The 57,671-nt window shown below is 56.9% G+C and carries 52 protein-coding genes (2 of these 52 cut by a window edge); 18 read left to right on the plus strand and 34 right to left on the minus strand.

Annotation, left to right across the window (positions count from 1 at the left end; translation table 11 throughout):
• The 8 genes from OUO13_RS13990 to OUO13_RS14025 all read right to left on the minus strand — a co-directional run.
• Nucleotides 1-142: the 5' portion of a hypothetical protein gene (locus OUO13_RS13990; protein WP_283174518.1), read on the minus strand. 50 nt of this gene lie to the left of the window's left edge; 142 of the gene's 192 nt are visible here — the first part of the coding sequence; its start codon is at nt 140-142; the stop codon falls past the left edge of the window.
• Between the two features lie 55 nt (nt 143-197).
• Nucleotides 198-1,697, minus strand: a complete 1,500-nt coding sequence (locus OUO13_RS13995; protein ID WP_283174519.1) for a tripartite tricarboxylate transporter permease — start codon at nt 1,695-1,697, stop codon at nt 198-200.
• A 57-nt stretch (nt 1,698-1,754) separates the two neighbouring features.
• On the minus strand, nt 1,755-2,306 hold the full coding sequence (locus tag OUO13_RS14000) for a hypothetical protein (protein ID WP_283174520.1): 552 nt from the start codon (nt 2,304-2,306) through the stop codon (nt 1,755-1,757).
• Nucleotides 2,307-2,370: 64 nt separating this feature from the next.
• Nucleotides 2,371-3,318, minus strand: coding sequence for a tripartite tricarboxylate transporter substrate binding protein (locus OUO13_RS14005; protein WP_283174521.1), 948 nt, complete (start codon nt 3,316-3,318; stop codon nt 2,371-2,373).
• Between the two features lie 59 nt (nt 3,319-3,377).
• Complete coding sequence (locus OUO13_RS14010; protein WP_283174522.1) at nt 3,378-3,872, minus strand: universal stress protein; 495 nt, start codon at nt 3,870-3,872, stop codon at nt 3,378-3,380.
• Nucleotides 3,873-3,970: 98 nt separating this feature from the next.
• Nucleotides 3,971-5,278, minus strand: coding sequence for an NAD(P)/FAD-dependent oxidoreductase (locus OUO13_RS14015; protein ID WP_283174523.1), 1,308 nt, complete (start codon nt 5,276-5,278; stop codon nt 3,971-3,973).
• A gap of 99 nt (nt 5,279-5,377) precedes the next feature.
• Nucleotides 5,378-6,703 (minus strand): alginate export family protein, encoded by a 1,326-nt coding sequence (locus OUO13_RS14020; protein ID WP_283174524.1) that lies wholly within the window; start codon nt 6,701-6,703, stop codon nt 5,378-5,380.
• Between the two features lie 119 nt (nt 6,704-6,822).
• Entirely contained in the window at nt 6,823-7,179 is a 357-nt protein-coding gene (locus tag OUO13_RS14025; RefSeq protein WP_283174525.1) for a cupin domain-containing protein, read from the minus strand.
• Nucleotides 7,180-7,452: 273 nt separating this feature from the next.
• Between OUO13_RS14025 and feaR the strand changes: the two genes are divergently transcribed.
• Nucleotides 7,453-8,406, plus strand: coding sequence for a transcriptional regulator FeaR (gene feaR, locus OUO13_RS14030; RefSeq protein WP_283174526.1), 954 nt, complete (start codon nt 7,453-7,455; stop codon nt 8,404-8,406).
• Nucleotides 8,407-9,246: 840 nt separating this feature from the next.
• Here the strand turns inward: feaR and OUO13_RS14035 are convergent.
• Together OUO13_RS14035 and OUO13_RS14040 are read right to left on the minus strand one after the other, a co-directional pair.
• Nucleotides 9,247-9,903 (minus strand): CoA transferase subunit B, encoded by a 657-nt coding sequence (locus OUO13_RS14035; RefSeq protein ID WP_283174527.1) that lies wholly within the window; start codon nt 9,901-9,903, stop codon nt 9,247-9,249.
• Nucleotides 9,904-9,932: 29 nt separating this feature from the next.
• A complete protein-coding gene (locus tag OUO13_RS14040) occupies nt 9,933-10,631 on the minus strand; it encodes a CoA transferase subunit A (protein WP_283174528.1) in 699 nt (232 codons plus the stop codon).
• A 199-nt stretch (nt 10,632-10,830) separates the two neighbouring features.
• On the opposite strand from OUO13_RS14040, the gene OUO13_RS14045 reads away from it, so the two are divergent.
• On the plus strand, nt 10,831-11,724 hold the full coding sequence (locus OUO13_RS14045; RefSeq protein WP_283174529.1) for a LysR family transcriptional regulator: 894 nt from the start codon (nt 10,831-10,833) through the stop codon (nt 11,722-11,724).
• Nucleotides 11,725-12,509: 785 nt separating this feature from the next.
• Here the strand turns inward: OUO13_RS14045 and OUO13_RS14050 are convergent.
• The 3 genes from OUO13_RS14050 to OUO13_RS14060 form a co-directional block, all read right to left on the minus strand.
• Nucleotides 12,510-12,713 (minus strand): tautomerase family protein, encoded by a 204-nt coding sequence (locus tag OUO13_RS14050; protein ID WP_283174530.1) that lies wholly within the window; start codon nt 12,711-12,713, stop codon nt 12,510-12,512.
• Nucleotides 12,714-12,769: 56 nt separating this feature from the next.
• Nucleotides 12,770-13,696, minus strand: coding sequence for a catechol 2,3-dioxygenase (locus OUO13_RS14055; RefSeq protein WP_283174531.1), 927 nt, complete (start codon nt 13,694-13,696; stop codon nt 12,770-12,772).
• A gap of 479 nt (nt 13,697-14,175) precedes the next feature.
• A complete protein-coding gene (locus tag OUO13_RS14060) occupies nt 14,176-15,318 on the minus strand; it encodes a hypothetical protein (protein ID WP_283174532.1) in 1,143 nt (380 codons plus the stop codon).
• A 599-nt stretch (nt 15,319-15,917) separates the two neighbouring features.
• On the opposite strand from OUO13_RS14060, the gene pcaQ reads away from it, so the two are divergent.
• Nucleotides 15,918-16,871, plus strand: coding sequence for a pca operon transcription factor PcaQ (gene pcaQ, locus OUO13_RS14065; protein WP_283174533.1), 954 nt, complete (start codon nt 15,918-15,920; stop codon nt 16,869-16,871).
• A 14-nt stretch (nt 16,872-16,885) separates the two neighbouring features.
• On the opposite strand, the gene OUO13_RS14070 is transcribed toward pcaQ, so the two are convergent.
• Both OUO13_RS14070 and OUO13_RS14075 read right to left on the minus strand, forming a co-directional pair.
• Nucleotides 16,886-17,203 carry a 2Fe-2S iron-sulfur cluster-binding protein gene (locus OUO13_RS14070; protein ID WP_283174534.1) on the minus strand — a complete coding sequence of 106 codons (318 nt, stop codon included), beginning with the start codon at nt 17,201-17,203 and terminating at the stop codon, nt 16,886-16,888.
• 168 nt (nt 17,204-17,371) lie between these two features.
• Nucleotides 17,372-18,112: a siderophore-interacting protein gene (locus OUO13_RS14075; RefSeq protein WP_283174535.1), complete on the minus strand. Its 741-nt coding sequence runs from the start codon at nt 18,110-18,112 to the stop codon at nt 17,372-17,374.
• 74 nt (nt 18,113-18,186) lie between these two features.
• Here OUO13_RS14075 and OUO13_RS14080 point away from each other — a divergent pair, with 74 nt between their 5' ends.
• Nucleotides 18,187-18,630 (plus strand): MarR family winged helix-turn-helix transcriptional regulator, encoded by a 444-nt coding sequence (locus OUO13_RS14080; RefSeq protein WP_283174536.1) that lies wholly within the window; start codon nt 18,187-18,189, stop codon nt 18,628-18,630.
• Between the two features lie 2,126 nt (nt 18,631-20,756).
• Here the strand turns inward: OUO13_RS14080 and dmpH are convergent.
• From dmpH to OUO13_RS14135, 11 genes are all read right to left on the minus strand, one after another.
• Nucleotides 20,757-21,554, minus strand: coding sequence for a 2-oxo-3-hexenedioate decarboxylase (dmpH, locus tag OUO13_RS14085; protein ID WP_283174537.1), 798 nt, complete (start codon nt 21,552-21,554; stop codon nt 20,757-20,759).
• A 139-nt stretch (nt 21,555-21,693) separates the two neighbouring features.
• A complete protein-coding gene (gene dmpG, locus OUO13_RS14090; protein WP_283174538.1) occupies nt 21,694-22,716 on the minus strand; it encodes a 4-hydroxy-2-oxovalerate aldolase in 1,023 nt (340 codons plus the stop codon).
• Nucleotides 22,717-22,731: 15 nt separating this feature from the next.
• The gene (locus OUO13_RS14095) at nt 22,732-23,646 is read right to left on the minus strand and encodes an acetaldehyde dehydrogenase (acetylating) (RefSeq protein WP_283174539.1); all 915 of its coding nucleotides are present in this window, start codon (nt 23,644-23,646) and stop codon (nt 22,732-22,734) included.
• Nucleotides 23,647-23,673: 27 nt separating this feature from the next.
• Nucleotides 23,674-24,459 (minus strand): 2-oxopent-4-enoate hydratase, encoded by a 786-nt coding sequence (gene dmpE, locus OUO13_RS14100; protein WP_283174540.1) that lies wholly within the window; start codon nt 24,457-24,459, stop codon nt 23,674-23,676.
• A 202-nt stretch (nt 24,460-24,661) separates the two neighbouring features.
• On the minus strand, nt 24,662-25,552 hold the full coding sequence (locus OUO13_RS14105) for a LysR family transcriptional regulator (protein WP_283174541.1): 891 nt from the start codon (nt 25,550-25,552) through the stop codon (nt 24,662-24,664).
• 21 nt (nt 25,553-25,573) lie between these two features.
• Entirely contained in the window at nt 25,574-26,596 is a 1,023-nt protein-coding gene (locus OUO13_RS14110) for a branched-chain amino acid ABC transporter permease (protein WP_283174542.1), read from the minus strand.
• A gap of 21 nt (nt 26,597-26,617) precedes the next feature.
• Nucleotides 26,618-27,478 (minus strand): branched-chain amino acid ABC transporter permease, encoded by an 861-nt coding sequence (locus tag OUO13_RS14115; RefSeq protein WP_283174543.1) that lies wholly within the window; start codon nt 27,476-27,478, stop codon nt 26,618-26,620.
• A gap of 2 nt (nt 27,479-27,480) precedes the next feature.
• Nucleotides 27,481-28,185 (minus strand): ABC transporter ATP-binding protein, encoded by a 705-nt coding sequence (locus OUO13_RS14120; RefSeq protein WP_283174544.1) that lies wholly within the window; start codon nt 28,183-28,185, stop codon nt 27,481-27,483.
• Entirely contained in the window at nt 28,182-28,898 is a 717-nt protein-coding gene (locus OUO13_RS14125; protein ID WP_283174545.1) for an ABC transporter ATP-binding protein, read from the minus strand. Before OUO13_RS14125 ends, OUO13_RS14120 begins: the two co-directional genes overlap by 4 nt.
• Before the next feature lie 17 nt (nt 28,899-28,915).
• Nucleotides 28,916-29,815, minus strand: a complete 900-nt coding sequence (locus tag OUO13_RS14130) for a SphA family protein (protein ID WP_283174546.1) — start codon at nt 29,813-29,815, stop codon at nt 28,916-28,918.
• 74 nt (nt 29,816-29,889) lie between these two features.
• Nucleotides 29,890-31,167, minus strand: coding sequence for an ABC transporter substrate-binding protein (locus OUO13_RS14135; RefSeq protein ID WP_283174547.1), 1,278 nt, complete (start codon nt 31,165-31,167; stop codon nt 29,890-29,892).
• Nucleotides 31,168-31,301: 134 nt separating this feature from the next.
• Here OUO13_RS14135 and OUO13_RS14140 point away from each other — a divergent pair, with 134 nt between their 5' ends.
• The gene (locus tag OUO13_RS14140; RefSeq protein WP_283174548.1) at nt 31,302-32,225 is read left to right on the plus strand and encodes a LysR family transcriptional regulator; all 924 of its coding nucleotides are present in this window, start codon (nt 31,302-31,304) and stop codon (nt 32,223-32,225) included.
• Nucleotides 32,226-32,233: 8 nt separating this feature from the next.
• On the opposite strand, the gene OUO13_RS14145 is transcribed toward OUO13_RS14140, so the two are convergent.
• The 8 genes from OUO13_RS14145 to OUO13_RS14180 form a co-directional block, all read right to left on the minus strand.
• The gene (locus tag OUO13_RS14145; RefSeq protein WP_283174549.1) at nt 32,234-33,124 is read right to left on the minus strand and encodes a LysR family transcriptional regulator; all 891 of its coding nucleotides are present in this window, start codon (nt 33,122-33,124) and stop codon (nt 32,234-32,236) included.
• A gap of 111 nt (nt 33,125-33,235) precedes the next feature.
• Nucleotides 33,236-34,537 (minus strand): ABC transporter substrate-binding protein, encoded by a 1,302-nt coding sequence (locus OUO13_RS14150; RefSeq protein WP_283174550.1) that lies wholly within the window; start codon nt 34,535-34,537, stop codon nt 33,236-33,238.
• Nucleotides 34,538-34,895: 358 nt separating this feature from the next.
• On the minus strand, nt 34,896-36,215 hold the full coding sequence (locus tag OUO13_RS14155; protein ID WP_283174551.1) for a TRAP transporter large permease: 1,320 nt from the start codon (nt 36,213-36,215) through the stop codon (nt 34,896-34,898).
• Nucleotides 36,208-36,729 carry a TRAP transporter small permease gene (locus OUO13_RS14160; RefSeq protein ID WP_283174552.1) on the minus strand — a complete coding sequence of 174 codons (522 nt, stop codon included), beginning with the start codon at nt 36,727-36,729 and terminating at the stop codon, nt 36,208-36,210. The genes OUO13_RS14155 and OUO13_RS14160 overlap by 8 nt, the downstream gene beginning before the upstream one ends.
• A complete protein-coding gene (locus OUO13_RS14165) occupies nt 36,726-37,778 on the minus strand; it encodes a TRAP transporter substrate-binding protein (protein ID WP_283174553.1) in 1,053 nt (350 codons plus the stop codon). Before OUO13_RS14165 ends, OUO13_RS14160 begins: the two co-directional genes overlap by 4 nt.
• Before the next feature lie 136 nt (nt 37,779-37,914).
• Complete coding sequence (locus tag OUO13_RS14170) at nt 37,915-39,171, minus strand: gallate dioxygenase (protein ID WP_283174554.1); 1,257 nt, start codon at nt 39,169-39,171, stop codon at nt 37,915-37,917.
• Nucleotides 39,172-39,942: 771 nt separating this feature from the next.
• On the minus strand, nt 39,943-40,347 hold the full coding sequence (locus tag OUO13_RS14175; protein WP_283174555.1) for a DUF2750 domain-containing protein: 405 nt from the start codon (nt 40,345-40,347) through the stop codon (nt 39,943-39,945).
• 170 nt (nt 40,348-40,517) lie between these two features.
• On the minus strand, nt 40,518-41,618 hold the full coding sequence (locus OUO13_RS14180) for a malate dehydrogenase (RefSeq protein ID WP_283174556.1): 1,101 nt from the start codon (nt 41,616-41,618) through the stop codon (nt 40,518-40,520).
• 742 nt (nt 41,619-42,360) lie between these two features.
• On the opposite strand from OUO13_RS14180, the gene pyk reads away from it, so the two are divergent.
• The 13 genes from pyk to OUO13_RS14245 all read left to right on the plus strand — a co-directional run.
• Nucleotides 42,361-43,794: a pyruvate kinase gene (gene pyk / locus OUO13_RS14185; protein WP_283174557.1), complete on the plus strand. Its 1,434-nt coding sequence runs from the start codon at nt 42,361-42,363 to the stop codon at nt 43,792-43,794.
• Between the two features lie 282 nt (nt 43,795-44,076).
• Nucleotides 44,077-44,610: a heme NO-binding domain-containing protein gene (locus tag OUO13_RS14190; RefSeq protein WP_283174558.1), complete on the plus strand. Its 534-nt coding sequence runs from the start codon at nt 44,077-44,079 to the stop codon at nt 44,608-44,610.
• 11 nt (nt 44,611-44,621) lie between these two features.
• Nucleotides 44,622-46,808, plus strand: a complete 2,187-nt coding sequence (locus OUO13_RS14195) for a putative bifunctional diguanylate cyclase/phosphodiesterase (protein WP_283174559.1) — start codon at nt 44,622-44,624, stop codon at nt 46,806-46,808.
• Nucleotides 46,809-46,853: 45 nt separating this feature from the next.
• A complete protein-coding gene (locus OUO13_RS14200) occupies nt 46,854-47,864 on the plus strand; it encodes a metalloregulator ArsR/SmtB family transcription factor (protein ID WP_283174560.1) in 1,011 nt (336 codons plus the stop codon).
• 98 nt (nt 47,865-47,962) lie between these two features.
• Nucleotides 47,963-49,123, plus strand: coding sequence for a methionine adenosyltransferase (gene metK, locus OUO13_RS14205; protein WP_283174561.1), 1,161 nt, complete (start codon nt 47,963-47,965; stop codon nt 49,121-49,123).
• A 107-nt stretch (nt 49,124-49,230) separates the two neighbouring features.
• Complete coding sequence (locus OUO13_RS14210; RefSeq protein ID WP_283174562.1) at nt 49,231-49,581, plus strand: four helix bundle protein; 351 nt, start codon at nt 49,231-49,233, stop codon at nt 49,579-49,581.
• A gap of 71 nt (nt 49,582-49,652) precedes the next feature.
• A complete protein-coding gene (ahcY, locus tag OUO13_RS14215; protein ID WP_283174563.1) occupies nt 49,653-51,035 on the plus strand; it encodes an adenosylhomocysteinase in 1,383 nt (460 codons plus the stop codon).
• 139 nt (nt 51,036-51,174) lie between these two features.
• Nucleotides 51,175-52,005, plus strand: coding sequence for a methylenetetrahydrofolate reductase [NAD(P)H] (metF, locus tag OUO13_RS14220; protein WP_283174564.1), 831 nt, complete (start codon nt 51,175-51,177; stop codon nt 52,003-52,005).
• 162 nt (nt 52,006-52,167) lie between these two features.
• The gene (locus OUO13_RS14225) at nt 52,168-53,304 is read left to right on the plus strand and encodes a hypothetical protein (RefSeq protein WP_283174565.1); all 1,137 of its coding nucleotides are present in this window, start codon (nt 52,168-52,170) and stop codon (nt 53,302-53,304) included.
• Between the two features lie 71 nt (nt 53,305-53,375).
• Nucleotides 53,376-54,827, plus strand: a complete 1,452-nt coding sequence (locus OUO13_RS14230) for a UbiA family prenyltransferase (protein WP_283174566.1) — start codon at nt 53,376-53,378, stop codon at nt 54,825-54,827.
• Complete coding sequence (locus tag OUO13_RS14235) at nt 54,824-56,122, plus strand: FAD-binding oxidoreductase (protein ID WP_283174567.1); 1,299 nt, start codon at nt 54,824-54,826, stop codon at nt 56,120-56,122. The genes OUO13_RS14230 and OUO13_RS14235 overlap by 4 nt, the downstream gene beginning before the upstream one ends.
• Nucleotides 56,119-56,862, plus strand: a complete 744-nt coding sequence (locus OUO13_RS14240) for an SDR family oxidoreductase (RefSeq protein ID WP_283174568.1) — start codon at nt 56,119-56,121, stop codon at nt 56,860-56,862. The genes OUO13_RS14235 and OUO13_RS14240 overlap by 4 nt, the downstream gene beginning before the upstream one ends.
• Nucleotides 56,859-57,671, plus strand: the 5' portion of a protein-coding gene (locus OUO13_RS14245) for a lysylphosphatidylglycerol synthase transmembrane domain-containing protein (protein WP_283174569.1). Its footprint extends 168 nt past the window's final position; the window shows 813 of its 981 coding nt (coding positions 1-813); the start codon lies at nt 56,859-56,861; the stop codon falls past the right edge of the window. The genes OUO13_RS14240 and OUO13_RS14245 overlap by 4 nt, the downstream gene beginning before the upstream one ends.

The raw sequence follows: 57,671 nt of genomic DNA on the forward strand, positions 1-57,671 counted from the left end.
AGACGCCAGACGCCAGACGCCAGACGCCAGACGCCAGACGCCAGACGCCAGACGCCAGACGCCAGACGCCAGACGCCAGACGCCAGACGCCAGACGCCAGACGCCAGCAGCCTTCCCACGAGGGAATGAGATGAATCAACACCGGATTTACCCTGTAAAAACCGGTGTTTTTTATAGGTCGGAAGCGCTGAAGGGCATCAGGCCATGGCGTTATCCGACTTACCCGGTTTTTCACGCCACTGACCAATCACAAACACGCTGATCGACACCACAATCAGGCTCAGCAACACCAGACTGACCGGCCGGTCGATAAAGATCGACAGGTTGCCATCGGCCACACCAAGCGCCTGGCGGCAGCGGTTGAGGAACACCGGCCCCAGCACCAGACCGAGAATAATCGGTACGGTCGGGATGTCGTTGCGACGCAGGATATAACCGAACACAGCAAAACCGAGGGCGATCAGGGCATCACTGAACTGGTAGTTCTGGCTGTAAGCACCGACAAACCCCAGCACCAGAATCACCGCGCCGATAAAACGACCACGAATACGGGTGAGGTTAACAATCCAGCGAGTAGCCAGCAGCAGGTAGACAAACACAAAAATGTTCATCAGAAACAGCGACAGATACAGGCCGGAAATAAACTCCGGACGCTCGGTAAACAGGGTTGGGCCGGGAATGTAGTTATGCACCATAAACACCGCCAACAGCATGGCCATCAGGGCATCGGACGGAATCCCGAAGGCCAGCAGCGGAATCATCACCGAGGCCGTCACGGCGTTGTTGGAGGTTTCCGAAGCGATAATCCCGGCCTCTGCTCCCTTGCCGAATTCATCCGGGTTTTTCGAGAACTTCTGCGCCAGTGTGTACGAGAAAAACTGCGAGCCAAACTCACCCACACCCGGTAACAGGCCCATCACCACACCCAGTACCGACGAACGCGCCACCGTCATCTTGTTACGTAACAGCGCGGCAAAGCCGCTGGCCATACCACCCGATTCCAGACGGGTAACCGACGCATCGTTGCCACGTTGGGCCAGCAACACAAACGCCTGTGACATGGCGAACAGTCCGATCACCGCCGGTACCAGCGGAATACCATTCAGCAGCCACACTTGCCCAAAGGTGTAGACCTGGGTACTGAACGAGCGGTCGATACCAATGGTGCCGAGGAACATCCCGAATCCCAGCATCATGGCGGCTTCCACCACGTGTTTGCGATGCGCCAGCACCACAAAAATCATACCCAGCGCAGCCAGCATGGCAAACTCGGCAGAACCGAACAGGCGCGCCACCTGCGACAGAGTCGGTGCCAGCAGTACCAGTGACAACACACTGATAATGCCGCCCACAAACGATGAACAATAGGCAATCGCCAGCGCCTTGCGGCCTTCACCGCGTTGCGCCATCGGGTAACCATCGTAGGTGGTTAACACCGCCACCGGTGTCCCCGGTGTGTTCATGAGGATGGCCGGAATTGCGCCGCCATACCAGGCACCGCCATATACACCAAGTAACAACGACACACCGGCCAGCGGTTCCATGCTGAAAGTCAGTGGCAGCAGAATGGCCATCACCCCGGCCGGTTCAAGGCCAGGAATGGAGCCAATGGTGACGCCAATCAGCGCCCCCAGCAGAATGGCGAGCAGAACGTTGGCGTGGCCAATCTCGTTGAGCCCAAGCAACAGGGTTTCCATAACGCGATATTCCAGAAACAGACAGGGTTAATCCGGCGGTGCAGACACCGCCCGGTGTTACAGATAACGGTTGGCAAAGTCGGCCCATTGCTCCGGCAACAGTCCGTATAACCACACATCCGGCAACCAGACGCTGACCCCCACGCGGAACACCAGCACCAGCAGCAATACAGTGCCAAGTGTGACCAGCAGCCAGAAGCGGTCGAGCAAACGGCTCAGCCACAGCAATGTCGCCACAAACAGCAGGGTCGAGAGCACAAACCCCAGCACTGACAAACTGCCGATATAAAGCAGGAACAACAGCGACGACAGCAACGCCGTGCGATAACCGGGCAGGCTGTTGAGTAAATCCGACGCCGCAGGCCAAACCCCGGCACGGGCAAACTGGCCAACCCGCACCAAGGCAAACAGGGTCAGCACCAGAAGCCCCAGCGAGCTGCCCATCCGTGGCTGCACAAACCAGCCACGACTGGTCTCTACCCAGCTGGCTTGCCACGGCGTCAGCAACAACAGCCCAAGGCCAAGCAACAATAACAACCAGTAAATCCCTGGCCCGGTTTCCGGCAAACTGGCCGCACGAGCAGGGGTTTCAGATAACTCGGAATGCATATCCGCCGTCCTCCGCAAACGAACCAGCCCCGTTGCGCCGGGGCTGGTTCCGGTGGGTGAAAAATTAACGCTTGATGTACTGGATCAGTTCACGCGCTTCGTTGTAGTCACGCGACACCACTTTTTGAGCGTCTTCACCACCCACCCAGAACACACCAGCACCAGTGCTGACACTCAGCGCCTTCGCCTGTTCACTGGCCAGCGCTTTCTGGGCGATCTCGGCAATGCGATTCTTGATCTCGACCGGGGTACCACGTTTCACAAACAGGCCGTTCCAGGTGGTCTGGGTCACACCAGTCTGTTCATTGAGGGTGGCAACATCCGGCGCAATCGACAGGCGATCACGGGTCAAGGAAGCCAGCAGTTTCACTTCGCCCGACTTCAGGCAGGCCAAAATCAGCTGGGTGGTGGTGTTGATAACATCGGCATCGCCGTTGGCGAGGGTTGAGCAGTCGTTGAGATCAAAAGCGGCATCCGAGGAAAAATGGATACCGGATTTGGCCGCCGCCTTGAAGGTAATGGCAGTTGGCAGGGCCTGATAACCGAAGTGGCCAAGGCTGACCTTGTTGCTGGCGCTGTAGGTCGCCAGCTCTGCCACGTTGTTGTAAGGAGATGAGGCTTTGGTGGCCAGCACAAACGGATAGTCGAGGAAAATACCCACCGGTTCGAAGGTGTTTTCGTCGTAGGGGGCGTTACCAGCCAGCAGCTGGGTGGTCACCAGGTCGGCCACAAACGAACCAATGGTGAGGCCATCGTTACGGGAGCGCGAAACGTCGGTAGCACCCACCACACCACCACCGCCAGGCTTGTTCACCACAGTGGCCGGAGTGCCGGTTTCTTTCGACATTTCTTCAGCAATCATGCGGGTCAGCACGTCTTCGAGGTCACCGGCTGGCCATGGCACCACAAACTTTACCGGACGTTGCGGGTATTCACCGGCGGTCGCCAGTGGCGCAACCACCGGGGCGGCCAGCATGGCAATCAGGGCACAGGTTTTCATAAGCGTTTTCATGTTCGACTCCTGAGCATCACGGCTCGTTGTTATTAATAGCGGTTCAGTCAGACATGGCGTTAATCGCCAGATGAAGCGGCCTTGAGCGGTACAATCAGTACCGGCACCGGGCTGCGATGAATCACACTCTGGGCGGTGGACCCCAGAAACAGACGCGACAGGGAATGGCTGGCGCGATCCCCCATCACAATCAGGTCGGCCTGTTCAGCCTTGGCGGCTGCCAGAATGCCGCTGTCGGGATGGCCGATATCGACCCGGATAACCGGTTCGGGAAGCTCGCGTCCATCCAGTTCGGATGCCATAAACGCTGCCATACGTTCACGGATACGCTGACGCTGGGCGTCCAGCATCTGGTCGGTATGCAAATGGCGAATATCGGCGGGTAAATAATCCCGGATCATTTCCTCGGTAGCGGCGGATACCGGTTCGAGGACATGCAGATAAACAATTCGGGCCTGGTTAGCCAGTGCTTGCTGCACCGCCATCCGGAACGCCGGGCGGCTGCCTTCACGAATATCCGAGGCATATAAAATGGTCTTGATCACCGGCAACATGGCAAGCTGCTCCCCTGCCGTCATCACGGCATATTCACAAGTTCGGTTGATTCCTGCCTGCGAACAGCTGTACCGCTGCTCGCAATCGGGAGGTTATTTCAGCGACGGCCCGTCCAGTAACCGGACAGCTGGTGCCAGCATTTGCCAGCGGTCAGGATGCTCTGGCGGAAGGTATCCTTGCCCCAGATATCCATATGTTTGACTGAGCTCATCAGGTTGTAACGGTCGGAACCGTTATTCATGCCTTCGGCCAGAACCTTGCAAACGATATGACTTGGGGTGACCCCAAAACCGGCATATCCCTGCACAAAAAACGCGTTAGGCTGGCCCGGAATATTGCCAATCTGCGGGAACAGGTTTTCACCCACCGCCATCCAGCCACCCCAGGCCATATCAATCTTGACCTTGTCGAGATACGGGAAGATTTCCAGCATCAGCGCACGGTTCCACTGCGCCAGATTGGACGGTGTGTATTCCACAAACTGGGTGGCGGAACCAAACAGCAGACGGTTTTCGTTGGTGACGCGGTAATAGAAAATCACCGGGCGAATATCACTGTAGGCGCCCCGGATCGGGCTGATGCGTTCGATCATTTCATCCGACAGCGGCTCGGTGGCCAGCTGGAATGCCTGGGTGTTGATGGTCTTGCGGTGCAGGAAGGGTTCCATGCCATTGAGCCAGGAATCGCAGGCCCACAGCATCTTACTGGCTTTCACCGAACCCATGCCGGTACGCACGGTAATACGCGGGCCGTATTCGACATCCAGCACCGGGCTGTTTTCAAAAATACGGGCACCGTAACTGGTCAGCGCCTTGGCTTCACCCAGCAGCAGGTTGAGGGAATGCACATGACCGCCGCCCATGTATTTGAGCGCACAGCTGTAGGCTTCGGAACCGATAATGGACTGCACCCGACTGCCGGTCAGCAGCTCGATATCGTCATTCGGGCACATCTGACGGAAATCCTTCTCCCACTGGGCGAGGGTTTTTTCCTGACGCTTGTTGTAGCCCATATAGGCGTAACCATTGCAGAAATCGGCATCAATGTCATAACGCTGGATACGCTCACGAATGATGCGCTGGCCTTCATTACTGATGGCAACAATATTGCGCAGACCTTCGTCACCAACCTGGTTCTTGATCTTGTCGAGGTCATGACCAATACCCGCCATGATCTGGCCGCCATTACGCCCCGTGCCACCAAAGCCCAGATGACGCGCTTCCAGCACCACAATATTGGTGATGCCCTGCTCCGCCAGTTCCAGCGCGGTGTTGATACCGGAGAAACCACCACCAATTACCACAACATCGGCCTCGATATCGCCCTGAAGGGCTGGAAACCGCAGGTCGTATTTACGGGTGGCGGAGTAATAACTGAGGGAATCGATGTTACTGGCAATGTTCATGTGCAATTAACCTGAAGAAATTCGGGGGTGCCATATCCGGGTCTGGATATGGCCAGTCGGCCGGAGTAACTCCGGCCATACGGGGGACAGACGACCCGATCAGTAAAAGACAAACAGCATCAGCTGGGCGTAGAAGCTGCGGTGTGCATCCCCTAGCTGGGTGCCACCATTGGCAGCACTGGCTTGCGGGTTAAACCAGCCCACCAGCGGACTGATCATCATGGTTTCCGACGGGAAATATTCGGCATAAACATCCAGCTCGCTGGCGTTCATATTACCCAGCTCCGCGTCCGTTTTGTGGTTGCCGAAGCTGAAGTGGTTAATACCCAGATTCAGGTTTTCAGCCGGAGAGGCCTTGAGGCTGACCAGATGAATATCGGTGTTGGTGCTGAATGGACCAGCGTAGTTGGACGCCACTTCACCCTGGAACCAGGTGCCAAAACCACGGCTAAAACCGTAGTAGAGTGGGTCGTAATTCTCGTCAAAACTGCTGAAACGGTAGGCAAGAGTGGGTGACCACGGCGCATCAGCGAAGGACCAGCCCGCTTCGGCATAACCGGCGTGAGCGACGGTACTGGTATCACCCGACACCTGGCGCACCAGTTCAGTCGACAAGGTCAGATTCTCGATGCCAGCGTTACCGGCGTAACGACCACTGACGGTCTTCTGGCCATCACGAACCGGGTTGGCAAACTCGCCGTTGGATTCGGTTTTCAGGTACAGGCCGGCAAAGGTGCCGAGATCGCTGATGTGCTCAACATTGATACCGGTAAAGGTCGGTTCACCCATCACACGGTTATCGGATTGCAGGCGGAACAGGTCGGCACGCAGGCCCTTGTCGCCACCAATACGCACAATAGCAGTATTATCGAAGGTTTTACGGGCGGCCATATAATAAACACCGCCACGGTTGAGATCGGAGCCCAGGCCCTTGCCGATGTTCAAACCATCATTGTTGACAATAAAACCATCGCCAATCACAAAGCCCTGACGACCCACGGAAATATCCAGACCGTTGTCACCCAGCACAGTCAGACTCTGGCCAGAGCGCCAGCCCAGGTACAACGCATCCAACGAGGTACGGCGTTCATCACCGGTGCTGAAACCGGCGGCATCACCATCACCCAGTACGGCCGACGACACCAGACCGGTGCCCGCGTACATCTCACCCGCTTCATTCAGGCGCAACAGGCCTTTCAGGCTGGCATTGACATAACCCTCCTGCCAGTTCACCGCTTCATCGTCAGTACGGGCAATGGCATAGGATGAATCGCTGTGGAACGTACCGGCACCGGCTTCAATCGCCAGTTCCAGTTCGGAATCATCATCCGCGTAGAGAGAAATCGCTTGTGCCGGTGCCGCCAGTGCGGTCATCAGGCTGCCGAGCGTAATGGCCGCTGCCAGCAAGTGTTTATTTGAATTCATAAGTCGTCGCTCCCACCAGAATCACAACACCGTCCGCTGATGCGCTTGAACAGTGCCGCTGCAGTTATGCAGAGCCGGAGCGTTCGGCGCTGAACGCCTGTACGACCGGCTCCGGGTTATCAGGCTACGGACAGATAGTGTTTAACGAAGGCATTGGCCACGTTGAACACAATCACTTCACCCTTGGCGATAAACCAGCTGTCGCCAGGAGCAAAAGTTGCTTCCACTCCGGTGGTTTCGTTTTTCAGGGTCAGGCTGCCAGACAGCAGGGTGGCGTGTTCAGAAAATGGGTAGTTAACGCGGAAAATTCCTTCAGTAGAACCAAACAACCCCACGGCCAACGCCGACTCCGGGCCACCCACCACAAACTTGGCGGTGGCCTGTGGATCACCAGCCAACACTTCTGCACCCAGATTGGCCACCGAGCCAATCTCGGCCATGCCAGAGGTATCGAGATTCTGTTTCAAAGGCTGCATATCGTTTTCCTGTTCCAGACGTAAATCGAATATGGGAACTGACGGAGCGGCGAGCCGACACCACAAGGGGGAGTAACCCTTGTTACCCCGCCAGTTGTATCCAGTATCAGGAAAGTTCCGAGGCCCTTCTTGCATGGGAGTGACTGCCTCTTGCACCTGTGTGCCAGACCGTTTTCAGGCCATTGGCACGCAAGATCAATGACAGGCAAGGCCGGTCAAATGGCGTTGATTTTGCATCAAATCAGCGATCAAGAACGACTCCAGGAGAGCACTATGCAGAATCTTGCCGAAGCCAACGATCAGACCCTTAACCGCTGGCAGCATGCTATTCAGCAGGTGTGCGGCCAGTTCATCACTCACTTACCGGCGGGCGCTGCACCTTTTATTGGCCAGATTGAATGTGAAAATAACGTGCTGGCGCTGGCACATATCCGCACCAATGCAGGACGTCTGGTACGCCAAGGCACCAATGCCGATCGCGAGGATGTGGATCACTGCTTCCTGATTGTGAATAACAGCGGTTTTACCCGTATCAGTCATGAGGGCTACCAGATGGAACTGGCACCGGGCGAAATGGGACTGCTGAACGGCATTCGGCCCTGTGAAATCACACCGCGCGGGCTGGTCGAGCACGTTTCGGTGCCGTTACCGCGTCAGCGTATGGAGCAGTGTTTTGGCCAGCGAGTGCCGCTGTTTGGCAAAATCGATCAGACCACCACCTCAGGATTACTGGTGCGCACCATGCTTGATCGCCTGGCGCAACTCCCCGGCCAGACACAAGGCAGCGATGGCCACTCAGATGCCGTTCTGGACGCCCTCCTGGCGTTGCTGAAACCCGCCATCCGCCACGAGGATTACCGTAGCATCCAGCAAGCCCAACCGTTTCACCGCGATCTCTGGCAGGCCGCCCAGTTCATGATCAACCGCGATTTACTGGAAGAAATCACCCCCGCGCAACTGGCCGAACGCCTGAATATCTCGGTACGCCAGTTACATCGTGTATTTGAGGAACAAAATGACAGTGTGTGTCGTTACATTTTGCGCACCCGCCTGCAGCGTTGCGCCGAAGACCTGCGCGACCCGCAGCTGATCAACGAAGCCGTCACCACCATTGGGTACAAATGGGGATTCAGCGACGCCGCGCATTTCAGCCGCAGCTTCAAGAAACAGTATGGAGTATCACCACGCAGCTACCGCCTCGACAGTTTTAACCTGCTGGCGGGGTGAAATTAGTCGGGCGTCGGGCGTCGGGCGTCGGGCGTCGGGCGTCGGGTGCGGTTGTTGTGGGCATAAATGCCCACACTACAACAATCATCAACACCGTTTTCACCCAGCGCAGCTGGCTACTGAATGCCCATCTGGGCGAGCCGGGATTCACCGCAACGGCCGACCCAGCCGGGGCATGGATGCCCCGCAAGGCCAGTTGGTACAGGGACGTACCATCTGGCCGGGGTCGAAACGCCGTTGTCGGGGAAAACCGGAGGCACGAGCCCAGTCGGGCAAAAGCAGGGGGAGGCCCGCCCGGCCGGGGGACAAGGTCCCCCAGGAGGGCAAACAGCCGCGCCAATTAACAAGCCGCGTAGCCGCCAGAAGTCGGACGTCGGATGTCGGATGTCGGATGTCGGATGAACAGCATCCATCAACACACCGCTTTACCCCAGCGCAGCTGGCTGCCCAATGCCCATCTGGGCGAGCCGGGATTCACCGCAACGGCCGACCCAGCCGGGGCATGGATGCCCCGCAAGGCCAGCTGGCACAGGGATGTGCCATCTGGCCGGGGTCGGAACGCCGTTGTCGGGGAAAACCGGAGGCACGAGCCCAGTCGGGCAAAAGCAGGGGGAGGCCCGCCCGGCCGGGGGACAAGGTCCCCCAAGAGGGCAAGTGGCCTGGCCAATTAACAAGCCGAGTTGCCGCAAAGCGCCAGCCGCCAGCCGCCAGCCGCCAGCCGCCAGCCGCCAGCCGCCAGCCGAGCAGCATCTATCCAAACCTCAGACATCCAAAAACAGCCCAATAAAAAACCCCGCACAGTGTTCACTGGCGGGGTTTGTTTCCGATCCGAGCCCGAGATCAGAAAGTCATTTCCGGCACATGCTCCGGTACGATCAGTTTGCCGGCCGTTTTGGCGACAATTTCTTCCACCGATACACCCGGTGCACGTTCACGCAGGATAAACGCGCCGTCTTCAATCTCGATCCAGGCGAGGTCGGTGAGAACCTTCTTGATACAACCTGCGCCGGTTAACGGCAGGCTGCATTTGGTGAGTAATTTCGACTCACCATCCTTGGAAGCGTGGGTCATGGTAACGATGATGTTTTCGGCACCGGCCACCAGGTCCATCGCGCCGCCCATACCCTTGATCAGTTTGCCCGGAATCATCCAGGAGGCGATGTTGCCTTCCACGTCCACTTCAAACGCGCCCAGCACGGTGAGGTCAACGTGGCCGCCACGGATCATGGCAAAAGAATCAGCGGAGTTAAAAATCGAAGCGCCCGGCAAGGTGGTAACGGTCTGTTTGCCCGCGTTGATCATATCGGCGTCGATTTCATCTTCGGTCGGGAATGGGCCCATACCGAGCAGGCCGTTTTCGGACTGCAGCATCACTTCCATACCTTCCGGTACGTAGTTGGCCACCAGGGTCGGGATGCCGATACCGAGGTTTACGTAGTAGCCATCTTTGAGTTCACGCGCAACGCGCATGGCGATTTGTTCACGAGAAAGAGCCATGGGTTATCTCCCTGAAATGTCGGTGAAGTTCAGCTGCGCACGGTGCGTTTTTCAATGCGTTTTTCGAAGGTACCGAGGATCAGACGATCCACGTAGATACCCGGCGTGTGAATACGGGTCGGATCAAGTTCACCCGGTTCCACAATCTCTTCCACTTCAACCACCGTGATCTTGCCTGCGGTCGCGGCCAGTGGGTTGAAGTTCTGGGCGGTGTGGCGGTAGATCACGTTGCCATAACGGTCGGCTTTCCAGCCTTTAACGATGGCGAAGTCACCCACAATCGACTCTTCGAGAATGTACTTGCGACCTTTGAACTCGCGTACTTCCTTGCCTTCGGCAACCGGGGTGCCGTAACCGGTGGCCGTGTAAAACGCCGGGATACCAGCACCGCCAGCGCGCATTTTTTCAGCCAGCGTGCCTTGTGGGGTCAGTTCCACTTCCAGCTCGCCGTTCAGCAGCTGCTGTTCGAACAGAGCGTTTTCACCCACGTAGGAGGAGATCATTTTCTTGACCTGGCGATCTTCCAGCAGGATGCCCAGACCAAAGCCGTCGACACCACAGTTGTTGGAAACCACGGTCAGGCCCTTCACGCCCATCTTGCGGATCTGGGCAATGAGGTTCTCGGGGATACCACAAAGACCGAAGCCACCGGCGATAACGGTCATGTTGTCCGTCAACCCGGCTAACGCCTCGTCATAGCTTGATACTACCTTGTCAAAACCGGCCATGAATCAACTCCTGTGTGTCGCAGTAAAAGGGCATCCGGCAACAACCTGGTGACATCCTGCGGGTTGTGCTGACCACCCGGATTGTCAGGGTGCTGTGCGGATCACCATTGGGTGTTCCTCAATCTGTTGCGCATTCTCACCCTGCGTGTTTAATTTGGGAAATTTGAAATTCAACGCTATTAATTTGCCGAGCAAATAAATGACTCTGAAACAGCTGCAAGCCTTTCTGGCGGTTGCCCGCACTCTGAGTTTTGCCGAGGCCTGCCATCTGGTGCATCTGTCGCAGCCAGCACTCAGTCTGGCGATTCGTAATCTGGAAGATCAGCTCGGTGGGCGTCTGTTTGTGCGCACCACCCGCAGTATTCATCTGTCGTCCGAGGGTCAGGCCTTCGTCCCGATTGCGACGCGCCTGGTCAGTGACTGGAACGACGCCGAGCGGGAAATGCAGCAGCGTTTTGCCCTGCAACTGGGAACCGTCGAACTGGCGGCCATGCCGTCGTTTGCCAGCACATTGTTACCCCTTGCGCTGATGCGCTACAAGCAGCGATATCCGCGCATTCGGATCGAGGTTCAGGACGTGGTGGCCGAGTTGCTGGTCAACATGGTGCTGCAAGGCCGCACAGAACTGGGGGTCAGCTTTGATCCTGGCACTCATTCAGAGCTGGATTTCCTGCCCTTGTTCAATGACAACTTTGTCGCGATTTTGCCCCCCGACCACCCGCTGCCCGCTACTCACGAGAGTATCGACTGGCCACAGCTGCTGGAGTCTGACTTTGTGATGTTACAAAGACCGTCACGGTTGCGGTCAATGATCGAAGACGAACTGGCACAACAGGGCATGAGCGCACGAGTGGTATTTGAAGCCCACCAACTGATAACCGTCGGCAAAATGGTCGCCTCAGGCCTTGGCGTCAGCGTCGTACCGTCGCTCAGCCGCGAACAAATGGAAGCCGTCGGCGCCCGTTGTGTATCGGTACAAGCACCGGTAATCGGCCGCCGGGTCGGGATTATCACCCGCCATAAACGAGAGCTGTCAGTAGCCGCCAGCGCCATGCGCGACATTATTGTAGAAACCTTTCAGAGCCGGACGTAACGCACGGTCTGTCGGGCGTCGGGTCGGGCCGCGTTCGGATCGGGCGTCGGGCGAATAGAATCAATCAAGACCGAGCAAAACAGCCACAACATTCCCACGCAGGAGCGTGGGAACGAGGTAACCGAGCACCTATTAACACCCCTTTCACCCAGCGCAGCTGGCTACCGAATGCCCATCTGGGCGAGCCGGGATTCACCGCAACGGCCGACCCAGCCGGGGCATGGATGCCCCGCAAGGCCCGTTGGCACAAGGACGTGCCATCGGGCCGGGGTCGAAAAGCCATTGTCGGGGAATACCGGAAAAACGAGCCCAGTCGGGCAAAAGCAGGGGGAGGCCCGCCCGGCCGGGGGACAAGGTCCCCCAAGAGGGCAGCAGCCAGGCCAATTAACAAGCCGAGTAGCCGCAAAGCGTCTGAAGTCGGACGTCGGACCAGCAGCATCCACCAACACACCGCTTTAACCCAGCGCAGCTGGCCGCCCAATGCCCATCTGGGCGAGCCGGGATTCACCGCAACGGCCGACCCAGCCGGGGCATGGATGCCCCGCTAGCTCAGTTGGCACAGGGATGTGCCATCTGAGCGGGGTCGAACCGCCGTTGTCGGTGAAAACCGGAGAAACGAGCCCAGTCGGGCAAAAGCAGGGGGAGGCCCGCCCGGCCGGGGGACAAGGTCCCCCAAGAGGGGCAAGCAGCCTGGCCAATTAACAAGCCGAGTAGCCGCCAGATCCGATCGCGGCCCGGCCAGACAAAATAACGCCGATCAGCGCTCCGCTGACCGGCTCATGGACTCAGCGTCCAAGATCCTTGGCCATCTTGCCAGCCTTGCCCCAGTTAGTGGCAGGCACTTCCTGGATAATGATCCGAATCGCTTCCAGCGGGGATTCTGACGCTTCTGCCAGCGTCTGGCTGACGCGTTCAATAATGCGGCGTTTCTGCTCTTCAGAACGGCCTTCAATCATCTGGATGGTTGCAATAGGCATCTTCTTCTCCATGCCAAAACGGTTGCCATGGGCAGCCCGCAAGCTGCCCCGATGTAGTCCGGCCGGGATCAGGTCACCACGGTCAGGAAGCGTTCGTTGAGGGCACGGGTGTGATAGAAAATCGCGGTGCCCACTTCGTCCCAGGTCCAGGTATACGGCTGCATATCCGGATAGAAGTCATAACCACCGCAGAAGGTTTCAAAGCGGTTGCCAGACGGGTCAAAGGCGTAAATGGTGGTGCCGCGGGTAATGCCATGACGCAGCGGGCCGATGTCGATAAACACGTTGTTGGCCGACATGGTGTCGGCAGCACGCAGCACGTGTTCCCAGCTTTCCAGCAGGAACGACAGGTGGTGCACGGTGTTGTCACGCTCGTCGCGCACAAAGGCAATGTCGTGGGCCTTGGCGGAACAGGTCAGCCAGATCGCCATGTCGGTTTCACCGTCTTCACCCTTGATGCGTTCCACCAGACTGAAACCCAGTACCTTGGTGAACAGCTCGCGGCTGCCGTCGATGTCCTTGCCGTGGATCTGCCAGTGGTCGAGACGGATCGGCGCGATACCTTTCTGATCTGGCACCAGCACGCCCGGGTTCACATAACCCAGACCATCGCCCACTTCGGTTTTTTCGTAATACAGCTCAAAGACGTGTTTGGTTGGCGCCACAAAACGCACACGCTCACCGGTTTCCAGCAGGTCGCCAGCTGGCAGGCGTTCGGTGGCAACACCGTACTCCAGCAGGTCACGCTCGAGCTTGTCGAGGGTTGCCTTGTTCAGCACCTTGAAACCGTAGAAGTCCATACCAGCGGTATCGGCCTCACGCAAAATCACGCTGTGGTGGTCACGCTCGTGGGATGTCTTGAAATACACACGGCCGGAAGCATCACGACCGGTCTCTTTCAGACCCATCACGTTGCTGTAGAACTTGACGGACTCTTCCAGGTCCAGCACTCGCAGCTGGCAGTGGCCTGGTCGCAGTACACCTGTCATCGCCATGGCAGTTTCCTCTTATTTTTGTTGGGTTGGATGGCCTCATGGTCAGGCCTGGACGACTGCCTGTCTAATATGATTTCGGTCAGACAAAATACCTTCAGGATATAGTGTGACTCAGAGACCCCATCAGACAGCGACCAGACCCACTGCGGTCATATCAGTGGTCAGATCAGTAATCAGGAACAACAGCGATAGCGGGAGCCGTAATGGTTTTGACACCAGCCAGAAAAACCAGCCGCATACCTACGCCACGGGCACAAAAGAAGAAGCGCTACCTGACCTTGGCAAAACCGCCATGGCAGGCTGCATAGCCAACAACGCAAGGGAAATACAGAAGGGAAAAAACGAAAGGGAACAAGCAGGAAAGAATAGAAAGGGGGCCATCCGGGCCTGGCAACCCGGATGGCCCAGGCGGGGCATATACAACAGCCCTGCCTGTGACCGATGGATTGCTCATACCACCAGGGTATGAGCAATCGACATCAGAACTTGTACATCGCCATCACTTCCAGCTGCTTGCCTTTTGGACGGATGTTCGGGAAAGCACCGCCTGCTGGCGTGTGCATGGTGTTCATGCTCTGGGTACGCCATTCCACACCCAGCTCAACCGCTGGCATGTAGGTGTAGATCAGGTTCAGGTTGGCAGAGGTGAACTGGGTGTCAGCATCGTTATCAACGTTAACCTGGCCGTAACGGGCGTTACCGCGCAGTACATCGCTGAACTGGTGCTTGTAACCCACGTGGAAGCCGGTCTGGCCAACCAGTTCGCCGTTGCTGGCATCAATGGTCTGCAGGTTGCCAGAGCTGGCAGCAGTCGCGTTGGTGCTCATGTCAGCAGCGGTCGCAACACCAAAACCGGAGAAGGCACCCAGACCTTTACCGGTGTAGGCGCTCACTTGCAGGCTGTCTTTACCGAATTCGATCTTGGCACCGGCCTGGGCACCCATACCAATGGTAGAAGCCTTGGCATCGGTGGTGGAGTTCTGCATAACGTCGCGAGCCATACCGGTTACGGCGTAGGTAACAGTACCGGCTTTGGCGGTGTAGCTGGCGAACAGGTCAGGGAACGCGGCATCCGGGTTAACCGGGTCCTGAGCGGTCAGGCGCATGCCACCGTTTACGTAATGAACCAGCATTTCAGGACGCACAGTACCGCCGTTACCAGCGATAGTACCCAGGCTTGGGCCCCAGAAGTTCAGCACTTCGGTGTCGATAGGAGCGGTGCCGAAGAACTGGCCACCCCAGGTCTGACCAACGGTCACCTGGTCGATGGTCATAAAGGCATGACGCATACGGAAGTAGCTGGAACCGGCAGAACTCTGGTTGCTGGAGCTGTTGCCAGAGTAGCTGTTACCGTAGAAGTCGCCTTCTACAAAACCGGTTACGCTGTGGCCATCAGTAGCCTTGCTGATTTTCAGGTTGATACGGGACTGACGGGCGCTGCCTTCGAAAGAGTTTTCAGCACCGTTACCAGCGTTGGTATCTGGCTTGTTCAGAACGCCGTCAGCCTTGAAGTAACCACCGATGGCGATTTTGGTGCCATTGATATCGGCTACGTCCAGAGCCATTGCGTTGAATGCACAGGAAGCCGCAGCTACAGCCAGAGCCAGTTTTATTTTTTTCATCAGGTTGTCCTTCATATGTTATGTGCCAAAAACCGGAAGGCCGAACCATCTGCGTGGCTGCCAGAATCTTCCGGTAATACCCCGATACAACGCCCGCGCAATCTGACCAGCCTGTCGCTGACATATCACCCAGTCCCGCGTAATACCGAAATGCCGAGGGCAATGCCCGTCAATATCAACAGCGTACGATATAAAGCCGTAACAAACCCCGCCGCCAATATAGCAACGTAATCCAATGGATTTGTGACAGACACAAAAACGCTATTAACCAAGAATCAGAATATATCCGGATTTTTCCCCGGAACTTGAAACCGCCTTTACAATCAGATATCGCAGGCTTTTTATTGTCATCCGGATCATAGATGCCATGTATCCAACACAACAACCGGCAAACGGAAACGAATCGTTTCCATATAAAAACGCATGATCGGTTAAGATCCGAGCAATCACCGTTTTCATAGCGCAACAGGATTTGCAACAAGACAGTGGTTGGAGACGGTTATATCCCCACTTTGTGGCCACTCATACAGCAGTCCTTGCAAGGCTATAACCGGCACCGACCCTAACCCCAACATCGCCAGATCCGGAAAGCCGTTATCATGATGGACACTCGCATCAAATATCGTCACGTACAGTGTTTCCTCGAAGTCTATCGCCAGCGCAGCGTTGGCAAAGCCGCAGAAATACTGGAAACCACACAACCGGCGGTATCCAAAAAACTCAAGGAACTGGAGGATATGCTGGGTGCCCGTTTGCTCGAACGCGGCAAAAGCAGCGTTGAACTGACCCCTTGTGGTGAAGTGTTTATCAAATACGCATCGGCAAGTATGACCGCCCTGCGTGATGGAGCGCGCTCGGTTGCCGAAGCCCAGCTGAAATCCCGCTCACGGCTGTCGATTGGGGTTATACCAGCGGCGGCGGCCCATCTGTTGCCCGCTATCGTGCGCCGTTTTCGGGATGCCGATCTGGATGTCACCCTCAACATTGTCACCAGTGACAACAACGAGTTGCTCGACAAATTGCGCCAGGGCGAGGTTGATCTGGTGATTGGCAGCCCCGGCGAACCGGAACAGTTACATGGCATGACCTTCGAACAGCTGTGTTCCGAGCCGTTATCGATGGTGGTGCGTCCGGGGCATCCGCTGTTACGTGGTGACTTTGAGCCAGCCCGTGTCGGCAGCTTTACCCTGCTCTGCCCGCCGCGTCATACCCGTTTGCACAGCCTGATTGAACGTTACCTGTTGACCGCCGGTGCCAGTATTGGCAACGACCGCATTGAAACCCAGTCGGACCTGTTTGCCCGTGAATTCCTGCGTCAGGGAGATGCGGTATGGGCAGTGCCACGCAGCGTGGTGCAGCATGAACTGGATAATCGCGAACTGGTGGAACTGCCATTACCCCAGCAGGAAGTGCGCAGCTCACTGGGCATTACCGTACGCCAGGACCGCTCCATGAGCGTGGCGTTGCAGATGTTTATCGACAGCTGCCGCACGGCTGCCATCAGCCAGCCGGAAGCCAACCCGAATCCGCGCGTACCGCGCCTGGTACGCTGAAGCCGGTGCCGCTCTCAGAGCGGCACAATCCCCAGATCACTGCGGGCAAAAATACGACACGCCAGCACCACACCCTGCTCTTCTTCACGGGGCGAAATATGGGCCCGGCTCATCTTCTTGCTGAAGTAGGTGCCGTCCATCACCTTGATCCGGCACTTGCCACAACCACCACCCTTGCAGCCCACCAGCACGTGAGTCTGCCCGGACTTGTGCATCCCGGTAAGCACATGGCTGTGTTCTTCCGCTTCAAAAGCAGCATTACGCCCCAGCACATGAATCTGATGACAACGACGTTCGGTCTGCCCCTGGGCAGATGGATTTTGAGTGTTCATAAGTCGGCTTCTTGTTGTTATACCGGAAGCCAACATTCTAGCGAGACGGGCTGACAATCCGAGGGATTGTCAGGGCCCGTTAACGGGAACCCGAGATTCCACCCGGGTGGTACAGACTGGCATGGTTTTGATCATCCCGCTCCCGCGAGGCAATGCCCCAACGTGCGATCAGCCCTTGTCGCTGTAACCACGATGACCCTGCTTCCAGTAAGCGGAGATACGGGTATCCACCGGGTCGACGCCTTTTTCGTCGGCAACGATACGGCGCAGTTCCGTCATCGCCACCCCTTCACCACCGGCCCAGACAAAACCTTCACCGGCTGGTAATGGCAGCTCACGTGCCAGTTGCAGCAGCTGTTCACGGCTACGCACCCAGTGCACGTCAACATCACCACGACTTGCTGGCATACGTTCATCAGCGGCGTCATCCAGCTGCACCAGAATCACAGCACGCTGACCCGGTTCCAGCTCTTCCACCTTGCGGTGAATGGCAGGCAACGAGGAGGAATCACCCACCAGCCAGAACCAGTCGTAGTCATTGCTGATCACCATCGAGCCTTTCGGGCCACCAATGCTGAACGAATCCCCTACTTTCAGAGACTTGGCGTATTCACCGACCAGACCACCTTCATGCAGGGCGAACTCCAGCACCAGCTCACAGCGGCTGGTATCAAACGAACGCGGGGTGTAATCACGCTTCAGCGGTTCGTCTTCACCGGCGACCGGCACAAACACCTTGATGTGGTCATCAAAACCACGGGACTGGAAACTGGCCAGATCAGCACCGCCGAGGGTCAGGCGCACAAAGCCCGGAGTTGGACACTCGTTAGCCAGAACAGTCAGAGTACGACGCATCAGTTCATAACGGACACGTTCAATTTTGCGAACACGATTGGAACGATTCAGCATGACGTTTTCCTTGAATTTGGTTGATAATGTCATCTACATTCACTATGACCAAACAAGTTGATAAAGTCAACCATATGAACAAGCACATTTCCCAGGAAATTTTTGATGCCATAGCCGGCCTCAATCACCAGATGCGCTCGCGCCTGCATCAGGCCGCCCGCGACAAAGAGGTTGCCGTATCGGGAATGGAGTTCCGGGCCCTGAACTTTATCGGCCGCAAACCGGGCACTACCCAGCGCGACCTGGTCCAGCACTCCGGCCGTGACAAGGCGCAGATCGCCCGCATCATCAACAACCTGCGCCAGCAGGAACTGGTCGAAACCCGTCCGGATGAAAACGACAAACGCGCCACCCGCCTCTACCTCAGCGCCAGCGGCCAGGCCATCAGTGATGACTTCAAAACCATGAGCCAACAACTGGTTGGACAAGCGATAGAGGGATTATCCACAGAAGAATGCCAGACCTTGCTCAGCCTGCTGGCACGGATGAACCGCAATCTCGATGGCAGCGAGGCCTGAGGTCTGAGGTCTGAGGTCTGAGGTCTGAGGTCGGACGTCGGATAACGCCTTCGGCTCTTCCGACCTACTTGAAGCACAGGCTTCACCCAGCGCAGCTGGCCACCGTTAATTGCCCATCTGGGCGAGCCGGGATTCACCGCAACGGCCGACCCGGCCGGGGCATGGATGCCCCGCAAGGCCCGTTGGCACAGGGACGTGCCATCGGGCCGGGGTCGAAACGCCGTTGTCGGGGAATACCGGAAAAACGAGCCCAGTCGGGCAAAAGCAGGGGGACGGCCGCCCGGCCGGGGGACAAGGTCCCCCAGGCAGGGCAAGCAGCCTGGCCAATTAACAAGCAGAGCAGCCGCCAGAAGTCGGGCGTCGGGCGTCGGGCGTCGGGCGTCGGGCGTCGGGCGTCGGGCGTCGGGCGTCGGGCGCACAGCATCCATAAACACCGAGAATCACCGCCACGCCATCGCGGCCAACGGCCGGCTCCTACACGACAGTGCAATTTTTGCCCACCGAAGGTGGCTACGAAATGCCCATCTGGGCGAGCCGGGATTCACCGCAACGGCCGACCCAGCCGGGGCATGGATGCCCCGCAAGGCCCGTTGGCACAGGGATGTGCCATCGGGCCGGGGTCGAAACGCCGTTGTCGGGGAATACCGGAGACACGAGCCCAGTCGGGCTAAGCAGGGGGAGGCCCGCCCGGCCGGGGGACAAGGTCCCCCAGGCAGGGCAAGCAGCCAGGCAAATTAACAAGCCGAGTAGCCGCCAGAAGTCGGACGTCGGACGCACAGCATCCATAAACACCGAGAATCACCGCAACGTCATCGCGGCCAACGGCCGACTCCTACACGGAAACACCGTCTTCACCCACCGAAGGTGGCTACCGAATGCCCATCTGGGCGAGCCGGGATTCACCGCAACGGCCGACCCGGCGGGGGCATGGATGCCCCGCAAGGCCCGTTGGCACAGGGATGTGCCATCGGGCCGGGGTCGAAACGCCGTTGTCGGTGAAAACCGGATAAACGAGCCCAGTCGGGCAAAAGCAGGGGGACGGCCGCCCGGCCGGGGGACAAGGTCCCCCAGGCAGGGCAAGCAGCGTGGCCAATTAACAAGCCGAGCAGCCGCCAGAAGTCGGACGTCGGACGTCGGACGTCGGACGCACAGCATCCATGAACACCGAGAATCACCGCAACGTCATCGCGGCCAACGGCCGACTCCTACACGGAAACACCGTCTTCACCCACCGAAGGTGGCTACCGAATGCCCATCTGGGCGAGCCGGGATTCACCGCAACGGCCGACCCAGCCGGGGCATGGATGCCCCGCTAGGCCCGTTGGCACAGGGATGTGCCATCGGGCCGGGGTCGAAACGCCGTTGTCGGTGAAAACCGGAGACACGAGCCCAGTCGGGCTAAGCAGGGGGAGGCCCGCCCGGCCGGGGGACAAGGTCCCCCAAGAGGGCAAACAGCCTGGCCAATTAACAAGCCGAGCAGCCGCCAGAAGTCGGACGTCGGACGTCGGACGTCGGACGTCGGACGTCGGACGCACAGCATCCATGAACACCGAGAATCACCGCAACGTCATCGCGGCCAACGGCCGACTCCTACACGGAAACACCGTCTTCACCCACCGAAGGTGGCTACCGAATGCCCATCTGGGCGAGCCGGGATTCACCGCAACGGCAGACCCAGCCGGGGCATGGATGCCCCGCAAGGCCAGCTGGCACAAGGATGTGCCATCTGGCCGGGGTCGAAACGCCGTTGTCGGGGAATACCGGAGACACGAGCCCAGTCGGGCTAAGCAGGGGGAGGCCCGCCCGGCCGGGGGACAAGGTCCCCCAAGAGGGCATGCAGCCTGGCAAATTAACAAGCAGAGCAGCCGCAAAGCGCCAGATCCGCACGCGGCCCGGCCAGATCCGATCGCGGCCCGGCCAGGCCCCAAACGCCACCCATAAAAAACCCCGCCGAAGCGGGGAAAAAGTCTCGTTGTTGGATGACCAACGAGGGGATGATGCAGCAGACGCAGATTGGCCAGACAGCACGTACCCAGCCAACCCATCCGAACCGGTTGAACACCCGTCCGAACATCGAACCGACGCCAGCCAGCCCACTCCCGGGCCGCACCCACGCCGGTTAACGATTACACAAAGCGGCCGGTCACGGTGCCGAGGCCCTGATAACGGACGCTGAAGTTGTCACCCTTGTTCACCGATACCGCGGCGGTGATACCACCGGTCATGATGAAGGTGCCGGCCGGGATTTCTTCACCGCGCTCACCAAACATGTTGGCCAGCATGGCAACAGAGGCAGCCGGGTGGCCCAGTACCGCCGCACCAGCGCCGGTGGCGACGACTTCACCGTTGATTTCCATCACCACGCCGAAGTTTTTCAGGTCGACGTCTTCAACACGGGCCATCTGGCCGCCGGTGAGGAAACGGGTAGACGATGAGTTATCGGCAATCACGCTTTTGAGGTCGAACTTGAAATCCTTGTAGCGGGAGTCGATCACTTCCACCGCAGGCAGCAGGAAGTCGGTGGCGGCCAGTACGTCAGCGATGGTGATACCAGGGCCTTTAAGGGCTTTTTTGGTCACAAACGCCACTTCGGCTTCAATTTTCGGGTGGATCAGTTCGTCGAACTTCACTTCACCACCGTCCGGCACGGTGAAGTAATCCACCAGAAAGCCGTAACACGGGTGTTCAACCCCCATCTGTTTCATCTTGGCCCAGCTGGTCAGGCCCATTTTCAGACCGACCACCTTGTGACCACGCTCTTCCTTGCGACGACGGATTTCCCACTGGATGTCGAAGGCATCCTTGTAGGTCATTTCCGGATAATCGTCGGTCAGCTTGGTGACTTCGTAACGTTCCAGCTCGGCACGTTCCAGATGCGCGGCAGCGGCGGCGATCTGTTCGGCATTCAGGTTATTTGCACTCATTCGGTGTTCCTCGAATCTTTCCGGGTCTGACGTCGAAGCACCGACGTCAGACGCAATATGTTTAATCGGCCCGCCTCCCACGCCGGAGCGTGGGAACCAGAAGAACGCAGCCATGCGCCTCAGGAGGGCGTTTGCCCTGTCAGCCGCGGGCTTTGGCCATGGTCAGTGCCAGATCTTCGATCATGTCTTCCTGACCACCCACGGTGCCACGACGACCCAGCTCCACCAGGATGTCGCGGGCGCTCACGCCGTATTTTTTCTCGGCGCGCTGGGCGAACAGCAGGAAGGATGAGTACACACCGGCGTAACCCAGGGTCAGGGCGTCACGGTCAATACGGATCACACGGTCCATCATCGGGGTGATGAGGTCTTCGGCGACGTCCATGATCTTGTACAGGTCGATACCGGTTTCGCAGCCCATACGGTTCAGTACCGCACACAGCACTTCCAGCGGGGTGTTACCGGCACCGGCACCGAGGCCTGCGACCGAGCCGTCGATACGGGCACAACCGGCTTCGATGGCGGCCAGTGAGTTGGCGACCCCCATCGCCATGTTGTGGTGGCCGTGGAAACCCAGCTCGATTTCGGCAGGCAGGGCTTCACGCAGGGCGCTGATTTTGGTGGTCACTTCGTCTGGCAGCATGTAACCGGCCGAGTCGGTGCAGTAGATGCAGTTGGCGCCGTAACCGACCATGAGTTTGGCCTGTTCAACGATTTTTTCCGGTGAGGCCATGTGCGCCATCATCAGGAAACCGACGGTGTCCATGTCCATCTTGCGGGCCATGGTGATGTGCTGCTGGGACACATCCGCTTCGGTGCAGTGAGTGGCCACACGAATGGTGGAAACGCCCAGTTCCTTGGCCATTTTCAGGTGGTCAACGGTACCGATGCCAGGCAGCAGCAGCGCAGATACTTTCGCCTGCTTCATCTTTGGGATCACCGCGCCCAGGTATTCCTCGTCGGTGTGGGCCGGAAAACCGTAGTTCACCGAGGCACCGCCGAGGCCGTCGCCGTGGGTGACTTCGATCAGCGGCATACCGGCTTCGTCCATGGCGCAGGCCACTTTCACCATTTCATCGACGGAGATCTGGTGACGCTTGGCGTGCATGCCGTCGCGCAGGGACATGTCATGAAGCTTTACGCTTTTACCTTGCAAGTTCATATCAATACTCCCCTGTTATTCGCCGCGGGCTGGCAGATCAATGGTTCCGTTCGCCACTTCTTCGGCGAACATTTCGGCGGTACGCAGACCGGCAGCGGTCATGATGTCGAGGTTACCGGCGTATTTCGGCAGGAAGTCGCCCAGACCTTCCACTTCCATAAACATGGATACGCGGTTGCCATCAAACACCGGGCCGTTAACCAGCTTGTAACCCGGTACGTATTTCTGCACTTCGGCGACCATGGCATGCACGGATTCGGTGATGGCGTCACGGTTCGGTTCTTCGGCGGTCAGGCAGTGCACGGTGTCGCGCATCATCAGTGGTGGCTCAGCCGGGTTGATGATGATGATGGCCTTGCCTTTTTTGGCGCCGCCAACTTTCTCGACCGCACCGGCGGTGGTACGGGTGAATTCATCAATGTTCTGACGGGTGCCAGGGCCTACCGAGCGGGATGATACGGTGGCGATGATTTCGCCGTAGTTCACTTCCTGCACGCGGGATACCGCCGCCACCATCGGGATGGTCGCCTGGCCACCACAGGTCACCATGTTGACGTTCATTTCGAGGTTTTGGGCGTGGGCTGCCAGGTTCACCGGTGGCACACAGAACGGGCCAATCGCCGCTGGGGTCAGGTCGATCATGATCACCCCCAGCTCGTTGAGCTTGCGGGAGTTCTCGGCGTGTACGTAGGCCGAGGTCGCGTCAAACGCCACGCGGATGTCGTCCTTGATCACGTGTTCGAGAATACCGTCAACACCGGTGGAGCAGGTTTTGATGCCCATGGTGGCAGCACGTTTGAGGCCTTCGGATTCCGGGTCGATACCCACCATCCATACCGGCTCAACCCACTCGGAGCGTTGCATTTTCATCAGCAAATCGGTGCCGATGTTGCCTGGGCCGATAATGACCGCTTTGAGTTTTTTGCTCATAAGATTCGTCTCTCGCTGCTGAGTGGATTAAACAAAACGGACGGAAGCGGAACCGATGCCACCAATGGACACGGTCATAAAGTCACCGGCTTTGACCGGTTCCAGCGGCACCAGCGAACCGGACAGGATCACTTCACCGGCTTTCAGGGGAATACCGAACTTGCCGAGGGTGTTGGCCAGCCAGGTCACACAGTTCACCGGTGAACCCAGGGCCGCAGCACCGGCACCGGTGCTGATGATCTGGCCGTTCTTTTCCACCACCATGCCGCAGGTGGTGAGATCGATCTTGCGTGGATCAACCGCGGTGTCGCCCAGCACAAACAGGCCGCAGGAGGCGTTGTCGGCGATGGTGTCCTGGATCTTGATCTTCCAGTTCTCGATACGGGAATCGACCACCTCAAAACACGGAATCACGAAGTCGGTGGCAGCCAGCACATCGGCGTTGGTGAGGCCTGGGCCCAGCAGGTCTTTTTTCAGCACAAAGGCGATTTCACCTTCGGCTTTTGGCTGGATCAGGTGTTCGCTGATCGGCATTTCCTGACCCTGGCTGTAGGCCATCTTGTCGGTCAGGTAACCAAAATCCGGCTGGTGTACGTTCAGCATGTTTTGTACGGCCTTGGAGGTCACACCGATTTTCTTGCCGATAATGCGTTCACCAGCGGCCAGACGACGTTCCAGCATCCGCAGGGAAATGTGGTAGGCATCATCAAGGCTGATATCGTCAAAACGCTCGGTCAGAGGCTTGATGGTGGTACGGCTGACCATGGCTTCGTAAAGCTCGTCACCGCACTGCTGGATCTGTTGCTGATTCATATATTCAAGTCCATGGTGAGTGAAATTCGTGCGATATCCTGAACGCAGGCAACAAGCCGCCCTGCGGATATTCATCGCATTATTTATGTATATTTTTCGAATATTCCGGTGCTGTGGACCGTATCGGGAATAACGATACGTTACGCCATTCCCACGGCCGTTCAACCACCGATATCAGGATGCCCTTTTCCCGAATCCGGGATCATGCCGCCAGTTTTTCCTGGCGCAGGCGCCCGATTATGAAATCAATAAATGCCCGGGTTTTGGCCGGCAGGTTATTGCGGTGCGGGTAAATCATGTTGACCTGACGGCCACCCGCATCCCACTCCGGCAACAGTGGCTGCAGCTCACCCGATGCCAGCAGATCCGTAACCAGATACTCCGGCAAACAGGCAATCCCAAAGCCCTGGCGCACCGTATCCACCGCAAACTGTACCTCATCGGTACGGAATGCCGGTTTGGGCACCACCACCGCCTGTTCATCACCCTTATGGAAACGCCATACCGGCATCCGGCGAGTGCAAATCAGCGGGTAATTGGTCAGCTGCGACGGGTGCCGCAGGATCTGCTCGGCACGCACCAGCCCCGGTTTTGCCACCAGCACCAGACCGGAGCTGAACAGTGGCCGTGATACCCAGTCGTTGAGGGTGACATCACCAATCCGGAAGGCGATATCAATACTGTTACGCACCAGATCCACATTCTCATTGGTCAGAAACAGCTCCACCGTCAGACGTGGATTCTGACGCATGAATTCAAATACCAGCGGTTTCAGATAATGGTGGCCAATACCCGGTGGCGCAGTGATTTTGATATCGCCGGATAACGACGATAACTCACTGTTAACGTCGTCCATCCGCATACCCAATTCATGTACCACCGGCCCCACACTCTGATACAGACGTTGCCCCGCTTCGGTCAGACCAAAACGCTTGGCCGTACGGTGAATCAGCTTGTAACCCAGCTCTTCTTCAAAGGTCTGGATACGGCGGCTGAGGGTGGATATCGGAATATTCAGGAAACGCGAGGCTGCCTTGATGCTTTCCTTTTCCACCACAATGACGAAGTAATACAGGTCCTGGAAATTATTCATCTGCGTCTCCTCGCGTGCGGCTCAGGCCACGCCTGCGGTTTCGTTGTACACACGGGCGGCCGGCGCCGGTTTGGCTTCAACCTTGCGAGCAACAAACACGCGGCGGGTCGGGAACAGGTCGACACCCAGGAAACGATCCAGCAGACCGGTGATTCCCTGACGGGCGTACAGGGTCATCATGATGGCCAGAGCACCGAGGCCAATCAGATACCAGGTGCCGTAATCCGAGAAGTAATGGCTCACCAGCCAGAACACCAGAGTGCCAATCACCGGGCCTTCGATGCGACCGATACCGCCAATCATGACGATGAAAATACCAAAGGCCGTCCAGTTAACGCTGAAGGCGGCATCCGGGCTGATACGCAGGTTGCTGACGAAATACAGACCACCGGCAATCGCACAGCCAAAGGCCGACACCAGATACACCGCCAGTTTCATCCGGGCAACGTTGATGCCCTGGCTTTCCGCCGCGACTTCGCTGTCACGAATCGCCTGCAGGGCCAGGCCCTGTTTGGAACGCAGGAACAGGTACACCAGCACAATGGTGGCCACCACCGCCACCAGCGCTACCCAGTAGGTAACGTTTTCACGCAGGGCGCGGCTGACACCCCGGAAGGCGGTCAGACTGGTGCCGGAACCCCCCCCCACTATGCTGATGTTGGCCACGGTGAGGCGCACCACTTCGGCCATCACCCAGGTGCCAATGGCGAAATATCCCCCTTGCAGGCGAAACGCCAGTTTCGACATCGGCAAGGCAATCAGGGTCGACAACACCGCCCCCAGCACAATCGCCACAAACGGGTTAACCCCACCGAGGTTGGCCAGTGCCAGCATGAAATAACCGCCCAGACCAAACCAGGCCTGCTGACCCACGGAGACCATACCGCCGTAACCGGCCATCAGGTTCCACATCATGGCGAACACAAAGAAGCAGGAGACCATCACGAACTCGTGCATCCAGTAGGCTTCGCCCCAGAATGGCAGGCTGGCTGCCAGAATTACCAATCCAACGGCCACCACAGCGGCCACAATATTGCGCGTCATAATTCAGTCCTGTGGGTGGTTTCAGCCTTTGGTTTTCGGGAACAGTCCGCTTGGGCGGAATGCCAGGATCAGGATAAACACCAGGTGTCCAAACCAGATGCCCCAGCCCGGATCGAAGTGGAAACCTACCTGTTGCGCGACTCCGAGGGTCATAGCGCCGAGGAAGGTGCCCCAGAACGAGCCCATGCCACCGATAATTACCGACTCAAAGGCAAACAGCAGCAGGTTCGGGCCGTCGGTAGGGGATACCGTGGTGCGCATGCTCTGGAACAGACCGGCAAGTGCTACCAGTGAGAAGGCGATCGCGGTGGCCATGGAATAGACCCGCGCGCTGTTGAGACCCATCAGCTCGGCGATGTCTTTTTCGTCGGAAACTGCCCGGAACGAACGCCCCAGTGCGGTATGGGCAAACATCCATTGCAGGCCAAAGGTACAGGCAATGGCACAGACCAGAATGATCAGTGGCAGAACCCCGACCACCGTGTCACCACCGAGATTCAGACCCATGGTGTTGAGGCCGCCGGTATCCAGCGCCCGCGGGTTGGCCGAGAAAATTTCCTGCAGCAGGTTCTGGGCAATAATCGACAGGCCGAAGGTAATCACCAGCGACGGCAGCGGGTCCTTGCCAATGGTGCGGTTCAGCACGAAGTACTGGAACGCGTAACCACTCACCAGTGCACACGGCACCAGCAACAGGATCAGCAGGAACGGGTTGATATTCACCGCGGCGGCAATCGCAATTCCCATAAATCCGGAAATCACAATCTGGTCGCCGTGGGCAATGTTGGTCAGGCGCATCACGCCAAACATCAGGGACAGGCCCAGCGCAAACAGGCTGTAGAGGCCGCCCAGCAAAATACCGTGGATAACTGTTTCAATCATAATCAGATCCCGAAGTAGGCCTCACTGATCTGGTCACGGGAAAGCTCGCTGCTTTTGCCTTCCAGTGCCACCCGTCCTTCCTGGAAACAATACAGACGCTGGGAACAGCGCTGCGCCAGGTTTACGTCCTGCTCCACCACCACCACGGTCATACCGTCGGCGGTAATGGATGGCAGGGAGTCGTAGATGTCCTTGATCACCACCGGTGCCAGACCGAGGGAAATCTCGTCACACAGCAGGATGTCGGGGTTACTCATCAGCGCCCGACCAATCGCCACCTGCTGTTGCTGGCCACCGGACAACGAGGTGGAAGGCTGGTTGCGTTTTTCCTTGAGGATCGGGAACAGCTTGTAGATTTCCTGCAGGTTCCATTTGCCTTTGCGTTTGGCAAAACCGCCCATCAGCAGGTTTTCTTCCACCGACATACTCGGGAACAGACGACGACCTTCCGGCACCATGGCGATGCCTTTGCGCACAATTTCACCGGCGGCGTTGCCACCAATGGCTTCGCCACGCAGACGGATACTGTTGGTATCTACCTTCACCAGTCCGGTCAGGGACTTCATAAAGGTGCTTTTACCGGCACCGTTGGCCCCCAGAATGCCAATGGTTTCGCCTTCACCCAGGCGGAAATTCACGTCAAACAACACCTGGGCATCGCCGTAAAAGGCGTTGAGGTTGCTGACTTCAACCAGTGCTGTACTCATGCATCCACCCCCATATACACACGACGGACTTCCGGGTTGTTCATCACGTCGTCCGGGGTGCCTTCGGCCAGTTTTTTACCGAAGTCGATCACCAGCAGACGGTCGGCAATCGACATCAGCGCGTGAACCACGTGTTCGATCCACAACATGGTGGTGCCACGGGCCTTGATGCGTTTCAGTTCGTCCACCAGCTCGCGAGCTTCGTGTTCGGTCAGGCCACCGGCGATTTCATCCAGCAGCAACAGCCGTGGCCGGGTTGCCAGCGCACGCGCCAGCTCCAGACGTTTGCGGTTGAGGAGAGTCATGCTGCCCGCCGCCTTGTTGGCGAACGGTTTGAGGTCGGTGGTTTCCAGAACTTCCTCGGCGATTTCCCAGGCTTCCTTTTCCGAAACCTGACCACCAAAACAGGCGGCGGTGACCAGATTTTCGAACACCGACATGTTGCCGAACGGGTGTGGTACCTGATAACTGCGGCCAATTCCGGTGCGGCAGCGTTGATGCGGACGCAGGGCGGTGATGTTGGCACCATCGAAGTAGACACAACCGGAGTCCAGCGCAACGTCACCGGAAATCAGGTTAAACAGCGTGGTTTTGCCAGCCCCGTTAGGGCCGAGAATGCCGAGGGTTTCACCATCGTTAACGGTGAATGACATATCCTGGGTTACCTGCAAGGCGCCGTAGCGTTTGCAGGCGTTTTCAACCTTGAGCAGCATGATCTCTCCTTCGTCTATCAGAACGGATAAACGGCTTTCAGCCAGAGCGCCTGGCCTTCGGCACGGTTACGGACACTGGATTCACTCTGGTATTTCAGAGTGGCAAACCAGCCCTTGCCGCTGTCGTAACGAACGGATGGACCAATCGCCAGCGCCTTGCCGCGGTTGTTTTCCACCTTGTCGCCATCCTGGGTGTCGTCGGTGATCTGGTTGTAAACGTAACCGCCTACCCCCAGTACCAGACCATTACCCATACCCCAGCCCAGCGCGTAGTCGAAAATCAGTTCCTGACCATCCTTGTAGGAGGTGGCGCTGTTTTCGAGGTTGTAGGTCCACATGCTTTTGAGGTCGGCGTTAAGGCCGTTCGGGTTGATCAGGCTGACGCCATACACCGGCTGGATCGCCCAGTGGTTACGGCCGATATTGGCGGTATCACCCTTGTCGTAAGCACCGGTCGGCGCGATCACATCCAGCGCTGCCAGCGTGTGCAGGCTCTGGCTGTGGTGCCAGCCAAACGCCACACCAAAGGTCATATCACCAAGGCCCTGTTTGGACTGCTCAACCACACCCGGCACCACAGTAACGTCGAGGTCGACCAGCGGCATGATGGCGTGAAGCGCCACCGAGGCATCCCCCACAGGCTGGTCCAGCACCCAGATAAAACGCGGCACGATGGCGTTGGCCGTCACTTCAAAAGTATCCGGAGTAACGGTTTTGCCGTCGTTATCCACCACCTTGTCGGTGGTGTAGTGCTGGGCATACAGAATGCCGTATTGGCCCGGTGGTGGTACGGCGCAGCAGGTGAAGTTTTCCACACCCACTGGGTAACTGGAGTTTCCGCCTTCAGTGGCCTGGCTGTGCTGGGTCAGACCCAGTACACCAAGAACAGCAAGGGCCAACCCGGTTTTGGTCTTCATAGGATTTATCCTTCTTTTTGTTTTTATAGTCGGGGGTACAACAATGCTCTGTGTCTTCAGGAGCCCCGCAGGGCTCAGGAATACTTGATCGGCAACAGCTCCGCCTGCAGCGGAATCATCGGCGCCTGGCTGTTCTCGACAATCACCAGGTCGAGTTTGTCGCCCTTGCGCTGCCACTGGCCGGTCACCAGCGGTGTCTTGCCAATGTTCGGAACCGGGCCGTTGGCGAAATTCACCGGACCCACCACGGTATTCAGGTTGGTGGCCTTGATGGCATCCCGAATGGCTTCCGGGTCCTTGCTGCCGGCACGCTGCAGAACGTCCAGCGCCACTTCGAACAGGGAATGTTTCAGACCCAGCGGCATGCTCCAGGCACGGGAAGTCGCAGCGCTGTAGGCAGCCGCCAGCTCAGCCGCAGACTGCTGGCTGATGCTGGAATTGAACGGGTGCGCCGGGCTCCACCACATCTCAACAGTCAGGCCTTCGGCACGAGGGCCAAACGCAGCAACCGCTTGCGGGAATTCAGTGGCTTTGGCGACGGTCACAATCTTCGGCTGGAAGCCTTGCTGGCCAGCCTGGTTCCAGAAGTTGGCGAAGTCAGGCGGAGTGATTACACCGGTCACAATCTCGACTTCCTGCTTGCGGAATTCGGAGATAAACGAGGAGAAGTCGTTCACCGGGGTCTGGAAACGACCACGGTCAATAAAGCTGAAACCGGATTTGTTGAGCGCTGACGGGAAACCCAGCTCGGTATTGCCCCAGGCGTTGCCGTCTTCGTCGTTTGGCCACAGGGTGCCAATGCTCTTGTTGGTTGGCAGCTTTTGCCACAGGTTCGTGTAGGAGCCGATCACATCTTCCAGACCCCAGAAGAAGTGGTAGGTCCAGTCGAAGCCCACTTTCGGATCACCCTTGCGGCCAAAGAAATGCGCCTGCCATGGGGTATCGTTGGTAATACAAGGCACACCATTGGCTTCACACTGGTCAGCCACCGGGTTGGTGGTAGCCGGAGTAGCGGAAGCAATCACCAGATCCACGCCATCACGCAGGATCAGCTCGGACGTTACCTTGCCAGCCTGGTTCGGGTTGGACTGGCTGTCTTTGTAGATAATCTCGACCGCGTACTTCTGGCCACCGGACATAATGCCGTTGGCGGTCAGCTTGCGAACCTGTTCCATGATGAACATATCCGGTTCGGCAAAAGCGGCCAGTGGGCCGGTTTGTGGGCTAACGAATCCAATCTTAAAGGTATTGTCCCGTCCAGCGCGTACCCACGGGGAGGCGCTGGCGGCCATCACTGCGGATGATGCCAACAAGGTATTCTTGAGAAACTTGCGACGCGAATTGTCCATCATTTCGGAATCACCATTTGTTCTTATTTTTGGAATTCAGGGGGATATAAGCCCCCCGTTCCCCCTCATGTTTGACCAGGAGAGTGACGCCCGTCTAATATGGAATTTGTCTGCTTTCATACCTTTGAGGTATACAAATGGAACTTCGTCAGTTGCGTTACTTCGAGGCGGTAGCGCGTGCCCTGAACTTCAGCAAGGCCGCTGAAGAACTGCACATTGCCCAGCCGCCGTTATCGCGCCAGATCCAGAATCTGGAAGAAGAGCTGGGGGTGGAACTGATTGATCGCAGCACCCGGCCGCTAACCCTCACCAATGCTGGCCAGTTCTTTTACGACCAGTCGGTGCAGATCCTCGCGCGGGTTCAGGAAGTGAAACGGGTCACCCACCGTATTGGTTCAGAAAAGAAACGCTGGATGGGCATCGGTTTTGTGGCATCGGTGTTTTACAGCCATATTCCCAAGGCCATTCATACCTTCACCAATGACAATCCGAGCATTGATATTTCGTTGTCCGAGCTGACCTCGGCACAGCAGGTGGAAGCCCTGAAAAGCGGCCGTATCGATGTGGGGTTTGGCCGGGTGGCCATTTCTGATGAAGCCATTCGCAACATTGTGCTGGCCGAAGAACCGTTAATTGCGGCGATGTCGTCCGGCAGCCATCTGATCGCCCAGAGCGATGTCAGCCTCAAACAACTGGCGACCGAAAAACTGGTGGTGTATCCATCGTCACCACGTCCGAGTTTTGCCGACCAGATTCTGCGCCAGTTCAAGATCCGGGGCCTGGAAATCCGCGAAGTACACGAAACCAACAGCCTGCAAACCGCCCTGGGTCTGGTCGCCGCCGGTATGGGCGTGACGATTGTGCCGCACTCCATCAGCCAGATGCAGCGCCCGGGTATTGCCTATCTGGATATTCGGGACGAAGGCCTGACCTCACCGCTGATTATGTCGGTGCGCCAGAACGACAACTCGGCACACCTGCTGCGGTTTCTCGAATGTATCAGTGTCAGTGGTGCCCAGAACGCCCAGACACCCGCGGCGAGCAGCGCCGACAGCCTGTAGAACGGGCGTCAGATTTCTTTGCAGATATCGGTGATAAATTGCAGGAACACCCGGGTCTTGGTCGACGCCAGATGTTTGTTGGGATAAATCGCTGATACCGTGGCGATATCCGGATTCATCTCCAGCTGTGGCAACACCCGCACCAATTCACCGCTGGCTAACGCCCGTCGGCAATACTGGTCGGGCACCATACCAATGCCACAACCACGAATGATGGAATCCCGCACCACGGTTGGTTCGTTGATACGCATGGCGGTGTTGGGGATTTGCAAGAACGTCGATTCGCCATCCAGCAGCGCCGGAATCTTGCCGGAATAACGCTTTTCACACATACGAATGTGGCTGGCCAGTTCTTCGAGGTTGTTTCCGGGCTGGTGTTTTTCCAGATAGGCCGGTGACGCCACCAGCACCAGACGGCTGCGGTACAACTTGCGGATCACCAGCTCGGAATCGGCCGGAGTCCCCACCACCACCGCCACGTCGATGTTGTCGCGGATAATGTCGGGAGTATGGCTGGAGATCACCACTTCGAGATCAATACGGGGAAACTCGGCCATAAAACGCGGCAGATGCGGCGCCACAATTTCACGGGCAAACGCCATCGGCAGCGAGACAACCAGACGCCCCATCGGCGTTGAGGTGAAGTCGGACATGGCGGTAGCGGCACGATCAGCCTCTTGTACCACTTGCAGACAATGACGGTAAAACAGCTCACCGGCTTCGGTGATCCGGAAGTTGCGGGAGTTGCGCTCCGACAGGCGCACACCGAGGGATTCCTCGAGACGACCCAGCGCCTTGCTGACCGCCGACTTCGACATTTCCAGCCGTTCTGCTGCTGCCGAGATACCACCGCATTCAACAATTGCGACGTAAATCGGTACGTCATCCAGATTCCACACACGCGCCTCCGTTACTGCCCGCCGCCCGTTACAGAGGTTTTATGGTAACACAGCAATGGGCCATACCACCGCCATTGGCGGGATATGGCCGCAATGGATGCTGGCAACCGTTCAGGCGTTAGAACGTGGCAATACCCGCATCGGGCGCAGGCGCGCCTGCAGCGGAATGGTCGGTTCAAGGCTGTTTTCAACAATCAGCAGTTCGAGGTTGCGATAGCGATATTCCCACTGGCCACACACCAGCGGAGTCTTGCTGACGTTAGGCACTGGCCCGGTCGAGAAGTCCACCGCCCCAACCACTGACTGGTAGCGGGTTTTGGCAATCGCGTCACGAATGCTGTCGAGCTGGCCCGGCCCTTGCGAACGCCGCAGGGCATCGATGGCCACTTCAAACAGGGCATGTTTAAAGCCCAGCGGCATGGTCCAGTTACGGCCAGTGGTGTCCATATATTCCCGCGCCAGATCCGCCGAACGCTGGCCAGTGAGGCCGGAGATAAACGGATGTGCCGGTGACCACCAGACTTCAACACTGAGGCCATTGGCCCCGGCCCGGAACGGCAACAGCGCCGCCGGAAATTCTGAGGCCTTGCCCACCGTCACAATACGCGGATCAAGCTTTTGCTCACGCGCCAGTTTCCAGAAACGCTGGAAATCCGGTGGCGGCACAACCCCGGTAATAATGTCCACTTCCTGACGTTTGAACAGATCAACCATACCGGCAAAATCGGCATCAGAGCGGAAACGGCCTGGGTCCACGATCTGGAAACCGGCCTTTTGCAGCACCGGCGGAAAACCCAGTTTGCCATCGGCCCAGACGTTGCCATCGGCGTCATCCGGCCACAACACGCCGATACGACGGTTGGAATCGATCTGCTGCCAGAGATTACTCCAGGACTGCACCACGTCTTCGATGCCCCAGCAGAAGTGATAGGTCCAACGGAAGCCTTTGGCCGGATCACCACCACGTCCAAAGAAGTGACCTTGCCATGGAGTATCGTTGGTCAGGCAGGGCACACCCAGATGTTCACACTCATCCGCCACCGGATTGGTGGTGGCCGGGGTTGCCGAGGCCAGCACCAGATCAACCTGATCGTTCACAATCAGCTCACGAGCAGCTTCGGCGGCGCGCTGTGGATTGGACTCACTGTCCTTGTAGAAAATCTCGACCGGATACAGGTTACCGTCGATGCGAATACCGGTACCGATACTGCGTTTGACCTGCTCCATCACGAACTGGTCGGGCTCGGAAAACATGGCCAACGGGCCACTCTGGGGGCTGACAAAACCGATCCGGAAAGTGCTGCGGCTGGCGGCTCGCACGCTAGGCATCCACAAACCGCCCAGGGCCAGGGCGGCAGCAGACTGGATCAGTTGCCGGCGAACAGGATTGGCTGCTTCTTTTTTTATTGTCATATGTCCGTACTCCTCGGCATAAAACACCCGCGCGGTAAAAACCTGCTGAGCGGGCGGACTGTCGATATACCGTGGATATAAACGAGGTGATAGCGCGGATCAGGACAGCGGTTTTTTATGACACTCAAAACCGCCTGCAAGGGGCGTCAGCACTGATGTTTCCGCAAACGGGAACTTGGATTCCAGCACGCGAAAATGGAGGAGAATATAAGCCTTGATACCCGCCAGGATATAGACCGATACCTTTTAAATATGCAGCGATATAGATATTCGCAAATACAAATATCCAGCATAAAAAAAGGGGGCATCCCTCACCCTGAAAAGATGCCCCCTGTAAAGGAGAAGTCGAATTGAATTATCAGCCGATCATATGGACCAGCGTCAGCGAGATAGCCGGGAACAAAATCATCAGGGCCACACGCAGGAAGTCAGACAGCAGGAACGGTACAACACCCTTGAAGCACTGAGTCAGGCTCAGGTCCTTGTCGAAGGACTGGATGATAAACACGTTCATACCCACCGGCGGAGTGATCAGACCAACCTCAACCACCACCAGCGCAATCACACCAAACCAGATACCCAGGTCGTCCGGAGACATACCGAAATCCATGGACACAATCACCGGGAAATAAATCGGGATGGTCAGCAGGATCATCGCCAGACTGTCCATAAAACAGCCCAGAATCAGGTAACTGATCAGCATCACGATCAGCACAACATACGGAGACAGACCAGCATCCAGTACCATCTGTGCGCCCGTGTTCGGCAGCTGGGTCATGGCAATAAACACACTGAACAGGTCAGCACCCAGTACGATGAAGAAAATCATCGCCGAGGTCATGGCTGTCTTGATCAGGGCATCCTTGAACTCACTGATCTTCAGTTTGCCGTGAGTAAACGCCAGCACTGCGGTCAGGAACACACCCACAGCTGCCGCTTCGTTCGGAGTAAAAATACCGCCGTAAATACCACCCAGAACAATCAGGAAAATGGTGGTGATGTGCCAGACATCCCTGGTGGATTTGAATTTTTCTTTCCAGCTGGTCTTGTCGCCAGCAGGGCCTGCTTTCGGGAACAGACGAACATAAATAGCAATGGCCAGCATATAACCCAGTGCTGCCATGATTCCCGGTACAAACGCGGCCAGGAACATCTTGGCGATGTTCTGCTCGGTCAGAACGGCCAGAATAATCAGAACCATGGATGGCGGGATCAGAATACCCAGAGTACCACCCGCAGCCAGAGCACCTGCTGCCAGACCACCGTCGTATTTGTGTGACTTCATTTCCGGCAGGGCAACCTTGCCCATGGTGGAAGCGGTGGCCAGAGACGAACCACAAATCGCACCAAATGCCGCACAACCTGCTACCGCTGCCATTGCCAGGCCACCACGCAACTCACCAATCCAGGTGTTACAGGTACGGAACAGTTCACGGGTAATACCGGCACGAGTGGCCAGCTCACCCATCAGGATAAACAGCGGAACTACCGCCAGGTCATCCGACGAAAACTTGGATACCGGTACTGAACCCATGTAGTTCAGAACCGAAGCAGGGCCCGCCAGAATGCCATAACCAACAGCACCACACGCCATCATCGACAGCGCAATCGGCACACGCAAACTCATCAGGACCAGCAGAGCGACAATCATCACCAGTGCCAGTTCGGTATTACTCATCATTGGCTCCGGTTACAAACGACAGAATATTTTCGATGGCACTGATCGCCACCACCACACTCGAAAACACACCTACGGCGTACACAATCCACAGTGGCAGTTCGAGAATCATGCTTTGTTCCATGTAGTTGTGGGCATCAACACCGCCGTCAAACAGACGCCAGGCCATTACGACAGAAGCCACCAGGAACAGAATGTCACCCAGCATATCCAGCCCGCCCCGTACCCGTGGTGCCAGGTGGTTGGTAAATACGTCAACAATCACATGACCTTTCTGACGGTGACATTCCGGCAGAAACAGGAACACGGAAATCCCCAGACCTGCTTCAACCAGTTCATAGTCACCAGGGATTGCCATATGGAACAAGGCACGTCCGGTAATACTGACCACCGACATGGTGGCCAGTGCCAGCATGATCAGGCCGCCCGTCAGAGCCATCTGACGGGACAACCATGCTGAACCACGACGCGCCTGCATCAGCCAGGACGGCTGATTCAGGGCTGCGTTACTCATTTTTCGCTAACTACCTTGGCGTACTTGGCGATCAGGGCATTGGCCTTGTCGTACAGGGCCTGACCATCAACACCTTCAGCTTTCATATCGGCAATCCAGGAATCGGTTACCGGCTGTACAGTCGCCTTCCACTTGGCAGTTTCTTCCGGTGTCAGGGTGTAGAAGCTGTTGCCTTCTTTCACCGCAACATCACGGCCATCGGCTTCGGCCGCTTCGAACACTTCACCAATGTGACGAGCCAGCTCAACACCGGAGTTGTCGTCGATTACTTTCTTCAGATCAGCAGGCAGGCTGTCGTAGGCTTTCTTGTTCATGCTGAACAGGAAGAACTGGGTGTAGAAGCCACGATCACCCTTGATTTCGGTGTTGAATGGCGCCAGCTGGTGCACTTTCATGGACTTGCCCACCTCAAATGGCAGAACGGCCACGTCCAGAACACCCTTGGACAGAGCGCTTGGCATTTGTGGAGCAGGCATAAACACCGGAGTACCACCCAGCAGAGTCAGGGCTTCAGCCATGGCTTTGTTAGGAGCACGAGTTTTCAGATCTTTCAGGTCGTCAGCAGACTTGATCTCGGCTTTGCGAGCGTGCAGGGAACCTGGGGAGTGAGTGTGAATTGCCAGCAGGTGAACTTCGCTCAGTTCATCCTTCATTTCTTCCTGGGCGTATTCCTGAATCGCCATACTGGTGGCATCAGCGGATACCGGCATGAATGGCAGTTCGAATACACCGGCTTTCGGGAAGCGGCCAGGGGTATAACCACCGACGGTCCAGGTGATGTCGGCAACACCGGTACGCGCCTGGTCAAACAGTTGTGGTGGGTTACCACCCAGCTGCATGGCTGGGAAAATGTCGATTTTGATACGACCGTTAGAATCCTTCATTACCTTCTGGGCCCAAGGCTCCAGGAAGTCATGGTGTACCGCCGACATCGGAGGCAGGAAGTGGTGCATCTTGAAAGTAAATTCCGGCTCTGCCGCCTGAGCGTTCAGAGACGTCATTCCGGCAACACCAAGCCAGAGTGCGGCCAGCATATGTTTGATTCGCATATCGATCACCCTTGTTATTGTTCTGAATTTGCCTTCGGGCCATTTTCCCCTCGGAAACGGGCACCATCAGGACGCTGCTTACAACATGAATTACCCCCGCCAGGCCGGGTGCCAAAACGGGGGGACGTGCTGTTTCTTACTTCTGGGCTGCGACGGAGTACTTCATGCTCACATTACGGGTCTTCTGGAATTCCTCGACAGACTGACCACGCATGCTGGCGTAGATATCGATGTTGCCTACGCCAATCACCGCACCCATTTTCTCCAGCAGAAAGAAAATCACGCCGTAACGGATCAGATCGATCCAGCGACGCTCGCGAATCATCGCGCGCTCTTCTTCTGCCAGGCCAAACTCTTCAAACAAGGCTTCCTGATCATTCACGAAACGCTCACGGTGAGCCGGTTCGATCAGACGGTGCAGGAAGTCATTGATCCGCCAGGCACGCTGACTGACGGAAAAATCAAAAGGATAGGTGCCTTCCAGCTTTTCTGCGCCGGCCAGTTCATGACCACTTTGGGCGTTCCAGGCCGCAACGTCTTCGGCTGACGGCTGGTCACCCAGATCTTCCAGCACCAGCGTGGCAATGTTGGTCATGGATGGCAGGTAAGTCTGACGGTGAACACATTTCACGTCGGCAGACAGGGCACCACGCATGATCAGCCACATAATGACTTCAGCGCCTTCCATACCACCTTCGGTGGCGTATTCAGCCAGACGCATTTCGGTCAGGGCTTCCGGATTGTTTTCCAGCAGATCAAGGAAGCGGTTGTCCCACTCGGTGTTGTTGAAACCACAACGCTCACCATGAACCTGGTGAGACAGACCACCGGTTGCCACAACGGCCACGTTCAGATCTTCCGGATAACTCTGGATCGCCTTGCGCAGGGAACGCCCCAGATCATAACAACGGCGGGCATTCGGAATCGGGAACTGCAGAACACCTACCTGCAATGGCACGATCGAGCCTTTCCAGCCGTTTTCATCCATCGCAATCATGGACAGCGGCGAGAAACAGCCGTGGTCCAGACCCTTGTTCTGGAAGAAAGACATATCAAACGAGTCGGCCATCAGGGCGCGACCAATGTGCTGCGACAGACCCAGGTGACCAGGGATTGGCGGGTACGGACGCGCACCGCCGCCTTCATCAGCCGGCTTGTAGGAACTGTCTACGCCCAGCGCAAACGCTGAGTAATGATCAAAAAAGAAGGAAGTAACGTGGTCGTTATAAATCATGAATACCACGTCGGCTTTTTTCTCGATCAGCCAATCGCGAACGGCAGCAAAACCTTCAAAAATAGGAGCCCAGTTCGGGTCCGATGCCTTGTTTGCATCCTTGCCGAATGCAATGGTCGGAGAGTGGGAGGCGCCAATACCGCCGATGATTCTAGCCATGACAGATTCCTCGATCCGGCTGCCATGTCGCGCAACCGGAAACGGGGCGATATGTGAGGGCAGCTCATTTGTCGTTATTTTCGAACTGTCGGCATACTAATCAACTCAAACCAGACCAAACAACCGGCGAACAGAAACCCATCGTTTCCCAAAAAAAACGATACAAAGCACCAGACGCAACCGCTCCAAAACACTGCAATCCGCCTAGGGACCCTCTGAATAACTCGGTGCCCGCTCTGGCTTATCGGGATGGTGATGAATCACGAAGCCGGTTTGATGGCATAGCGGGCTACGTCAAAAACCGGCGACACCGAGTCATCACCATCCCGAAAGCCCCGAAGGGCGCGGGCTGCAGCGCATTTGAGCGGTGTTGACGAACTTGAAAAGGACTCGTCATTTCGCTGCGTTCGTCGCCTTGCTCACACGCGCTGCAGCGCTCGCGCAGAGCTGTGCAGAGTTATTCAGAGTGTCCCTATTATCTGGTCTGAATGGCTTATCCTGTCATAACGTTCAATTCAGACGTCATGTCAGAATCCTGACCATTCATGCTTACCTGAGGCTGCTTAAGGCAACAATGGCCGCATGATACACCCCTTCCCGTCCGATTTTTTTCATATGACATTTCAGGCCAGCAACACAGAGTTACGATTTCGCCAACAACGCGAAATTCCAATAACCTGGCAACAATAATGAATGGTGATATCGGGCAATATGACTTGCATCAAGCTCGGTATTCATATAACAAAACCGATATACATCAGAAATCGTCCGTTATCCCTCGATACGGTATTCCCCCGCTTCCAGCATTCCCTCAAATATTGATAACAGACGTTGGGGGGTAATAAGACAGCCCTCGTGCCCGCGGGATGGCATGATTTCCAGCACAACGCCAGCAGGCAGGCTCGGCAAGACCTGATACAGGAAATATTCCATCGAAATGCTGTCAGGACGGCCGTCATGCCACTCATCAAGGGCAGCATCCAGTGCGTAACGCCGATAAGCCCACAAGGGAATGCAGCGGTCGCCGTGCAACTCATGACTCCACCACTGATGGCCAGCCTTCAGCCCCCAGACTTCTTCGGTTTCAAATGCTCGCAGCAGGAAATAATCCAGCCGCTCACGGCTGGTCATGGTGGGCACGGCTGCGTATTCGGATTCGTAGGGTTCAAAACGCATGATGGGCCTCCCGGCACTGTGAGATCAGAAGGTTTTGCAATTGCCGTGCACAGCCAAAGCCACCTGATCGGCATAAAAAAACCGCCGTTTTTGGCAGGAAAACGACGGTTCTTCTCAGGCCTCGTGCGGTTTTGTCGGCTTCGCAACAAAACCGGTTTACATCACCTGGCTTACATTACGCGGTTCATGCGCAGGTATTTGAAGCTTTCCTGCGGGCCGGTTTCATCGGCATACAGGGTCACACCCGACTTCAGGCAGATGCTGAGTTTGCTGTGACGCGCTTCGGTGTCTTTGGGCAGCAGGTGCTCGATACCGGCTTTTTCTTCCAGCAGTTCGGCTTCGGTGAATTTCAGACGCTCACGCTGGAATTCGTTGAGATCAAAGCCCTGCACAATCTGGTAACGACCATAGTTGCAGCGCACCGGGAAGGAGTAATAAATCCCCTTGGCGATGCCGTAGCTACCGTCGGACGCAATGCCCATGCTGACGATCTGGCCCGGGCCGGTGCCCAGCGCCCAGTCGCGCATATGGTCAACAATGGCCTGAGCCGCTGACGGCGCGCTGGAAACACCACGTTTTTCGAGAATCGCACCACCGCGTTTCTGGATCGCCGGAATATAGGTTTCGGTGTACCAGGCCATCGGAATCGCAGGCATCGCCGGGTTGCCATACAGCGTGGCCTGATGCAGATCCGGGAACTGGGTGGTGCTGTGGTTACCCCAGATCACCACACCGTCGATGTCTTTCGGGTTAACACCGGTGTGGTTGGCCAGAATGCCAATCGCACGGTTCTGGTCGAGACGGGTCAGGGTCGTGAACTGTGACGGGCTCAGGTCCGGCGCGTTACGGGCTGCCACCAGCGCGTTGGTATTGGCCGGGTTGCCGACAATCAGGGCTTTCACGTCGCGGTTGGCATAGTCATTCAGCGCCTTGCCCTGACGAGCAAAAATCGCTGCGTTCTGTTGCAGCAGATCCTTGCGTTCCATACCCGGACGACGCGGCGTGGCGCCAATCAGCAGTGCATAGTGAACGTTGTTAAAACCCTCTTCGACGTTGTCGTGCAGGGTAATGGTGTGCAGTAACGGGAACGCACAGTCTTCCAGCTCCATCGCCAGACCCAACAGGGCGTCCATGGCCTGTGGAATTTCAATCAGTTGCAGGATAACCGGTTGATCCTTGCCGAACATTTCCCCGGCGGCCACCTTGAATACCAGGTGGCTGGCGATGCTACCGGCGGCTCCGGTTACGGCAATACGGATGGGTCTGCGCATATCTGTCTCCTTGAGGGCAGTATTAGACTTCTGTATTACGCTAGGGACCCTCTGAATAACTCAGTGCCCGCTCTGGCTTATCGGGATGGTGATGAATCACGAAGCCGGTTTGATGGCATAGCGGGCTACGTCAAAAACCGGCGACACAGAGTCATCACCATCCCGAAAGCCCCGAAGGGCGCGGGCTGCATCGCATTTGAGCGGTGTTGACGAACTTGAAAAGGACTCGTCATTTCGCTGCGTTCGTCGCCTTGCTCACATGCGCTGCAGCACTCGCGCAGAGCTGTGCAGAGTTATTCAGAGTGTCCCTAGCATGCTGAATCCTGCGTATGACAGGGGTATTTCCGGCCAATCAGTATGGGTTTGGCAGATGTGTAACAGAAAAACTTCCGATTGGTGAAATGCCTTCCGCAATGTTACACCCACGGTTACAAAAGCGGCCGCCAGCAACACAACTGCCGCTCACTGTACATGCCCAGCCTGATCAATTGACGAGCAGAGCCATCAAAATGCCATCGAACATTCCGGAGAGAAAGGCTCATATCCGGAATGTTGCGAAACCGGATGAGAGGGATTGCAGACAGTCATGGCATCTGATTCAAGAGTTATGGGCTTTATAACCGGAAATATTTCATAATACTTTGGTATACAGATGGAACGCGTTTAACAGGTGTCAGACAAAGGACCCGACCGTCCAGAACCTGGACGCGTACCAGCGAGCCCACCAGGAGACCAATCCCCCATGTTCAGACGCACCAAAATTGTGGCCACACTTGGCCCAGCCACCAACACTGATGACAAGATCGAACAACTGATCCTGGCCGGTGCCGACGTATTCCGCCTCAACTTTTCTCACGGTGAAGCCAACGATCATCGCGAACGTGCTGCCATGATTCGCCGTGCCGCGGCCAAGACTGGCCGCTTTGTTGCCATCCTCGGTGACCTGCAAGGCCCGAAAATCCGTATCGCCCGTTTTGCCGACAAGAAAGTGTTGCTGCAGGTAGGCCAGGCGTTTGCACTGGATGCCACTCTGGGCAACGAAGCCGGTGACCAGGACCAGGTCGGTATCGACTACAAGGCGCTGATTGAAGACGCCCGTGTTGGTGACATCCTGCTGCTCGACGACGGCCGTGTGGAACTGGAAGTAACCGCCACTCACCCACACAAGCTGGATACCAAAGTGCGTATCGGTGGCTGGCTCTCCAACAACAAGGGCATCAACCGTCTGGGTGGTGGTCTGTCGGCCAAGGCGCTGACCGACAAGGACAAGGAAGACATCAAACTGGCTTCCGAAATCGGCGTGGATTACCTGGCCGTTTCGTTCCCGCGTGACGCTGCAGATATGGAAGAAGCCCGCAGCCTGCTGAACGCCGCAGGCGGATATGCACACCTGGTGTCCAAGATCGAACGTGCCGAGTGTGTGGCCGACGACGAGATTCTGGATGGCATTATCCGCGCATCCGACGCCGTCATGGTGGCTCGTGGTGACCTCGCGGTTGAAATCGGTGATGCCGAGCTGGTTGGCGTGCAGAAGAAAATCATTGCCCGCTCCCGTCAGCTCAACAAGCCGGTGATCACCGCGACCCAGATGATGGAGTCCATGATTGCCAGCCCGATGCCAACCCGCGCCGAAGTATCCGACGTGGCCAACGCCGTTCTGGACTACACCGATGCAGTAATGCTGTCAGCCGAAACCGCTGCTGGTGATTACCCGGTTGAAGCCGTTGCCGCGATGGCGCGAGTGATCATGGGCGCCGAGCGTCACCCGCTGTCCAAGCGTTCCCGTCACCGTCTGTATCAGGATTTCTTCGAAATTGAAGAAACCATCGCCATGTCAGCCATGTATGCCGCCAACCACCTGCAAGGCGTCAAAGCGATTATCTCCCTGACTGAATCCGGTGCAACGCCACGTCTGATGTCGCGTCTGCGTTCCCCCCTGCCGATCTACGCTTTCGCCCGTCTGCCTGAGACCCAGAACCGCGTAGCCCTGTACCGTGGTGTTGAAACCATCCCGTTCCACGCCGACCAGCTGGAACCGGATGCGATCAACCCGACTGCCGTACAGATCCTGATCGACAAAGGCGTGCTGCAAGCCGGTGATCTGGTGGTGATCACCCGAGGTGACTACCTGAACGCCCAGGGCGGCACCAACAGCATGAAAATCATGCGCGCCTGATCCAAACCCGGCAGTACCTCCCGGTGCTGCCTCACAGAGCCTCCGGCGAGAGGCTCTGCCTCTCCCGTACACGGTTTGCTTCAGACTATTCACATGTTCTGAAATACCCGTTTAGTGAAGATTTCCAGCTACCGACTTATCGCTGCAATCGGCATTTTTGCCTGATTTTCCTGTCGTGAATGTCGACTATTGCCACTCTCTACGCCATTTTCAGGAAGTGCATTGGCACGGTTACAAACCCCTTTCTATAGTGAAGAAAACCCATCTCTTCGGAGTTGTTCCATGCTTGGCATGATCTTCACTGAACTGGTCGAAATGATCGAAACTCGCTTTTCCCCAGAACTGGCAGATGAAATCCTGAGTGAGGCCAATTTCCACCATGGTGGTGCCTATACTGCAGTGGGCTACTACGATTTCAGTGAAATAGTCACATTAGTTAGCCTGTTATCACAAAAAACCAACATACCGGTAACCGATCTCATACAGGCGTTTGGCAAATATCTGTTTGAATCCTTTACCCGCTCGCACTCAAAAATGCTGGCACACAAACATTCCCTGTTCAGTCTGCTGGAAACCCTCGATCAGGACATACATCGGGAGGTACGCAAGCTCTACAGTGCCGCCCAGTTACCCTCTTTCCGAGTAGTGTCCAGAACCGACCACAGCATGGAACTTGAATACCGCTCGAAGAGACACCTTGAACCGTTGGCCATCGGCCTGATTGAAGGTGCAGCAGAGTTTTATGGACTGGAGAAGATCAGTATCACCCTGACTCCATGCGGCGAAGACGCTACGTTAATCCAGGTTCATTTGTAATGGATTCCGCTGTGACTCATCAGCCCACCACCAATACCCTCGAACGGCGCCTGCAGCGGGAACGAAATGCCCGCAAGGAAGCCGAGCGCCTGCTCACTCAGAAAAGCGCCGAGCTGTACGAAGCACTGCAAGATAACGCTCATACCCGGCGCAAACTGGAGTTGGCGATCTGGGCTGGTAATGAGTCCATCTGGGAATGGGATGCCGAGAAACAGACTTACGAACTGCTATCGTTTCCGGAACAGGCCAGCATGGTTGAACGTTATGAGGGCACCACGGGCAGCATGTTCCGGCGCGTTCATGTCGACGATCGAGAAGTGCTGCGTATGAACTGGCACTTGTTGATTTCTGACAACATTTCATCACTCGATATTGTGATTCGTATGCGCCTGTTTCAAGGCTCTACAGACCGCCTTAGTGATCCTTACGATTCCCAATGGCGATGGATACACTGTCGTGGAAAAGTGGTGCAACGAGATGAAACAGGTCAGGCATCGCGTGTTATTGGCACCATAAAAGACATTACCCAGCAACGAAATACCGAAGAATCTTTTCGAATGATGGCCAAGGCCTTCGCAAGCTCACGCGAAGCCATGCTGGTTGTTGCAGGAAACGGCCGCATACTGGAAGCCAACCGCGCTTTTTATGATCTGTTACACCTGACGCCGGGTTCGATTCAACATCATTCAATTGATGAGTTTCTGGTATTAAAAATGCCCGACAGTGACAAGGACACCAGCAACCAGAATCAGACCACGGTATTGAAACGGGATGGTATGGGTGATGTCACCGTTCAAGCCTTGCTCAGCCGTTTCAGCCCGGACCGTTCCGGGCGCTCCTACACCATCATTACCCTGCGCGACATGCGTGAGCAGCAACAGGCACAGCAGGCGCTGGAGCACATGGCCCAGCACGATGCCCTGACCAATCTGCCCAACCGCGGCCGTTTCCACGAACAATTACAAGCTGCCCTGGTATCGCTGCCGGATGATCAGGTACAGGTGCTGATGTTCCTCGATATCGACGGCTTCAAGGCGGTCAATGATGAGTTCGGCCATATTGCGGCCGATGCCATGCTGGTGAATCTGGCCCGTCGTCTGCAGAGCGTGTTACCAGAAGGCGCCATTGCCGGACGCTGGGGTGGTGATGAGTTTGTGTTGTCGTATCGCCGTGACGACCAGGTTGATATCCCGGACCCGTTACCCGCTACCGTATTGAGAGCCATCCGGGAACCGGCGACGATTGCCGGTGTGGTGTTACGACTGACCGCCAGTATTGGCACCGCCGAAAGCAGCGCGGATCTGGCCGACGCCAACGAACTGATCCGTCGCGCCGATTCTGCCATGTATGAAGCCAAGGCTTCCGGCCGCAATCAGGTTCGTACCTTCAGTGGCAGTGGTGGCGGTCAGGCCCGCCGGGTCAGCCTGGTGTCCGCACTCAGCTCGGCGATTGAACAGGACGAGCTAGAGTTTTTTGTCCAACCCAAATTCAACCGTCACCGCCAGATTGTGGGGGGTGAAATGCTGGCGCGCTGGCAATCCGGCAGCCACGGCGTGGTATCACCCGCGGTGTTCATTCCACTGATCGAACAACATGGCCTCAACGCCGCGTTCTCCGAAGCCGTATTGCACTACGGCACCCGTTACACCGCCGCCATGACCGCCATCGACCCCAAACTGCATCTGGCCATCAACCTGTCGGCCTGGCAGTTGCTCGACGGCCAATTATTGCGCCGCCTCACCGACCAGTGCCTGAGCGCCCATGTCGCACCGGCATCACTTGAGCTGGAAATCACCGAATCGGTCTTTATGCAGCCCCAGAACAACCCGGCTGAACTGATGCAGCAACTGCGAGAACTGGGCTTCCGCCTCGCCATCGACGACTTTGGCACCGGTTATTCTTCACTCGGTTACTTGCGCACCCTGCCCCTCAGCACGGTCAAGATCGACCGCTGTTTTGTGGTGGATGCCGACCAGAACGAACGGGCACGGCGCATCCTGTCGGCAATCATCCAGATGAGCCATGACCTAGGCATGAGTGTGGTGGCTGAAGGGGTCGAAACCGAGTCGCAGTGGCAATTGCTGGCAGAACTGGATGTTGAGTTGTTTCAGGGGTTCCTGCTTGGCAAACCCATGCCATTCAGGGATTTTCTGCACCTGCTGCAGCCCCTCGACAAACGCAACCAGCGTCCTGCGTGACACCTATATCGAAAAATATTGATATAGATTGCATAGGCGTCTAATATGCCGCCCATGAATCATCCTGCTCCTGCTCTTCATCCAGCCGAACTCGACAGCGAACTGCTCGCCCGGGCCTGCAAGGCCATTGGTGACCCGCTGCGACTCGGCATTTTGCGTCTGTTGGGCCAGGGATCATTTGCGGTTCTGGAGCTGTGTGACCTGTTTGATACCAAACAGTCGAGCATGAGCCACCACCTGAAAATCCTGGCTCAGGCCGGTCTGGTCGTGACCCAGCGCGAAGGCAACAGCATCTATTACCGTCGCCCCCTGCTCAGCCAGCGCGACGGCTGGCAACGCTGGCTGTCGTCTACCCTGGTGGCCATTGATCAGAGCGTCGACGCCGACAGTGAACGTCAGCAGGCATTACAAAGCCGTTTGCAGCGCTTGCTGGATGAACGCGCCGAAGCCTGTGCCGGATTTTTCGCCCGTAATGCCGATGTATTCCGCAAGCAGCAAGACCTGATTGCTTCCTGGGATCAATACGGTGAAACCCTCGAAGCCATGCTGGTTGCCTGGCATGGCCCGGCGCTGGCCGCGCTGGAGATTGGCCCCGGTGAAGGGGCTTTCCTGCCGAGCCTGGCCAAACGCTTTGGCACCGTGGTCGCGCTGGATATTTCCAGCCCCATGCTGGAACGCGCGGCGGCGCTGGTCAGTGAACACCAGCTCCACAACGTCCAGTGCCAGCTGGGAGATACCAATGCCTTGCTGGCGCAGGGCGCTGAACGTTTTGATCTGGCGGTGGCCAATATGGTGCTGCACCACGTACCGGCACCCCGCACGATTTTTTCCGAAGTGGCAGCCCTGCTGTCACCCGGCGGCTGTTTCCTGGTCACCGACCTGTGCCGCCACCAGCAAACCTGGGCCCGCGAATCCTGCGGTGATCTGTGGCTCGGATTTGCTCCCGAGGATCTCACCGCCTGGGCCCGCGAGGCCGGGTTACGAGAAGGCCAGAGTCAGTTCCTTGGCCTGCGGAATGGATTTCAGATTCAGTTCCGGCTGTTTCACCGCCCGTAGCAACAGCCGACATTTTTAACCAGCGATCGCCCCCGGGCATCGGCAACCCGTCAGGCGCGGCAATGCCCCCTGCGGTTACTTACACGAGGACTCAGCTGATGAGCGAATATTCCGTTTTTACCTCCGAATCGGTCTCCGAAGGCCATCCGGACAAAATGGCCGACCAGATTTCCGATGCGGTGCTGGATGCCATCCTGAAAGATGACCCACACGCCCGCGTGGCAGTAGAAACCATGGTGAAAACCGGTATGGCCATCGTTGCAGGTGAAGTGCGTACCAGCACCTACATCGACCTCGAAGACCTGATTCGCGGCGTGATTCTGGACATCGGTTACAACAGCTCTGACGTTGGTTTTGATGGTGCTTCCTGTGCCGTGATCAACGCCATCGGCAAACAGTCTGCTGACATCGCCATGGGCGTTGACGAAGCCGACAACAAAGACCTCGGCGCTGGTGACCAGGGCCTGATGTTCGGTTACGCCACTCGCGAAACCGACGTTCTGATGCCGGCTGCCATTTATTACTCTCACCGTCTGGTTGAGCGTCAGGCCCAGCTGCGCAAAAACGGCGTGCTGAACTGGCTGCGTCCGGATGCCAAGTCGCAGGTAACCCTGCGTTACGAAAATGGCCTGCCAGTCGCGGTTGACGCGGTTGTTCTGTCTACCCAGCACGACGAAGGCATCAAACTGGCCGACCTGCGTGAAGCGGTTCTGGAAGAAATCATCAAGCCGGTACTGCCAGCTGAATGGCTGCACGAAGGCACCAAGTTCCACATCAACCCGACTGGCAACTTCGTAATCGGTGGCCCGGTGGGTGACTGTGGTCTGACTGGCCGCAAGATCATCGTTGACACCTACGGCGGCGCAGCTCGTCACGGTGGCGGTGCATTCTCCGGCAAGGACCCATCCAAAGTGGACCGTTCTGCCGCCTACGCTGGCCGTTATGTTGCCAAAAACATCGTTGCCGCCGGTCTGGCCGACAAATGTGAGATCCAGGTTTCCTACGCCATCGGTGTAGCCGAACCAACCTCTATCTCCATCAACACCTTCGGCACCCACAAGATCGACGAAGCCATCATTGCCCAGCTGGTGCGTGAACACTTCGACCTGCGTCCACGCGGCATCATCGAAATGCTGGATCTGCGTCGCCCGATCTACCGCGCAACCGCTGCCTACGGTCACTTCGGTCGTGAACTGCCAGAATTCACCTGGGAAAAAACCGACAAGGCTGAAGCACTGAAAGCCGCCGCCGGGCTATAAGACGTCGGGCGTCGGGCGTCGGGCGTCGGGCGTCGGGCGTCGGGCGTCGGGCGTCGGGCGTCGGGCGTCGGGCGTCGGGCGTCGGGCGTCGGGAACAAGGATGTTCTATGAATCGCAAGTATCAAAATCTGGTGGTATGGCAGAGATCCATGTCGCTGGTGGAAGACATCTATATCGTTACAGCCACATTTCCGGAACACGAGAAATTTGGCTTGATCAGTCAGATGCGCAGGGCCGCTGTCAGCATTCCCTCCAATATTGCGGAAGGCAGCGGCAGAGGAAGCGACAGGGATTTTCGACGATTCCTGTTACTGGCCCGAGGCTCGCTGACTGAACTGGATACACAGCTGATCCTGGCTGAACGCCTGGGGTTTGCGCCTTACGAATCCATGGTTCGTGGGCAAGTTGAGCATGTCTTTGCTCTTCTGAATGGCCTGATCAATCGATTGGGCAACTAAATTATCGTTGGTCGGCACTCTGGCACCAGACACCAGACTCCCGACACCAGACTTGGCAACAGGAGCCTCGTATGACCCAGTTTACTGACTACAAAGTAGCCGACATGGCACTGGCCGATTGGGGCCGCAAGGAAATCAAGATCGCTGAAAGCGAAATGCCAGCTCTGATGGCTCTGCGTCGCAAGTACAAAGAGTCCCAGCCACTGGCCGGCGCCAAGATCATGGGTTGTATCCACATGACCATCCAGACCGCCGTGCTGATCGAAACCCTGGTTGACCTGGGTGCTGACGTACGCTGGTCTTCCTGCAATATTTTCTCCACTCAGGATCACGCGGCAGCAGCGATTGCGGCGGCTGGCATTCCAGTGTTCGCCTGGAAAGGCGAGACAGAAGAAGAATTCCTGTGGTGCATCAAGCAGACCATCCTGTCTGAAAAAGACGGCGACCAGGTTTGGGATGCCAACATGATTCTGGACGACGGCGGCGACCTGACCGAGATGGTTCACAAGGACTTCCCACAGATGCTGGCCAGCATCCACGGTATTTCCGAAGAAACCACCACCGGTGTGCACCGTCTGGTCGAGATGCTGAACAAGGGCGAGCTGAAGGTTCCGGCCATCAACGTAAACGACGCCGTGACCAAGTCCAAGAACGACAACAAGTACGGCTGCCGCCACTCCCTGAACGATGCCATCAAGCGTGGTACTGACCACCTGCTGAGCGGCAAAAAAGCGCTGGTAATCGGTTACGGCGACGTGGGTAAAGGTTCTGCCGCTTCCCTGCGTCAGGAAGGCATGATCGTAAAAGTGACCGAATGTGACCCGATCTGCGCCATGCAAGCCTGTATGGACGGTTACGAAGTGGTTTCCGCCTACGTTGGCGGTGTGAACACCGGTGACGAAAGCTGCATCAACAAGGCTCTGCTGGCCACCACCGACCTGCTGGTTACCACCACTGGTAACATCAACGTCTGTGACGCCAACATGCTGAAAGCCCTGAAGAGCGGCGCAGTGGTGTGCAACATCGGTCACTTCGACAACGAAATCGACACCGCTTTCATGCGCAAGAACTGGGAATGGGAAGAGATCAAGCCACAGGTTCACAAGGTATACCGTGACAAAGGCGCTGATGATCACCTGTTGCTGCTGTCCGAAGGCCGTCTGGTTAACCTCGGCAACGCCACTGGTCACCCATCCCGTATCATGGACGGCTCCTTCGCCAACCAGGTACTGGCACAGATGTACCTGTACGAGCGCAAGTTTGCCGACCTGAGCGAAGCCGCCAAAGCCGAAAGCATCTACGTCAAAGTACTGCCTAAGAAGCTGGACGAAGAAGTGGCCAAAGACATGGTGGAAGGTTTTGGTGGTGTGATCACCAAACTGACCGATGCCCAGGCCAAGTACATCGGCGTTTCTGTTGAAGGCCCATTCAAGCCAGAAGCGTACAAGTACTGATTGATCGACGGACACCAGGCATCCGGGATGCGCCTCAGGGCGCATCTTGCTGTCTGGTGTGCTTTCCGCCTCAACAGCCCCTGTTAAAACGCCCACCCCAAGGAGCGTCCGACTTCATACGTCAGACGTCAGACCCCAGATGACTACCCTGAGCTTTGAGTTTTTCCCGACCAAAACGGATGAAGGTACCGACAAGCTGCTGACCGTTCGTGATGAACTGGCGGCCTACAATCCAGAGTTTTTCTCCGTGACCTACGGCGCTGGCGGCTCAACCCGTGACCGTACCCTGTCCATCGTGCGGGCGATTCAGGCCCGTGGTATTGCCGCTGCTCCACACCTTTCCTGTGTCGGTGACAGCAAACAGGAAATTCGCGACCTGCTGCATATCTACAAGGACGAAGGCATCCAACGCATCGTAACCCTGCGTGGCGACCTGCCATCCGGCGCCGGTCTGGCCAGCAGCGAACTGCGTTACGCCAACGAACTGGTGGAATTTATCCGCGCCGAGACCGGTGATCATTTCACCCTCGAAGTAGCGGCGTATCCGGAAATGCATCCACAAGCCAGCAGTGCTGAAAAAGACATCCAGAACTTCGTGCGCAAGGTAAAAGCCGGCGCCAACAGTGCTATTACCCAGTACTTTTTCAACGCCGACAGCTACTTTTACTTTGTCGACCGCGTACAGGGCATGGGTGTGGATATCCCGATTATTCCGGGCATCATGCCGATTACCAATTACAGCCGCCTGGCCCGTTTTTCTGATGCCTGTGGCGCCGAGATTCCACGCTGGATTCGCAAGCAGCTGGAAGCCTACGGTGATGACGTTGAAAGCATTACCGCCTTCGGAACCGAAGTGGTCACCGCCATGTGTGAACGCCTGCTGGCCAACGGCGCACCGGGGCTCCACTTCTACACATTGAACCAGGCAGAACCAAGCCTGGCCGTGTGGCGGAATCTGGCCAATCACTGACCAAAACATGACATTATTTGCCAGATCCCGGCTTTAATATTAACATCACGGCGTTTCTGCATCAGAGACGCCAAATTCAATCGATATAGATTCTCTATATCCTACAGACTGTTCAATCCTTTGGACTGCCTGATCCAGTCAAAGACAAAAAGGACCTTTGACATGCCCCCTCAGACTGTAAATCCGATCTTTTCAATACTCATGAACAAGGCGCCAATATTTATAGGGGCAATTTCAATCGCGACCCTCGCCTTTTATTTTCAAATTGACGCATTTGATCTTGGCATTTGGACTCTTGATTACAGCCAAGGATTTATCAAACGCGGCCTTGCAGGCAGCATAATGTCTGGCGCACTAGATACACCTTATACCATAGATAGCCTCAGAACAGCTTTCGCATCAATATATTTAATTCTCGCCATTGTTTTGTTTCAATTTCTCCGCTCCTCGACCATAACACCACTCCTGGCACTGACTTTTTTCTCGTCTGGATTCATGATCCAGCAAATTGGTTATACCTCCGCAAAACTGGACGGAATTCTATTAACAATAACCGTATGCGGACTTACGTTAATAAGCCACACCTCTGTCAGCAAGAGCCTAGCGGGAATAATCGCCTTGATAATTCCTGCGCTATTGATTCACGAAGCGGCTGCCCTGCTTGTTGTGCCGATTTTGGTTATTGCCATGCACATAAAGGAAACACAGCTTCGAACCCCACCGATTCACGCACTTGTTCTGCTGACAGTTTCCGTCATAACTTTTTTTACAATACTTTCAATTAACAGTACATCAGCAATATCCCAATCGGAATTGATTCAATCAAGCCAGGCAAAAATCGGATCATTAACAGCGGACAATAACGCTTTTCTGGTAAACAAACTATCAGTAACCGACAATATTAACTGGGCAATCACCAGATTACTGGCACCTGAAACACCCAGCCGCATAATGCTTAACCTGATTGCAGGATTACCTTTCATCACCATATTGACAGCCTTCTACCATCAATTAAAAAGCAAAGTCAGATATCTTGGCCTTTCCCTGTTTGTGGTAATCGGAGCATCTGCCTTTATGTATATTCTCGGAATTGACTTCTCACGCTGGAACGCCTGGATACTCACCAACACCACACTGCTGATACTATTTTCAGCACAAATAACAAAAAAAAATTTACAACCACCACGCGGCACAGTTATTTTGTCGTGGATATTTCTTTTGTGGTCCGGACCTTTCGGTGTAACTGTAGCATTACCTCAACGAGGCAGCCTGATCTACGCCATCGCAAATATTTTCTGAGAATGTGGCATTTTATCGAGCAGAGGCGGAAGAGACACCGACACAGTGAATAACACACAACGAATCAGGCCATGATTACCAAAGCAACAGAACAAACACATATCACTCCACCACTGGTTGTCGATCTCGATGGCACGCTGATCAGCACCGACATGCTGGTCGAAAGCGGACTGGGATTGTTACGCAGCGATCCTCTGGCCATTCGTCACCTGCCAGGCTGGCTGGCTCAGGGCAAGGCAGTGCTGAAACAGCGGCTGGCAGACTATTCCCTGTTCTCTCCCGCGCACCTTCCTTACAACCCGGCGGTACTAGCGCTGATTGACGAAGCCCGCCTGCAGCAGCGTCCGGTCATTCTGGCCACGGCCAGTCATGCATCCATTGCCCACGCGATTGCCGATCATCTCGGCTGTTTTGACCAAGTGCTGGCCAGTGATGGCGAGAACAATCTGTCGGCTCATCACAAGGCTACCGCTCTGCAGGAGCGCTTTGGCCAGGGAGGATTTGATTATGTCGGCAACTCCAACGACGACCTGCCGGTATGGCAGCTGGCCCGTCACGCCATTCTGGTCAACACACCCGCCAGCGTACAAGGCAAGGCCGTTGCACGGGGTAATGTCCTGCGGGTGATCGGTGACTCCCGCACACCACTGCAAGCCTGGGTGAAAGCCCTGCGCCCGCATCAGTGGAGCAAGAATGCCCTGTTGCTGCTGCCCCTGCTCGCATCCCACCAGTTTGGCAGCGTTGCCGCCGTACTGGCAACCCTCGCCGGAATACTGCTGTTCAGCAGCTGCGCCTCCAGTGCCTATCTGCTCAACGACCTGCTGGATCTGCCGGACGACCGCAAGCATCCGAGCAAATGCCGTCGGCCGCTGGCGGCGGGCAAGATACCGCCGTTGCAGGCCGCGCTGCTGTCGCCGCTGCTGGCTTTAGGTCCGCTGCTGCTGGCTGTCACCTTTCTGCCTGGCGGTTTTTCACTCGCACTGCTCTGCTACTTCGTGCTGACCCTGACCTATTCCTTCTGGCTGAAGCGCAAAATGGCCATTGATGTCATCACGCTGGCGATGCTCTATACCCTGCGCATCATTGCCGGAGCGCTGGTGATCCAGGTGCCTCTGACCTTCTGGATTCTGACGTTTTCCCTGTTCATCTTCCTCAGTCTGGCGCTGATGAAACGCTTTACCGAACTGAAACAGGCGCGCGAAAAAGGCCAGACAGCCAAGGCCGGAGGCCGTGGCTATTACCCGGACGATCTGGAAATGGTCGCCAGCATGGGCGTCAGCAGCGGCTTTCTGTCCGTGCTGATTCTGGCACTCTACATCCAGGACCCGACCACCGCCGTGCATTACAGCCATCCGCAACTGTTGTGGCTTGCCTGCCCGATCATGCTCTGGTGGATCACTCGCGTCTGGTTTTTGACCCACCGGGGAGAAATGCAGGACGACCCGGTACTGTTTGCCATTCGTGACCGCACCAGCCTGATTACGGTTGGATTGCTGGCCTTCTGCTTTGGAGTTGCACTGTGAGCGAGAGCCGCCAATCCTGGGGCCGCTACCCGGCTATCCATCAATCGTCCGAGTCGCTGCAGTGGCGGGATGAGTTACCCGCCCGACTGGCACAATGGCAACCGGGGCTGCCGTTTGGCAGGGGCCGCAGCTACGGCGACGTCTGCCTCGCCCACAACCAGCGCCTGCTCGACATGAGCTCGCTGAATCGCGTCATTGCCTTTGATCGCCACCAGGGCCGCATCCGTGCTGAAGCCGGTATCAGCCTGTACGATCTGCTGACGGTCATGGTGCCTGCGGGCTGGTTTTTGCCCGTCGTGCCGGGTACCGGACACGCCACCCTCGGCGGTGCGATCGCCAACGATGTGCACGGCAAGAATCACCATCGGAACGGGACCTTTGGCTGTCATATCGAGCGTCTGGCGCTCTGGCGCGAAGGCCAGCTGCTGGAATGCAGTGCCAGTGACAACCCGGCGCTGTTTCAGGCGACCATCGGCGGGCTTGGGCTCACAGGTTACATTCTGTGGGCGGAGATTCGGCTGCAGGCCGTGAGTACCAGCCAGATCGATGCCATCACCCACCGCTTTCATAACCTCGACGACTTTTTTGACCTCGCCGACCAGTACGATAGCAGCCACGAGTACGGCGTTGCCTGGCTGGACTGTCTGGCCAGCGGCAAGGATCGTGGCCGTGGCGTCTATTTTGCCGGACAGCACGCCCGTTATGCCGAGCCATCACGCTGGCGCCCCTTGCCGCTGGGCATGCCGCTGACGCCACCGCTATCGCTGGTCAATCCCTTGTCCCTGCGCGCCTTCAACTATCTGTACTGGCACACCAAACCGGCACGACCAACGCTGGCCCGAGGCCCGTACCAGCCGTACTTTTTCCCGCTCGACAGCATCAGCCACTGGAACCGCATGTACGGTCCGCGCGGCTTTCAACAGTACCAGTGCGTGATTCCATCCGCCCATGAACGGGAGGCCATTGCCTCGCTGCTGGATGCCATCGCCGAAGCGCGACAAGGGTCATTTCTGGCGGTACTGAAACGTTGCGGCGATGTGCCGTCGCCCGGACTCCTGTCCTTCCCGATGGCAGGTACCTCGCTGGCTCTCGATTTTCCGTCCCCGCAACGCCTGCAACCCCTGTTTGAACGCCTGGATGCCATCGTCCGCGACGCCGGTGGACGCCTGTATCCGGCCAAGGACGCCCACATGCAGGCCGACGATTTCCGCCACTTCTACCCTCGCTGGCAGGACGTCGAGCAGTGGCGCGACCAGCACATTCAATCCCTTTTCTGGCAACGGGTAACCCAATGAACAGAATTCTGATTATCGGTGCGACGTCGGCCATCGCCGCCGCCTGTGCCCGCGAATGGCTGGGCCGGGGGCCCTGCCGATTTGTTCTGGTCGGCCGCAACGAAGAACGCCTGCAGCAATTGCAACAGGATCTGCAGGCTCGCGGGGCTGAGCAGGTGGATTGCCTGACACTGGATCTCGGCGACACCAGTCGCCACGGCATCGTCATCGCCGAAGCCAGCCAGCGACTGGGCCAGATCGATATTGCACTGGTCGCTCCCGGCACCCTGCCCGACCAGAATCGCTGCCAGCAGGACGCCAGCGTGGCGGTACAGGAATTCAGCACCAACGCCACCGCCGTGATTTCCCTGCTGACCCCGCTGGCCAATCAGCTGGAACAGCAACGCTGCGGCTCGCTGGCCGTCATCTCCTCGGTCGCGGGTGATCGTGGCCGCGCCAGCAATTACCTCTACGGAGCCGCCAAGGCAGCCTTGTCGGCCTTTACGTCCGGCCTGATGGCGCGCCTGGCGAAATCCGGTGTCGCCGTCACCCTGATCAAACCCGGTTTTGTCCGCACGCCAATGACGGCCGGTTTGCCATTACCGGAAAAGCTGGTGGCGACGCCGGAACAGGTCGCCCGGCAGATCGTGGAAGGCGTTCAGCGTCGTCGCACCTGCCTGTACACCCCCGGCTTCTGGCGCTACATCATGCTGATTATCCGTCTGATCCCGGATGTCATTTTCCGCAGGTTGTCACTGTGAGTGCCGCCAGCAGTGAATGGCTCAGCGGCTGGCGACTGCGGCTGCTGATTTTATCCATCGTCGCCGCCGCCATCGGCTATGTCGGATTCTCCGTCTGGGGTGGCTGGCAACAGGTCAGCAGCGCCATCGGTCGCATTGGGGCTGGCATGATTGTGCTCGCCCTGATGATGTCACTGGTCAACTACGGTCTGCGTCTGCTGCGCTGGGGACTCTACCTGCAACAACTCGGATACCGGGTGCCGGTTGCCACCAATGTCCGTATCTATCTGGCAGGATTCGCCTTGACGACCACTCCCGCCAAGGCAGGTGAGGCCTTGCGGGCGTTACTGCTGAAGCCGCTAGGGGTTCGCTATGCCGACAGCCTGTCGGCGCTGCTGAGTGAACGGATTTCCGACCTGTTGGCGGTACTGGCCATGGCGGCCGTGGGCATCAGCCAATATCCCCATTACAGCCCTCTGCTATGGCTGTTTGCGATTATGATTCCACTGTTCTGGATACTGCTGGCCAGCAAGACCCTGCTGGAATACGGCCAACAGCAATGCCGTTTTCTACCTTCCCGTCTGGCCAATATCGGCCACAAGGTATTCAACCTGCTGATGTCGACCCGTCGTTGCCATCCACCGCACCTGCTGCTGCAAGCCAGCGCGCTCAGTCTGGCGGCCTGGTGTGCCGAAGGCATGGCGTTTTACTGGATTCTTCAACAGTTGCAGGCCGATATCAGCGTACAGACCGCACTGTTTATCTACGCCATTTCCATGCTCGCCGGTGCGGCCAGTTTTATGCCCGGAGGCCTTGGCGGCGCCGAATTG

Origin of the sequence: Parathalassolituus penaei (assembly GCF_026626885.1) — a bacterium.
Taxonomy (GTDB): Bacteria; Pseudomonadota; Gammaproteobacteria; order Pseudomonadales; family Oceanobacteraceae; genus Oceanobacter; species Oceanobacter penaei.

What these genes read in the sequence shown, in the direction of transcription:
- OUO13_RS14115 (WP_283174543.1), bottom strand. Translation starts at nt 27,478, where the DNA reads ATGATTGAAACAGTTATCCACGGTATTTTGCTGGGCGGCCTCTACAGC.
- OUO13_RS14105 (WP_283174541.1), bottom strand. Translation starts at nt 25,552, where the DNA reads ATGAATAATTTCCAGGACCTGTATTACTTCGTCATTGTGGTGGAAAAG.
- OUO13_RS14160 (WP_283174552.1), bottom strand. Translation starts at nt 36,729, where the DNA reads ATGAGTAACGCAGCCCTGAATCAGCCGTCCTGGCTGATGCAGGCGCGT.
- OUO13_RS14190 (WP_283174558.1), top strand. Translation starts at nt 44,077, where the DNA reads ATGCTTGGCATGATCTTCACTGAACTGGTCGAAATGATCGAAACTCGC.
- ahcY (WP_283174563.1), top strand. Translation starts at nt 49,653, where the DNA reads ATGACCCAGTTTACTGACTACAAAGTAGCCGACATGGCACTGGCCGAT.
- dmpG (WP_283174538.1), bottom strand. Translation starts at nt 22,716, where the DNA reads ATGAACTTGCAAGGTAAAAGCGTAAAGCTTCATGACATGTCCCTGCGC.
- OUO13_RS14050 (WP_283174530.1), bottom strand. Translation starts at nt 12,713, where the DNA reads ATGGAGAAGAAGATGCCTATTGCAACCATCCAGATGATTGAAGGCCGT.
- feaR (WP_283174526.1), top strand. Translation starts at nt 7,453, where the DNA reads ATGCAGAATCTTGCCGAAGCCAACGATCAGACCCTTAACCGCTGGCAG.
- OUO13_RS14070 (WP_283174534.1), bottom strand. Translation starts at nt 17,203, where the DNA reads ATGAACACTCAAAATCCATCTGCCCAGGGGCAGACCGAACGTCGTTGT.
- OUO13_RS14170 (WP_283174554.1), bottom strand. Translation starts at nt 39,171, where the DNA reads ATGGCTAGAATCATCGGCGGTATTGGCGCCTCCCACTCTCCGACCATT.
- OUO13_RS14165 (WP_283174553.1), bottom strand. Translation starts at nt 37,778, where the DNA reads ATGCGAATCAAACATATGCTGGCCGCACTCTGGCTTGGTGTTGCCGGA.
- OUO13_RS14150 (WP_283174550.1), bottom strand. Translation starts at nt 34,537, where the DNA reads ATGACAATAAAAAAAGAAGCAGCCAATCCTGTTCGCCGGCAACTGATC.
- OUO13_RS14005 (WP_283174521.1), bottom strand. Translation starts at nt 3,318, where the DNA reads ATGAAAACGCTTATGAAAACCTGTGCCCTGATTGCCATGCTGGCCGCC.
- dmpE (WP_283174540.1), bottom strand. Translation starts at nt 24,459, where the DNA reads ATGAATCAGCAACAGATCCAGCAGTGCGGTGACGAGCTTTACGAAGCC.
- OUO13_RS14225 (WP_283174565.1), top strand. Translation starts at nt 52,168, where the DNA reads ATGCCCCCTCAGACTGTAAATCCGATCTTTTCAATACTCATGAACAAG.
- OUO13_RS14020 (WP_283174524.1), bottom strand. Translation starts at nt 6,703, where the DNA reads ATGAATTCAAATAAACACTTGCTGGCAGCGGCCATTACGCTCGGCAGC.
- pcaQ (WP_283174533.1), top strand. Translation starts at nt 15,918, where the DNA reads ATGATGGACACTCGCATCAAATATCGTCACGTACAGTGTTTCCTCGAA.
- OUO13_RS14035 (WP_283174527.1), bottom strand. Translation starts at nt 9,903, where the DNA reads ATGGCTCTTTCTCGTGAACAAATCGCCATGCGCGTTGCGCGTGAACTC.
- OUO13_RS14075 (WP_283174535.1), bottom strand. Translation starts at nt 18,112, where the DNA reads ATGCTGAATCGTTCCAATCGTGTTCGCAAAATTGAACGTGTCCGTTAT.
- OUO13_RS14175 (WP_283174555.1), bottom strand. Translation starts at nt 40,347, where the DNA reads ATGCGTTTTGAACCCTACGAATCCGAATACGCAGCCGTGCCCACCATG.
- OUO13_RS14025 (WP_283174525.1), bottom strand. Translation starts at nt 7,179, where the DNA reads ATGCAGCCTTTGAAACAGAATCTCGATACCTCTGGCATGGCCGAGATT.
- OUO13_RS14135 (WP_283174547.1), bottom strand. Translation starts at nt 31,167, where the DNA reads ATGATGGACAATTCGCGTCGCAAGTTTCTCAAGAATACCTTGTTGGCA.
- OUO13_RS14015 (WP_283174523.1), bottom strand. Translation starts at nt 5,278, where the DNA reads ATGAACATTGCCAGTAACATCGATTCCCTCAGTTATTACTCCGCCACC.
- OUO13_RS14045 (WP_283174529.1), top strand. Translation starts at nt 10,831, where the DNA reads ATGACTCTGAAACAGCTGCAAGCCTTTCTGGCGGTTGCCCGCACTCTG.
- OUO13_RS14155 (WP_283174551.1), bottom strand. Translation starts at nt 36,215, where the DNA reads ATGAGTAATACCGAACTGGCACTGGTGATGATTGTCGCTCTGCTGGTC.
- OUO13_RS14125 (WP_283174545.1), bottom strand. Translation starts at nt 28,898, where the DNA reads ATGCTGCTCAAGGTTGAAAACGCCTGCAAACGCTACGGCGCCTTGCAG.
- OUO13_RS14230 (WP_283174566.1), top strand. Translation starts at nt 53,376, where the DNA reads ATGATTACCAAAGCAACAGAACAAACACATATCACTCCACCACTGGTT.
- OUO13_RS13995 (WP_283174519.1), bottom strand. Translation starts at nt 1,697, where the DNA reads ATGGAAACCCTGTTGCTTGGGCTCAACGAGATTGGCCACGCCAACGTT.
- OUO13_RS14180 (WP_283174556.1), bottom strand. Translation starts at nt 41,618, where the DNA reads ATGCGCAGACCCATCCGTATTGCCGTAACCGGAGCCGCCGGTAGCATC.
- metK (WP_283174561.1), top strand. Translation starts at nt 47,963, where the DNA reads ATGAGCGAATATTCCGTTTTTACCTCCGAATCGGTCTCCGAAGGCCAT.
- OUO13_RS14060 (WP_283174532.1), bottom strand. Translation starts at nt 15,318, where the DNA reads ATGAAAAAAATAAAACTGGCTCTGGCTGTAGCTGCGGCTTCCTGTGCA.
- metF (WP_283174564.1), top strand. Translation starts at nt 51,175, where the DNA reads ATGACTACCCTGAGCTTTGAGTTTTTCCCGACCAAAACGGATGAAGGT.
- pyk (WP_283174557.1), top strand. Translation starts at nt 42,361, where the DNA reads ATGTTCAGACGCACCAAAATTGTGGCCACACTTGGCCCAGCCACCAAC.
- OUO13_RS14210 (WP_283174562.1), top strand. Translation starts at nt 49,231, where the DNA reads ATGAATCGCAAGTATCAAAATCTGGTGGTATGGCAGAGATCCATGTCG.
- OUO13_RS14200 (WP_283174560.1), top strand. Translation starts at nt 46,854, where the DNA reads ATGCCGCCCATGAATCATCCTGCTCCTGCTCTTCATCCAGCCGAACTC.
- OUO13_RS14240 (WP_283174568.1), top strand. Translation starts at nt 56,119, where the DNA reads ATGAACAGAATTCTGATTATCGGTGCGACGTCGGCCATCGCCGCCGCC.
- OUO13_RS14095 (WP_283174539.1), bottom strand. Translation starts at nt 23,646, where the DNA reads ATGAGCAAAAAACTCAAAGCGGTCATTATCGGCCCAGGCAACATCGGC.
- OUO13_RS14080 (WP_283174536.1), top strand. Translation starts at nt 18,187, where the DNA reads ATGAACAAGCACATTTCCCAGGAAATTTTTGATGCCATAGCCGGCCTC.
- dmpH (WP_283174537.1), bottom strand. Translation starts at nt 21,554, where the DNA reads ATGAGTGCAAATAACCTGAATGCCGAACAGATCGCCGCCGCTGCCGCG.
- OUO13_RS14000 (WP_283174520.1), bottom strand. Translation starts at nt 2,306, where the DNA reads ATGCATTCCGAGTTATCTGAAACCCCTGCTCGTGCGGCCAGTTTGCCG.
- OUO13_RS14130 (WP_283174546.1), bottom strand. Translation starts at nt 29,815, where the DNA reads ATGAAGACCAAAACCGGGTTGGCCCTTGCTGTTCTTGGTGTACTGGGT.
- OUO13_RS14010 (WP_283174522.1), bottom strand. Translation starts at nt 3,872, where the DNA reads ATGTTGCCGGTGATCAAGACCATTTTATATGCCTCGGATATTCGTGAA.
- OUO13_RS14120 (WP_283174544.1), bottom strand. Translation starts at nt 28,185, where the DNA reads ATGAGTACAGCACTGGTTGAAGTCAGCAACCTCAACGCCTTTTACGGC.
- OUO13_RS14140 (WP_283174548.1), top strand. Translation starts at nt 31,302, where the DNA reads ATGGAACTTCGTCAGTTGCGTTACTTCGAGGCGGTAGCGCGTGCCCTG.
- OUO13_RS14040 (WP_283174528.1), bottom strand. Translation starts at nt 10,631, where the DNA reads ATGGCCGGTTTTGACAAGGTAGTATCAAGCTATGACGAGGCGTTAGCC.
- OUO13_RS14055 (WP_283174531.1), bottom strand. Translation starts at nt 13,696, where the DNA reads ATGGCGATGACAGGTGTACTGCGACCAGGCCACTGCCAGCTGCGAGTG.
- OUO13_RS14110 (WP_283174542.1), bottom strand. Translation starts at nt 26,596, where the DNA reads ATGACGCGCAATATTGTGGCCGCTGTGGTGGCCGTTGGATTGGTAATT.